The organism is Pseudomonadota bacterium (assembly GCA_016719885.1).
Taxonomy (GTDB): Bacteria; Pseudomonadota; Gammaproteobacteria.
Genome location: JADJYF010000005.1, coordinates 225,929 through 283,599, shown reverse-complemented (window position 1 = coordinate 283,599; position 57,671 = coordinate 225,929). Strand labels below are relative to the sequence as shown.

At 65.9% G+C, this 57,671-nt stretch carries 48 protein-coding genes, 2 tRNA genes and 1 pseudogene (2 of these 51 running past the window's edge); 30 read left to right on the top strand and 21 right to left on the bottom strand.

Annotation, left to right across the window (positions count from 1 at the left end; genetic code table 11):
• A protein-coding gene (locus tag IPM80_07000) for an HAD-IA family hydrolase (protein MBK8958170.1) crosses the window boundary here: on the top strand, positions 1-658 show its 3' portion. The gene continues 17 nt to the left of window position 1, outside the view; only the last 658 of its 675 coding nucleotides appear in the window; the start codon falls outside the window, past its left edge; it ends in the stop codon at positions 656-658.
• Between the two features lie 18 nt (positions 659-676).
• Here the strand turns inward: IPM80_07000 and trmB are convergent, their stop codons facing one another.
• From trmB to IPM80_06975, 5 genes are read right to left on the bottom strand one after another with little or no spacing between them, the layout of a single operon-like run.
• A complete protein-coding gene (gene trmB, locus IPM80_06995) occupies positions 677-1,363 on the bottom strand; it encodes a tRNA (guanosine(46)-N7)-methyltransferase TrmB (protein ID MBK8958169.1) in 687 nt (228 codons plus the stop codon).
• Between the two features lie 14 nt (positions 1,364-1,377).
• Positions 1,378-2,190, bottom strand: coding sequence for a thiazole synthase (locus tag IPM80_06990; protein MBK8958168.1), 813 nt, complete (start codon positions 2,188-2,190; stop codon positions 1,378-1,380).
• 49 nt (positions 2,191-2,239) lie between these two features.
• A complete protein-coding gene (gene thiS / locus IPM80_06985) occupies positions 2,240-2,437 on the bottom strand; it encodes a sulfur carrier protein ThiS (GenBank protein MBK8958167.1) in 198 nt (65 codons plus the stop codon).
• A gap of 21 nt (positions 2,438-2,458) precedes the next feature.
• Complete coding sequence (locus tag IPM80_06980) at positions 2,459-3,367, bottom strand: MBL fold metallo-hydrolase (protein MBK8958166.1); 909 nt, start codon at positions 3,365-3,367, stop codon at positions 2,459-2,461.
• Positions 3,364-3,756, bottom strand: coding sequence for a response regulator (locus IPM80_06975; protein MBK8958165.1), 393 nt, complete (start codon positions 3,754-3,756; stop codon positions 3,364-3,366). The genes IPM80_06980 and IPM80_06975 overlap by 4 nt, the downstream gene beginning before the upstream one ends.
• 271 nt (positions 3,757-4,027) lie before the next feature.
• Between IPM80_06975 and IPM80_06970 the strand changes: the two genes are divergently transcribed.
• Positions 4,028-4,101: transfer RNA gene (locus IPM80_06970), tRNA-Gly, on the top strand.
• A 42-nt stretch (positions 4,102-4,143) separates the two neighbouring features.
• Entirely contained in the window at positions 4,144-4,791 is a 648-nt protein-coding gene (locus IPM80_06965) for a hypothetical protein (GenBank protein ID MBK8958164.1), read from the top strand.
• Between the two features lie 27 nt (positions 4,792-4,818).
• Here the strand turns inward: IPM80_06965 and IPM80_06960 are convergent, their stop codons facing one another.
• The 5 genes and pseudogenes from IPM80_06960 to IPM80_06940 all read right to left on the bottom strand — a co-directional run bounded on the left by IPM80_06960 (position 4,819) and on the right by IPM80_06940 (position 12,698).
• The gene (locus IPM80_06960; protein MBK8958163.1) at positions 4,819-5,508 is read right to left on the bottom strand and encodes an SPOR domain-containing protein; all 690 of its coding nucleotides are present in this window, start codon (positions 5,506-5,508) and stop codon (positions 4,819-4,821) included.
• A 7-nt stretch (positions 5,509-5,515) separates the two neighbouring features.
• Positions 5,516-7,258, bottom strand: a complete 1,743-nt coding sequence (locus IPM80_06955; GenBank protein MBK8958162.1) for an arginine--tRNA ligase — start codon at positions 7,256-7,258, stop codon at positions 5,516-5,518.
• An 83-nt stretch (positions 7,259-7,341) separates the two neighbouring features.
• Entirely contained in the window at positions 7,342-9,525 is a 2,184-nt protein-coding gene (locus IPM80_06950) for a primosomal protein N' (GenBank protein ID MBK8958161.1), read from the bottom strand.
• Between the two features lie 11 nt (positions 9,526-9,536).
• On the bottom strand, positions 9,537-10,193 hold the full coding sequence (locus IPM80_06945; GenBank protein ID MBK8958160.1) for a hypothetical protein: 657 nt from the start codon (positions 10,191-10,193) through the stop codon (positions 9,537-9,539).
• A 14-nt stretch (positions 10,194-10,207) separates the two neighbouring features.
• Positions 10,208-12,698 (bottom strand): annotated as a pseudogene (locus tag IPM80_06940) (penicillin-binding protein 1A).
• A gap of 194 nt (positions 12,699-12,892) precedes the next feature.
• On the opposite strand from IPM80_06940, the gene IPM80_06935 reads away from it, so the two are divergent.
• The 15 genes from IPM80_06935 (at position 12,893) to IPM80_06865 (ending at position 35,092) form a co-directional block, all read left to right on the top strand.
• Positions 12,893-13,957, top strand: a complete 1,065-nt coding sequence (locus IPM80_06935; protein MBK8958159.1) for a pilus assembly protein PilM — start codon at positions 12,893-12,895, stop codon at positions 13,955-13,957.
• The gene (locus tag IPM80_06930) at positions 13,957-14,535 is read left to right on the top strand and encodes a PilN domain-containing protein (GenBank protein MBK8958158.1); all 579 of its coding nucleotides are present in this window, start codon (positions 13,957-13,959) and stop codon (positions 14,533-14,535) included. Before IPM80_06935 ends, IPM80_06930 begins: the two co-directional genes overlap by 1 nt.
• A complete protein-coding gene (pilO, locus tag IPM80_06925) occupies positions 14,535-15,125 on the top strand; it encodes a type 4a pilus biogenesis protein PilO (protein ID MBK8958157.1) in 591 nt (196 codons plus the stop codon). The genes IPM80_06930 and pilO overlap by 1 nt, the downstream gene beginning before the upstream one ends.
• Positions 15,126-15,214: 89 nt before the next feature.
• On the top strand, positions 15,215-15,697 hold the full coding sequence (locus tag IPM80_06920; GenBank protein MBK8958156.1) for a pilus assembly protein PilP: 483 nt from the start codon (positions 15,215-15,217) through the stop codon (positions 15,695-15,697).
• A gap of 107 nt (positions 15,698-15,804) precedes the next feature.
• Positions 15,805-17,961, top strand: coding sequence for a type IV pilus secretin PilQ (locus IPM80_06915; protein MBK8958155.1), 2,157 nt, complete (start codon positions 15,805-15,807; stop codon positions 17,959-17,961).
• Between the two features lie 113 nt (positions 17,962-18,074).
• Positions 18,075-18,587, top strand: a complete 513-nt coding sequence (gene aroK / locus IPM80_06910; protein MBK8958154.1) for a shikimate kinase AroK — start codon at positions 18,075-18,077, stop codon at positions 18,585-18,587.
• Complete coding sequence (gene aroB, locus IPM80_06905) at positions 18,584-19,669, top strand: 3-dehydroquinate synthase (GenBank protein MBK8958153.1); 1,086 nt, start codon at positions 18,584-18,586, stop codon at positions 19,667-19,669. Before aroK ends, aroB begins: the two co-directional genes overlap by 4 nt.
• Before the next feature lie 67 nt (positions 19,670-19,736).
• Positions 19,737-20,864 carry a deoxyguanosinetriphosphate triphosphohydrolase gene (locus IPM80_06900; protein ID MBK8958152.1) on the top strand — a complete coding sequence of 376 codons (1,128 nt, stop codon included), beginning with the start codon at positions 19,737-19,739 and terminating at the stop codon, positions 20,862-20,864.
• 20 nt (positions 20,865-20,884) lie between these two features.
• Positions 20,885-22,528 carry an SPOR domain-containing protein gene (locus tag IPM80_06895; GenBank protein MBK8958151.1) on the top strand — a complete coding sequence of 548 codons (1,644 nt, stop codon included), beginning with the start codon at positions 20,885-20,887 and terminating at the stop codon, positions 22,526-22,528.
• Between the two features lie 150 nt (positions 22,529-22,678).
• Positions 22,679-27,289 carry a glutamate synthase large subunit gene (gene gltB, locus IPM80_06890; GenBank protein ID MBK8958150.1) on the top strand — a complete coding sequence of 1,537 codons (4,611 nt, stop codon included), beginning with the start codon at positions 22,679-22,681 and terminating at the stop codon, positions 27,287-27,289.
• On the top strand, positions 27,282-28,730 hold the full coding sequence (locus IPM80_06885) for a glutamate synthase subunit beta (GenBank protein ID MBK8958149.1): 1,449 nt from the start codon (positions 27,282-27,284) through the stop codon (positions 28,728-28,730). The genes gltB and IPM80_06885 overlap by 8 nt, the downstream gene beginning before the upstream one ends.
• 4 nt (positions 28,731-28,734) lie before the next feature.
• Positions 28,735-29,790 carry a uroporphyrinogen decarboxylase gene (locus tag IPM80_06880; GenBank protein ID MBK8958148.1) on the top strand — a complete coding sequence of 352 codons (1,056 nt, stop codon included), beginning with the start codon at positions 28,735-28,737 and terminating at the stop codon, positions 29,788-29,790.
• Positions 29,791-29,992: 202 nt separating this feature from the next.
• Positions 29,993-31,288, top strand: coding sequence for a DUF560 domain-containing protein (locus IPM80_06875; protein ID MBK8958147.1), 1,296 nt, complete (start codon positions 29,993-29,995; stop codon positions 31,286-31,288).
• Positions 31,289-31,300: 12 nt separating this feature from the next.
• Positions 31,301-32,884, top strand: a complete 1,584-nt coding sequence (locus tag IPM80_06870) for a FecR domain-containing protein (protein ID MBK8958146.1) — start codon at positions 31,301-31,303, stop codon at positions 32,882-32,884.
• 24 nt (positions 32,885-32,908) lie between these two features.
• On the top strand, positions 32,909-35,092 hold the full coding sequence (locus IPM80_06865) for a hypothetical protein (protein ID MBK8958145.1): 2,184 nt from the start codon (positions 32,909-32,911) through the stop codon (positions 35,090-35,092).
• On the opposite strand, the gene lnt is transcribed toward IPM80_06865, so the two are convergent.
• Genes lnt through pcnB form a run of 8 tightly spaced genes read right to left on the bottom strand, consistent with a single transcriptional unit; the run spans position 35,037 to position 43,301 of the window.
• Complete coding sequence (lnt, locus tag IPM80_06860; protein MBK8958144.1) at positions 35,037-36,560, bottom strand: apolipoprotein N-acyltransferase; 1,524 nt, start codon at positions 36,558-36,560, stop codon at positions 35,037-35,039. The genes IPM80_06865 and lnt overlap by 56 nt on opposite strands.
• Before the next feature lie 25 nt (positions 36,561-36,585).
• Entirely contained in the window at positions 36,586-37,458 is an 873-nt protein-coding gene (locus tag IPM80_06855) for a CBS domain-containing protein (protein ID MBK8958143.1), read from the bottom strand.
• Between the two features lie 10 nt (positions 37,459-37,468).
• Positions 37,469-37,963 (bottom strand): rRNA maturation RNase YbeY, encoded by a 495-nt coding sequence (gene ybeY, locus IPM80_06850; protein MBK8958142.1) that lies wholly within the window; start codon positions 37,961-37,963, stop codon positions 37,469-37,471.
• The gene (locus tag IPM80_06845; GenBank protein MBK8958141.1) at positions 37,960-38,949 is read right to left on the bottom strand and encodes a PhoH family protein; all 990 of its coding nucleotides are present in this window, start codon (positions 38,947-38,949) and stop codon (positions 37,960-37,962) included. Before IPM80_06845 ends, ybeY begins: the two co-directional genes overlap by 4 nt.
• Positions 38,946-40,292 carry a tRNA (N6-isopentenyl adenosine(37)-C2)-methylthiotransferase MiaB gene (gene miaB / locus IPM80_06840; GenBank protein MBK8958140.1) on the bottom strand — a complete coding sequence of 449 codons (1,347 nt, stop codon included), beginning with the start codon at positions 40,290-40,292 and terminating at the stop codon, positions 38,946-38,948. Before miaB ends, IPM80_06845 begins: the two co-directional genes overlap by 4 nt.
• 29 nt (positions 40,293-40,321) lie before the next feature.
• Positions 40,322-41,188, bottom strand: coding sequence for a pantoate--beta-alanine ligase (locus tag IPM80_06835; GenBank protein MBK8958139.1), 867 nt, complete (start codon positions 41,186-41,188; stop codon positions 40,322-40,324).
• On the bottom strand, positions 41,185-41,712 hold the full coding sequence (gene folK, locus IPM80_06830; GenBank protein MBK8958138.1) for a 2-amino-4-hydroxy-6-hydroxymethyldihydropteridine diphosphokinase: 528 nt from the start codon (positions 41,710-41,712) through the stop codon (positions 41,185-41,187). Before folK ends, IPM80_06835 begins: the two co-directional genes overlap by 4 nt.
• The gene (gene pcnB, locus IPM80_06825; GenBank protein ID MBK8958137.1) at positions 41,712-43,301 is read right to left on the bottom strand and encodes a polynucleotide adenylyltransferase PcnB; all 1,590 of its coding nucleotides are present in this window, start codon (positions 43,299-43,301) and stop codon (positions 41,712-41,714) included. Before pcnB ends, folK begins: the two co-directional genes overlap by 1 nt.
• Positions 43,302-43,317: 16 nt before the next feature.
• Here pcnB and IPM80_06820 point away from each other — a divergent pair.
• Positions 43,318-43,393, top strand: a tRNA-Glu gene (locus IPM80_06820).
• Here IPM80_06820 and IPM80_06815 read toward each other — a convergent pair.
• Positions 43,381-44,490 (bottom strand): alpha/beta hydrolase, encoded by a 1,110-nt coding sequence (locus tag IPM80_06815; protein MBK8958136.1) that lies wholly within the window; start codon positions 44,488-44,490, stop codon positions 43,381-43,383. The genes IPM80_06820 and IPM80_06815 overlap by 13 nt on opposite strands.
• Positions 44,491-44,544: 54 nt before the next feature.
• Here IPM80_06815 and IPM80_06810 point away from each other — a divergent pair, with 54 nt between their 5' ends.
• Positions 44,545-44,991, top strand: coding sequence for an RDD family protein (locus IPM80_06810; GenBank protein MBK8958135.1), 447 nt, complete (start codon positions 44,545-44,547; stop codon positions 44,989-44,991).
• Here the strand turns inward: IPM80_06810 and lptG are convergent.
• The gene (gene lptG, locus IPM80_06805) at positions 44,957-46,021 is read right to left on the bottom strand and encodes an LPS export ABC transporter permease LptG (GenBank protein ID MBK8958134.1); all 1,065 of its coding nucleotides are present in this window, start codon (positions 46,019-46,021) and stop codon (positions 44,957-44,959) included. The two genes, IPM80_06810 and lptG, sit on opposite strands and share 35 nt — an antisense overlap.
• Before the next feature lie 205 nt (positions 46,022-46,226).
• Between lptG and IPM80_06800 the strand changes: the two genes are divergently transcribed.
• The 3 genes from IPM80_06800 (at position 46,227) to IPM80_06790 (ending at position 51,210) form a co-directional block, all read left to right on the top strand.
• Complete coding sequence (locus IPM80_06800; GenBank protein MBK8958133.1) at positions 46,227-47,714, top strand: leucyl aminopeptidase; 1,488 nt, start codon at positions 46,227-46,229, stop codon at positions 47,712-47,714.
• A 3-nt stretch (positions 47,715-47,717) separates the two neighbouring features.
• On the top strand, positions 47,718-48,146 hold the full coding sequence (locus tag IPM80_06795; GenBank protein ID MBK8958132.1) for a DNA polymerase III subunit chi: 429 nt from the start codon (positions 47,718-47,720) through the stop codon (positions 48,144-48,146).
• 307 nt (positions 48,147-48,453) lie between these two features.
• Positions 48,454-51,210, top strand: coding sequence for a valine--tRNA ligase (locus IPM80_06790; GenBank protein MBK8958131.1), 2,757 nt, complete (start codon positions 48,454-48,456; stop codon positions 51,208-51,210).
• A 24-nt stretch (positions 51,211-51,234) separates the two neighbouring features.
• Here the strand turns inward: IPM80_06790 and IPM80_06785 are convergent, their stop codons facing one another.
• Positions 51,235-51,465, bottom strand: a complete 231-nt coding sequence (locus IPM80_06785; protein ID MBK8958130.1) for a DUF2970 domain-containing protein — start codon at positions 51,463-51,465, stop codon at positions 51,235-51,237.
• 104 nt (positions 51,466-51,569) lie between these two features.
• On the opposite strand from IPM80_06785, the gene cysE reads away from it, so the two are divergent.
• The 7 genes from cysE to IPM80_06750 all read left to right on the top strand — a co-directional run.
• Complete coding sequence (cysE, locus tag IPM80_06780) at positions 51,570-52,298, top strand: serine O-acetyltransferase (GenBank protein MBK8958129.1); 729 nt, start codon at positions 51,570-51,572, stop codon at positions 52,296-52,298.
• A gap of 109 nt (positions 52,299-52,407) precedes the next feature.
• Positions 52,408-52,878 carry a Fe-S cluster assembly transcription factor gene (locus tag IPM80_06775; protein ID MBK8958128.1) on the top strand — a complete coding sequence of 157 codons (471 nt, stop codon included), beginning with the start codon at positions 52,408-52,410 and terminating at the stop codon, positions 52,876-52,878.
• Positions 52,879-52,899: 21 nt separating this feature from the next.
• Positions 52,900-53,220, top strand: a complete 321-nt coding sequence (locus tag IPM80_06770; GenBank protein ID MBK8958127.1) for an iron-sulfur cluster assembly accessory protein — start codon at positions 52,900-52,902, stop codon at positions 53,218-53,220.
• 27 nt (positions 53,221-53,247) lie between these two features.
• Positions 53,248-54,696, top strand: a complete 1,449-nt coding sequence (gene sufB, locus IPM80_06765; protein MBK8958126.1) for a Fe-S cluster assembly protein SufB — start codon at positions 53,248-53,250, stop codon at positions 54,694-54,696.
• A gap of 30 nt (positions 54,697-54,726) precedes the next feature.
• The gene (sufC, locus tag IPM80_06760) at positions 54,727-55,479 is read left to right on the top strand and encodes a Fe-S cluster assembly ATPase SufC (GenBank protein ID MBK8958125.1); all 753 of its coding nucleotides are present in this window, start codon (positions 54,727-54,729) and stop codon (positions 55,477-55,479) included.
• Entirely contained in the window at positions 55,479-56,813 is a 1,335-nt protein-coding gene (gene sufD / locus IPM80_06755) for a Fe-S cluster assembly protein SufD (GenBank protein MBK8958124.1), read from the top strand. Before sufC ends, sufD begins: the two co-directional genes overlap by 1 nt.
• Positions 56,810-57,671, top strand: partial view of a cysteine desulfurase gene (locus IPM80_06750; GenBank protein MBK8958123.1) — the 5' portion only. 401 nt of this gene lie beyond the right edge of the window; the window shows 862 of its 1,263 coding nt (coding positions 1-862); it begins with the start codon at positions 56,810-56,812; the stop codon falls past the right edge of the window. Before sufD ends, IPM80_06750 begins: the two co-directional genes overlap by 4 nt.

The window sequence follows — 57,671 nt, the reverse complement described above, 5'->3', positions numbered from 1 at the left end:
GCCGCCATGGGCGCACATCGACTGCGTCATCCTGGACATGGACGGCACCCTGCTGGATCTCAATTTCGACAACCAGCTATGGAGCGTGCTTCTGCCGCAACGCGTGGCGGAACGCGAAGGTGTTGCCCTGGAGCAGGCCCGTCACCAGGTGCTGCATCGTCTCGAAGCCCGTCGCGGCACCTTGCCCTGGTATTGCCTCGAGCATTGGAGCGAGGCCTTTGGTGTCGACATGCACGGGCTCGAGCGTGAACTTGGGCACCTGATCCGGGCGCGGCCGGGCGCCCTGGACTTCCTCGCCTGGGTGCGTGCCCGCGGCCTGCGCCAGGTGCTCGCCACCAATGCCCACCCGGCGAGTCTCGAGCGCAAGTTGGCGGCGACCGGCATTGGCGCGCATTTCACCGACATCGTCAGCGCCCACGAGTTGGGCGCGGCCAAGGAGGACCCGGCGTTCTGGGATGCGCTCCGCGCACGGCTGGCCTTTGACCCGGCGCGCGCGCTGTTCATCGACGACAACGCCCAGGTGCGTGCCGCCGCGCGTCGCTGGGGCATCGCCCACCTGTTCGGCATCGCCCAACCCGACAGTCGCGGCCCGCAGTTGAGCGCCGACGATTGCCTGTGCCTGTCGGACTTCGGGCAATTGACGCGCGACGCTGCCTAGCGGTTTTTCGCCAAGCTGCTAGTCGGCGCGCATCCAGCACAGGTCGAACACCGCCCGCCCGTCGCGCAGTGCGCGCCGTTCGAAGCGCGTCAGGATACGTTCCCGCGGTCGCGGCGCCCAAGCGCCCGCACCGGCCACGTTCAACCAGCGCGCATCGGCGCCCAGCGCATCCCGCACCTGCAGCGCGTAGTCGGCGTCGTCACTGGCGAAGCGCGCGCGCCCATGGCGTTTCAGGCGCGTGGCGAGCAGGTCGAGCAATTCGCCCTGCACCAGGCGACGCTTGTGGTGACGCTTTTTCGGCCATGGGTCGGGAAAGAACACGAACACCGCGTCGAGACACGCGGGCGGCAGCGCCGCCAGCAATTCCAGTGCGTCGCCATCGAAGATGCGCAGATTGTCGAGTTGCAGGCGGTGCGCCTCGTGCACCGTGTGACCGACACCCGGCGGATGGACTTCGCTCGCCAGGATGTCGACCGCGGGCAGGCGCGCGGCCAGGGCCAGGGCGTTGTCGCCATTGCCGCTGCCGATCTCGAGATAGAGCGGCGCGCGGCGCGCGAACACCGCAGCGAAATCCTCGCGCAGCGCTTCGATGCCGACGCGATAGCGCGGCAGCAGTTCGGCAAGCGCGCGCTGCTGCGCCTCGGTCATGCGCCCGGCACGAATGACGAAACTGCGCACCGATCGGCGCGGCGCCTGCTGCGACATGGCGGAGGGGCGACTCAGGAGAAGAACGTGCCGTCGATGGGTGATGACGCCGAAGCATAGGCGCGGCGCGGCATGCGACCGGCCAGGAAGGCTTCGCGGCCGGCTTCGACCGCCTTGCGCATGGCCGAAGCCATCAGCACCGGACGCCGGGCTTCGGCGATGGCGGTGTTCATCAACACGCCGTCGCAGCCGAGTTCCATGGCGACGCTGGCGTCGGACGCCGTGCCGACGCCGGCATCGACGATGATCGGCACCTTGGCGTTTTCGATGATGGTGCGCAGCGTATAGCGATTCTGGATGCCGAGCCCCGATCCTATCGGCGCGGCGAGCGGCATCACCGCCACGCAACCGATGTTCTCGAGTTCCTTGGCGATCAAGGGGTCGTCGGTGGTGTAGACCATGACTTCGAAACCCTCGGCGCACAGGGTGCGGGCGGCGGCCAGGGTCTGCACGGCGTCGGGATACAGGGTCTTCTGGTCGCCCAGCACTTCGAGTTTGACCAGGTTGTGCCCGTCCAGCAGTTCGCGCGCGAGGCGGCAGGTGCGCACCGCGGTGTCGGCGTCATAGCAACCGGCGGTATTGGGCAGGATGGTGAACTGCTCCGGCGGAATGACTTCTAGCAGGTTCGGTTCGCCGGCATTCTGGCCGAGGTTGGTGCGCCGTACCGCCACCGTGACTATTTCGGCGCCGCTGGCGCGGATCGCGGCGCCGGTCTCGTCGAAATCCTTGTACTTGCCGGTGCCGACCATCAGTCGCGAACGAAAGCTGCGCGTGCCGATGCGCAGCAGATCCTCGCCGCCGGGTGGATTGGAATCGGGATTTGCCATGCTCTGCCTCGGGTCGAACGCGTGAGTCGGCAAGTATAACTGTTTGCGCTCAGCCGCCGCCGATGGCGGCCACCACCTCGACGCGGTCACCATCGCGCAGTTGCTGCTCGGCGTGCAGGCTGCGCGGCACGATCTCGCCATTCACTTCCACGGCGTAACGGCCGCGTACTTCGAGCAGGGCGATGAGTTCCGCAATGGAGAGCGCCGCCGGCACTTCGCGGCTCGCGCCATTCAACATCACACGCAGCGTGGTGGACACCAGCTTGACCTACAGCGGAATCTTCATGCCCTCGCGGGCGATATGGCATTCCATGTCGGATTTGCGTTCACGAATGATCTGCAGGCAATCGCGATGGATGGCCGCCACCTGCTCGTCGTCGTAGGTGGGATCGTGATGATAAAGGTACAGGCACCCGACACCGGCATCGATGGCAAGATTGACCGTGTCGACGTAGCACGAGTGTCCCCAACCACGCTTGCGACTGTAGTCGTGCGGCGTGTATTGCGCGTCGTGAACCAGGATGTCGACGCCCTCGATGGCCGACACTTCCGACGAACGCTGTTCGTCGACCATGCGCTCGAGCAGTTCGTGCTCGTCCTCGTCGAACTCGTGTATGCGTTTGGCGATCGACGTCTTCAGGAACTGCACTTCGTTGTCGGACACGTATACCACCGACTTGCCCGCCACCCGCATGCGATAGCCGTAGGTGACGCCCGGGTGATGCACGTTGTAGTAATTGATGCCGATGGGGCCATGCGCGAGGCCGTCGGGGCTCGGCTCGAGATACTGGATGTCGGCCATCCAGGTTTCGATTTCGACCGGGAAATACGGCGCTTTCATCTGGTCGGACAAGCGCTTCTCGATGTCCTTGGCGGTATCGCCCGGACCGAAGAACTTGATCTTCCAGTGCTTGGCAAAGGCCGGCTGGAAAAATGGCAGGCCGCAAATGTGATCCCAATGGTAATGGGTGAACACCACCATCAGTTCCGACAGCGCGCTTTGCGCCATCAGTTCTTCACCCAGCGAGATGATGCCCGTACCGCCATCGCACACCAGCAGGTGATCGTCACAGCGGATCTCGACGCAGGAAGTGTTGCCGCCGACCCCGAGGTGGGATTCGTGCGGCGCGGCGTAGGACCCTCGCACACCCCAGAAACGCAGGTAGCGATCGCTCATTCGGCGACGCGACCCGCGCCGAGATACTTTTCGATGAGAGAGCGTATCGCCTTCTTGGAGATGGGTTTGGCCACGAACTCCAGCACCCCGAGTTCCTTGGCCGCGGTGCGGTCCTGGGCGTAGTCCTTGGAGCTGATCATGACGGTCGGGGTGCTGACATGCAGTTCGTTACGCCGCAGTTCCTTCAAGAATGAATACCCATCCTTGTTCGGCATCATGACGTTCAGAAACAGCAGCCCGGGCTGGCGCGAGCCGAGAAAACTCATCGACTCCTCGGCCGAATCGTAGGCGTGGAAGATCAGATCCGCTTCGGCCGCAACCTGTTCGAAGAACGCCCGCATAGCCGCGCTGTCATCGACGAGAACGATGATGGGTTTGCCTGTTTGCATGCGCTCTTGATATCCGAACCCACAAGACCTCGATCACTCCCTGAAGCTCCGCTTTAAGCTATGGCCCTAACCTTTTGAGATCAGGACTATTGCAGACGAAGGATTCTGCGATATCCCGCGCTCCCCAACAAGCGCAATTGTAACCAGTTTGCCCCTGAAACCAAGCTCGCGAGAGCGCAATTGGGACACCGGCGACGTTCCTCACTCCGATAGCGGCGGCGCAACGTCGGGCTTTGACGCCAGCCCCATGCGCACTAGAATTCGGGCTTCGGCGGGTGTAGTTCAATGGTAGAACATCAGCTTCCCAAGCTGATTACGTGGGTTCGATTCCCATCACCCGCTCCACAACATCGAACCTGGACCTATCGCCCAGTGAGCACCCAGGCCTTGTCAGCCGTCCGCAACACGCAACTCGAGGCTGAGGCCCGGGCGCTGTACAGCCCGTCGCTGCCCTACCACAACTTCGATCACATCCAGGACACGCTGGCCTCGGCCGACAAGGTCATCGAGCGCTGCCGCGAAGAAAACATCCGCATCGACGCCGAAGTGGTGTACTGCGCGCTGCTTTTTCACGACGCCGGCTACCAGGACGACCATTTGGCGCGCGGCTTTGCGACCAAGGAACGCTACTCGGCGGCCCTCGCCGAGCCGATCCTGCGCCGCCACGGCATGAGTCAGGCGCAGGTCGACAAGACTGTCGCGGCGATTCTCGCCACCGAGCGCGACGCGGTGTGCGTCAGCGCCGAGCAGAAAGCGGTGCGTGCCGCCGACCTGTCCGGCCTGGCGGCGGACTACCCGCGGTTCCTGCGCAGTTCCCTGTGTTTGAAGCGCGAGCACGAAGTACTCACCCGGCGCAGCCTGAGTTGGGCCGAATGGCAGGCCGCGTCAGCCGAAGTGCTGGGTCACTACCTGACCCAGGAGATCCGACTGACCAGCTATTTCCACGATGCCGGCGGTGAATCCTCCTTCCACAAGGCGGTTCGCGCCAACCTGACACGACTGCTCGCCGAGCCCCGCGAGCCGGACCAAGACTAGGCCGGCAGCCCGCCCGCCGTCGGCGCCTCAGGTGGTGCCGGCGCCGCCAATCTTGAGCACGATGAAATCAGTCTTGTGCTCTTGCAACTTGAGACGCATGGCGCGCAGCTCATTGGCATCGCGCAAAGGCCCGACGTGGACGCGAAACCACACGTCCTGGCCATTGATGACGACGCGTTGGATGTTGGCGGCAATACCCTGCATGGCGAGGCGCGCCTTGGCCTGGTCGGCCTCTTCGTAGCCCTTGTAAGAGCCGATCTGCAGCACGTAGGCGGAGGTCTCGGCGGCGCCGGCGGGCTTGTCCTTGGCCGCCGTGGCTTCGCTCTTGCCGTCCTTGTCGAGCGCCTCGGCCGGTTTCTCCGGCTTCTGCTCTTTTTCTTCCTTCTCCCAATCCTGCACCGGCACTTCCATTTCCGGCAGGATTTTGTAGAAGTCGAATTTCGGACGCGGCGGTTCCAGCGACGCCTCGGCGCTCTCCGCGCCCTCGACGACCGGCGGCTCGTTGACGCGCGGCGCCTCGACCCGCGCCTCGACGTCCGCTATCGCGGGCGGCGGCGGTAACGGCGCCGCGCTCCTGGCGGTCCACATGTACACCGCCAGCGCCACCACCAGGCCGAGGCCGAGCCCGGTCACGAACGACACCCAGCTGCCGAGCGGCGCCTGCGGCTTGGGCTTGGGCGCGCGTGGCGTGGCGTGCTTGTAGTCTTTGGCGGCCATCGGCGCGTTACATCTCGCTCGGCGCGCTGATCGCGAGCAGGCCCAGCGCGTTGGCGATCACCTGGCGCACGGCGCCGATCAGGCGCAGTCTTGCCCAGCACACGCCGGCATCATCGACCAGCACCTTGTGGCCGTTGTAGTAGGCGTGGAACTCGGTGGCGAGGTCACGCAGGTAATTGGTCAACTGGTGAGGCTCGGCGGCGGCCGCGGCGCTGGCCACCACCTCGGAGAATTTCGACAGCACGATCGCCAGCCGCCGCTCGGGCGGCTCGCGCAGGTGCTCGGCCAGGCGCGCGCCGGCGGGGGGGGCGAGCGTGGCGCGCTCGCCGGCCTGGCGGAACACGCTGCACACCCGCGCGTGGGCGTACTGCACGTAGTAGACCGGGTTGTCGTTGCTTTGCGAGGTGGCGAGATCGAGATCGAACTCGAGATGCTGATCCGAGCGGCGCATCACGTAGAAATAACGGGCGGCATCCACGCCGACTTCGTCGACCAGGTGCTTGAGCGTGACGAACTCGCCGGCGCGCGTCGACATCGAGACCTTTTCGCCGCCGCGCACCAGCGCGGCGAACTGCACCAGCACCACGTCGAGTCTGGCGTCGTCGAGATTGAGCGCCTTCAGGGCCGCGCGCACGCGCGGAATGTAGCCATGGTGATCGGCGCCCCAGATGTTCACCACGCGCTCGAAGCCACGCACGAATTTTTCGCGGTGGTAGGCGATGTCCGAGGCGAAATAGGTCTTCACGCCGTTGTCGCGTACCACCACGCGATCCTTCTCGTCGCCGAAGTCGGTGGAGCGAAACCACTGCGCGCCCGCCGCCGTGTAGATGAAGCCCGCTTCGACCAGTTCCGCGATGGCGGTGTCGATGGCACCGTTGCGATTGAGCGATGCCTCGGAATACCAGCAATCGAAGTCGACGCCGAAGGCACGCAGATCGTCGGCGATCTCGGCGAGGATGACGTCCTTGGCGAAATCACGCACGGCATCGAAGGCGTCGGCGCCGAGCGCCGCACGCGCCGCGGCGATGGCGTCGTCCAGGTGCCGCTCGTCGTCACTGCTGGCGATGGCGGGCGGCACGTTGTCGGCGGCGCGCTTGAACGCGTCGCCGTCGCGCTCGCGCAGGGCGCGGGCGATGTCTTCGATGTAGCCGCCGCGGTAGGCCTGCGCCGGGAACGGCACCTCAAATTGATAGGATTGCAGGTAGCGCAGCCACACGCTGAGCGCGAGGATGTCCATCTGGCGGCCGGCATCGTTGACGTAGTACTCGCGCTCGACCGCGTAGCCACTCGCCGCCAGCAGCCTGGCGAGCACCGAGCCCACCGCCGCGCCGCGGCCGTGACCGATGTGCAGCGGCCCGGTGGGGTTGGCGGACACGAACTCGACCTGCACGCGGCGGCCGGCGCCGCTGTCATTGCGGCCGTAGGTCTCACCGGCGTCATGCACTTCGCGCACGACATCGAACACCACGTCATCGGCGAGCACGAAATTGATGAAGCCCGGGCCCGCCACTTCGACGCGGCTGAACAGCGGCAAGGCCGCCAGGGCCTGTGCGAGTTCATTGGCAAGATCGCGCGGCGCGCGGCGATTGGCCTTGGCCAGCAGCATCGCGACATTGGTGCTGAAGTCGCCATGCGCTTCGAGCTTGGGCGTCTCTATCTGATAGTCGGGGCGGGCGGAATCCGCCAGGATGCCGGCCTGGTGCAGACGCTCGATGACGTCGTCAATGGCCGTACGCAGAAGTGCTTTCAAGGTCGTTTCTCGGGGATGCCCGGGGTGGAAGCGCGGATTCTATCTTCTCCTCCGCGCGCGCGCGACGGAGAACGCCTGCGCAGCTACAGCGTGTCCTGCGGATCGACATCGATGGCCGGCCGCACGCGCGCCTTGCCGGCCATCTCGTCGAGCGCCGGCAAGGCGACGCGCAACAGCCGCCCGATGTCGAAGCGCTGGGCGGCGCGCATCACCATCAAGGCACGATAACGGCCGGCGCGACGCTCCATCATGGCCGGCAGCGGATAGCTCAAATCGAGATCGGCCGGCGCCTCGGCAAGCAACAGGCGGCGCGCTTCGCCGAGGAATTTCAAGGCCGCGCTGGGTGTCGTCGATTCGGCGCGCAGGATGGCCATCGCGCCATAGGGCGGCAGGGCCGCCTCACGACGCTGCGCCAGGGCGGTCGCCGCGTAGGCTTCGTAGCCGTCGTCGATGATCTGGCGCAGCACCGGGTGGTGGGGCTGATGGGTCTGCACCAGCACGCGTCCCGGCAGATCGGCACGACCGGCGCGGCCCGCGACCTGGATCAGCAATTGCGCGAGTCGCTCTTCGGCGCGGAAATCGAGCGAGTACAGGCGGCTGTCGGCGTCGACCACGCCGACCAGCGTGACCGCCGAAAAATCCAGGCCCTTGGCCAGCATCTGCGTACCGATGACGATGTCGACTTCGCGCGTATTGATGGCATCGAGCATCTGGCGCAGGGCGTCCTTGCGTCGCACCGTATCGCGATCGATACGACACAGGCGCGCCGTCGGGAACAACTCCGCCACCGCTTCCTCGATGCGCTCGGTGCCGAGTCCCATCAAGGCAATGTCCGGCGCCTCGCAACAGCGTGCGCCCGACTGGCGCGACCATTGCCGATCGCAATGGTGGCAACGCGCGGCATCCACGCCCTTGTGATAGACCAGGAACGCGTCGCAGCGATCGCAGCGTTTGGGCTCGCCGCAGTGGCGACAGATCAGGAGCGGCGAGTAGCCGCGCCGATTGAGGAACAGCATGACCTGCTCGCCACGCGCGAGGCAGTCGCCAATCGCCACCACCAGCTGCGGACTCATGCCGGCCGTGAGTTCGAGGCCACGCACGTCCAGGCATTCGATGGCCGGCATCGGCGCGCTGCCGGCGCGTGAGCGCAGCTGCGTGCACAGGTATTTGCCGCGTTCGACGTTGGCCAGTGTTTCCAGCGATGGCGTGGCCGAGCCCAGCACCACCGGCACCCGCGCGTTCTGCGCGCGCACCAGGGCGATGTCGCGCGCCGAATAGCGAAAGCCATCCTGCTGCTTGTACGACGGGTCGTGTTCCTCGTCGACCACGATGAGACCGAGCTGCGGCAGGCGCGCCCATACCGCCGAGCGCGTGCCGATCAGGATGCGCACGCGGCCGGACGCGCAATCGCTCCAGGTCAGCATGCGTTCGCGTTCGCCGAGCCCCGAATGCAGCACCCCGACCGCCTCCCCGAAGCGGCGCCGGAAGCGGGCCACGAGCTGCTCGGTGAGCGCGATCTCCGGCACCAGCACCAGCGCCTGGCGGTCGCGCGCCAGGCAGTCGCCGATGGCCGCCAGGTAGACCTCGGTCTTGCCGCTGCCGGTCACGCCTTGCAACAGCACCGCGCGAAAGCCGTCGGCGGCGGCGATGATGGCTTCGGCCGCCACCAATTGTTCGGCGTTGAGCTCAGGCGCGGGACCATGGGCCACGCGCACCGACGCAGCTTCGGCAGGCGCCACGAGGCCCAAAACGACTAGACGTTTGACGACCGTGCGCCACGCGAAATCGGCGTCGGTGAAAGCCGCCGCGCCGGCCGGCCCGGCGGCGAAGCTGGCCAGGACCTGGCGCTGGCGCGAGGCGCGCACGCGCCCCTCGGCGAGTGCCTGGGCGCCCGCTTCGGTCAAGGCCCAGGTGTCGGCGGGCACCACCGGCAGGTCGCGATGACGTCGCAACCACACCGGCAACATGTTGCCAAGCACGTCGCCCAGCGGGTGCTGGTAATAGGCCGCCGCCCACTGCGCCAGCGCCAGCGCCTCGGCATCGAACACCGGCGCGGCATCCAGCACCGCCTCGATGGGCTTGAGGCGCGAGTGTTCGAGCTCACTGCCGGCCTTGCGTTCTAGCGCGATACCGATGCGTTGCGCACGGCCGAAAGGCACCATCACGCGCTGTCCCGGCGCCGGCGCATGGGCTTGCAGAGCTTCCGGCAGCAAGTAATCGAACACGCGCCGCAAGGGCGTGAACAGCGCGACGCTGACGATATCCACGGCGCGCGGATTCAGGGCGATTGGGGCGCGGCGCGAGTGGCGAAGTCGCCGACGAACACCTCGCCGCTGTCGATCAGTGCATCGAGCGCGGCCAGATCGGCACGCTGCATGGCGCGGCCGTCGATGGCGCTCAGGGGTTGGCGGCTGTTGTGCGCGGGCAGCACCGTCAGTTCAAAGGGTTCGTCGTAGAGCGTGAGCAGGATTTGCGGCAGCCGTTGCGGCGTGGCGAGGCCCGCCACGCGCAGCTGCGTTTCGTCGAGTTCGTAACTCATGCGGCGCTCGAGCAGGAAGCGGGTCACCGCTTCGAACTCGTCACTGCGCAGGTGCAGGCTGATGGGCGTGAACTCGCAGGCCGTGCCGTACAGCACCGGCCCGACCAGCACCGGCTGGAACGGCGCCAGCAGGCGCAGCGCCTTGTAGGCAACGCTGCGCAGGTGGGCGATGCGCTGGCCGTGGCGCGCGCCATGGAACAGGCGCAGGTAATCGATCACGGCGCGGTGCAGCTCGAGGTTGTCGGGCAGGTCGCGGCTCTGTTCGGCGCCGAGTTCGCGCAGGGCCTTGCGTCGCGCGCTGTCGAAATCGACCACGCCGCCATCCACCAGCAGCCGCGCGGCATGGTTGGCTATTTCACTCCTGCCGACGCGGGCCGGATGGGGTCTGCGTCCCATGGCCGCCGCGCGCCTCAGAATATCTGCTCGGCAGCGGTGCTGCCGGAACGCTCGCCACCGTGCTGGGCAGGCAGCAGTTCATCGCCGCCGAGACTGCCGCCCTCACCGCTTTCATCCGCGCGTCCGGGCACATCGGCGGCACGGAAGGATTCGAACATGGCATGTGGGTCGTTGGCACCGGCCAGCAGTCCGGTGTCGGGGTCGATGCGCACCGTGACCACGCCAGGCGGCTGTTCGAGTTCCGCCTCCGGTGTGTCGGCCAGCGCCGCGCGCATGTAGTCCATCCACATCGGCAATGCCGCCTGCGCGCCGGTCTCACGCCTGCCGAGCGGCGCGACGCGGTCGAAGCCGACCCACACGGTGGTGACGTTGCGCGCGTTGAAGCCGGAAAACCACGCGTCTTTCTGGTCGTTGGTGGTGCCGGTCTTGCCAGCCAGATCCTTGCGCTTGAGGTCGCGCGCGCGGGTCGCGGTGCCGCGCTTGATGACGTCCTGCAGCATGGAATTCATGATCCAGACATTCTCGGCCGACACCACGCGCGGCGCCACGTTGGCCGTCGGGTTCTGCTCGATGTCCTTCAAGGCCTCGATGTCGTCGGGCTCGTTTTCGACGTCCAGCGGCGCCTTTTCGCATTCGTGGCATACCGTCAAGGGCTGCGCCTTGAAGATTTCCGCGCCATCCGACGACTCGATGCGATCGACGAAGTAGGGCTCGACCTTGAAACCGCCATTGGCCAGCACCGCGTAGCCGCGCACCAGTTCCAGCGGCGTGACCTCGCCACTGCCGAGCGCCAGCGACAGGTTGGCCGGCAGTTCCTGACGCTTGAAAGCCATAGCGCTCGACGAAATCGAGCGCGTACTTGATGCCGATGGCGCGCAGCAGACGAATGGACACCAGGTTGCGAGACTTGGTCAGCGCTTCGCGCAGACGCATGGGCCCGAAGTAGTTGCCCGAATAGTTTTCCGGACGCCAGGCATTTTCGAGACCGGGGGTTTCGAACACGATGGGCGCGTCGTTGACGAAGCTCGCGGCGGTGAAACCCTTGTCGAGGGCCGCCGAATAGATGAATGGCTTGAAGTTCGAGCCGGGCTGACGGCGCGCCTGCAACACGCGATTGAACTTGCTGTGCTCGAAGTCGAGCCCGCCGACCAGCGCCAGCACGCGGCCATCGCTGGGGTCGAGCGAGACCAGCGCACCTTCCACCGCCGGCAACTGGCTGAGCGCCCAGTAGCCGCTGGCGGCGACGCTGTCGGCTTTCTTGGGGTCGGGATCCGGCTCGACCCAGCGCACTCTTATTATGTCGCCGCGCTGCACGAGGTCGGCGGCCTTCGCGGGCGCCGCGCCGACACTGTCTTCCGACAGGTATTTGCGCGCCCAACGTAAGCCTTCCCAGGGCAGCGTGATGACCCCGGCGCTGTCGTGGAACGCCACTACCTGGCGCTCCTGGACGGTGAGCACCACCGCCGGCTGCTGCCCGGCCGACTCCGGGTACTTGGTCAGGATCTTGTGCCAGGCGGCGGTGTCTTCCTGTGGTGCCAGGGCCACGCGCGCTTCCGGTCCGCGATAGCCGTGGCGACGGTCATAGTCGAACAAGCTGCCGCGCAGCGCATCGGTGGCGGCGCCCTGCAGGTTGCTGGGCAGGGTGGTGAACACGCGAAAGCCGCTGGTGTAGGCCGCGTCGCCGTACTTGTCCAGCATGTAGTCACGCACCATCTCGGCGATGTGCGGCGCCGGCACTTCCACCGCCTGGCCATGCCATTGAGCATTGACCGGCGCATCGACCGCGGCGGCGTACTGGGTCTGGTTGATGTAGCCGAGCTTGAGCATGCGCCCCAACACGTAGGTGCGGCGGTCGCGGGCCGCCTCCGGATCCGTGATCGGGTTGTTGCGCGATGGCGCCTTGGGCAGGCCGGCGATCATGGCGATTTGGGCGAGGTCGAGTTTCTCCAGCGTGACCCCGTAGTAGACCTGGGCAGCCGCCCCCACGCCGTAGGCGCGATGGCCCAAAAAGATCTTGTTCAGGTAGAGCTCGAGGATCTCGTCCTTGCTCAACTCCCGCTCGATGACACAGGCCAGCACCACTTCCTTGAGCTTGCGCTCGTAGGTCTTCTCCGGCGACAGGAAGAAATTGCGCGCCACCTGCATGGTGATGGTGCTGCCGCCCTGCTTTTTCTCGTGGGTCGAGACCAGCCCCACCACCGCCCGCACGATGGCCATCCAATCGACGCCCGGGTGTTCGTAGAACCGATCGTCCTCGGAAGCGATGAAGGCCTGCTTGACCAACGGCGGCACCTGGTCGATGCGCACCGGATTGCGGCGCTTTTCGCCGAACTCGGCAATGAGCCTGGCGTCGCTCGAATAGACCCTGAGCGGCGTCTGCAGGCGCACTTCGCGCAGCGACTCGACCGGCGGCAGCTGAGGCAGGATGTACCACATCACGCCCGCCGCGCCGGCCAGACACAGGACGAGCACGAGCAGCAGGCTATAAAACGAAAAGCGCAACATGTTGGGGGCAGGAGCGGCCGAAACGCCTATATGTGATGTACGTTTACTTTAAAAGACAGGCGTAACATTCGATTTCTATTAGTTTTTATAGAAAAATAATGTTGTTTTTCAGTCGACGCTTGGCTATAGTTAGGTTGAATTTTTAAGGTTACGACGTACTTTTGCTAGCTAACTGATTAATTCAAAAGGGAAATATGGTGTCTCTCTTTCGCCGCGCAAATGCACCACTCTTGGGGATCGACATCAGTTCTACGTCGGTCAAGTTGCTTGAGCTGTCTCGCACCGGCGGCCGGTACCGCGTGGAGAGTTACGCGGTGGAGCCGTTGCCGCCAAATTCCGTGGTTGAAAAGAATATAACGGATGCCGAGCTTGTCGGCGAGGCAATACGCCGCGCGGTGGCCAAGAGCGGCGCGAAAACCAAGACCGCCGCGTGCGCGGTGGCGGGCTCGGCAGTCATCACCAAGATCATCACCATGCCGGCCGAACTGTCGGAAGACGACATGGAGAGCCAGATCCAGATCGAGGCCGACCAGTACATTCCCTACCCGCTCGAGGAAATCAGCCTGGATTTCCAAGTGCTGCAGCCCTCGGAGCATGAACCCGACAAGGTCGACGTGATGCTCGCCGCCTCGCGCAGTGACAACGTCGACATACGCGTGGCGGCGCTCGGCGTCGGCGGTTTGACCGCCAAGGTCGTGGACGTCGAGGCCTTCGCCCTCGAGAACGCCATGAGCCTCTTGGTCGAGTCCAACGAACTCATCGCCGACTCGCACGTGGTGGCGGTGATGGACGTCGGCGCCACCACCTCCACGCTCAGCGTGCTGGAGGATTCGAAGATCATCTACACGCGCGAGCAGTCTTTCGGCGGTCGCCAGTTGACCGATGAAATCCAGCGCCGCTACGGACTGTCCTACGAGGAAGCCGGACTCGCCAAGCGCCAGGGTGGGTTGCCCGACAACTACCAGCCGGAAGTCCTGCAGCCGTTCATGGAATCCATGGCGCAGGAGGTCAACCGCGCGCTGCAGTTCTTCTATTCGTCGAGCCAGGTCGGCGCGGTCGACCATGTCGTGATCGCCGGCGGCTGCGCCTCCATCGAGGGCATCGACAAACTGATCCAATCGAAGATCGACACCTCGGTGACGGTTGCCAACCCATTCAAGAACATGTCCGTGTCCTCGAAGGTCAAGGCCGAGGCGCTCGCCAATGACGCGCCGGCCCTGATGATTGCATGCGGACTGGCATTGAGGAGCTTCGACTAATGCCGCGCGTTAACCTACTTCCCTGGCGCGAAGAACTACGCAAGCAGCGGCGCACGGAGTATTTGTCGATCCTCGGCGTGTGCGCGGTCGCGGCCGCCGCCGTGTGGTTCAGCATCCACCTCTACTTCAATGCCCTGATTGAACAACAGCAGCGCCGCAACAATTTCCTCACCGCCGAAATCAAGCTGCTCGACAAGAAGATTGCCGAGATCAAGCAGCTGGAAAAGGAAAAGGAAAACCTGATTGCGCGCATGAAGGCCATCGAAACCCTGCAGACCAGCCGCCCAGTGGTCGTGCACCTGTTCGACGAACTGGTTTCGACCTTGCCCGACGGCGTCTACCTGACTTCCATCGCGCAGACCGGCAACAAGGTCACCATCAAGGGCATCGCGCAATCGAACGCGCGCGTCTCCAATTACATGCGCAACGTGGAAGCCTCGCAGTGGGTGCAGAACCCCAAGCTGTCCATCATTCAATCCAAGACCGAAGACGGCAAACGCATCGCCGACTTCACGCTGACCCTCACGCAGACCAAGGCCAAGTCCGGCAAGGAAGGCGATGACGAGGAACAACTCTGATGAAAATGTCAGATCTCAACAATCTCAATCTTGAGAACATCGGCAGCTGGCCGGCGCCGGTCAAGATTGCGGGCGCGATCCTGGTCGCCACCCTGATCATCGGCATCGGCTGGTGGCAGGACATCGACCCGTTGCAGCAGAAGCTCGCCGGCGAACAGAAAAAGGAAGGCGATCTCAAGATTGCCTTCGAAGGCAAACAGAAGAAGGCCGCCAACCTGCCGGCACTCAAGCAGCAGCTGGAGGACATCAAGGAAACCTTCGGCGACCTGTTGAAGCGCCTGCCGAACAAGACCGAGGTGGCGGAACTTTTGGTCGACATCTCGCAGCAAGGCCTCGGTGCCGGACTCGAGTTCGACCTGTTCAAACCGGGCAACGAGCAGCCGGCCGATTTCTACGTCGAGTTGCCGATAGAAATCCGAGTGATCGGCACCTATCACCAGTTCGGCACGTTCATCAGTGGCATCTCCGATCTGCCGCGCATCGTCACGAGTCACGACATCAAGATCACGCCGACCACCGGTGGCCGGCTCATTTTGCAGACGACGGCGAAAACCTATCGTTACATTGATGAGGAAGGCGAGGGGTCCTAATCATGAAGCCGGGGCTGAAAACTGGACCTATCCGGGTCTGCACCGCGATCGCGGTGATCGCGCTGGCGGGGGGCTGTGTGTCCAAGGACATGTCCGACCTCGAACAGTACAAGGACCAGGTGCTGGCGCGTAAAGGCGGCAACATCGAGCCGCTGCCGCCCATCAAGCCGTACGAGCACTACGTGTACCAGGCGCTCGAGCTCGGCCTGCGGGATCCCTTCAAGTCCTTCATGGAAGAGACGCCCGAGAAGGTCCAGGCCGACAAGGGCATGGATGAATCCCAGCAGAAATTCGTCGACGAGATCCAGACGCACAACCGCGAGGAACTCGAGAGCTTCGAACTGGACGCCATGCGCATGGTGGGTGTGCTGGAGCGCGCCGACGACCTGTGGGCCATCGTCAAGGATCAGTCCGGCACGGTGCATCGCGTGCAGGTCGGCAACTACCTGGGACGCAACTTCGGCAAGATCACGAATATCCAGGAAGACCGCATCGACATTCGCGAAATCATCAAGGATCCGCAAGGGCGTTGGCAGGAACGCGCCGCCTCGCTTGCGTTGTCCGAAGAATAACCCAGACAAGGGCTTGAAAGATGAGTATCAAAACCAGCCTCGACATCCTCACCAGCGGCCACCCGGCGGCGAATGCGCATGACGCCACTTCGCGCCGTGCACCGCTCATGCTGGGCCTGCTGGCATTCGCCACGCTCGTCTCGAGCGCGGTGACGGCGGCCACGCTGGACAACGTCAGCTATATCTCACTGCCGGGTGACCGCGTGCAGGTGAAAATGAAGTTGTCCGCGCCGGTTGAAGGCGCGCCACTCAGCTTTACCATCGACAACCCGGCGCGCATCGCCATCGATCTGCCGGGCACGACCTTGAACCTGAAAGAGCGCACGCAGCGCATTGGCGTGGGAAATGCCGAGAGCGTGACCGCAGTCGAAGCAGAGAATCGCGCACGCGTGGTGTTGAACCTCGGTCAGCTCGTGCCTTACGACATCGAAACCAACGGCGACACCATTTCCGTGACGCTGGAAGGCGGAGCCTCGAGCCTCGCCACCCAGTCGCCGCCGATGGCACCGACCGCGGCGAGCGTTGCCCAGGCGGCACCGGCGCCGAGCGCGGCGCCCGCCACGAGCAGCGCGCCGACCATGCCCGGCAACGGCAAGGGCAGCATCCGAGACATCGATTTCCGTCGTGGCGCCAACGGCCAAGCCCAGATCATTGTAGACCTGTCTGCTCCGGACCTCGGTGTCAACGTTTCCCAAAAGGGCGACGACGTGGTGGTGGATTTCGCCAACACCGCCCTGCCCGAGAACCTTGATCGAAAACTCGACGTGCTCGACTTTGCCACCCCGGCCAAGGAGATCGACACCTTCAGGGAAGGCAACGGTACGCGCATGGTCATCAAGCCCAATGGCCTGTACGAACACCTCGCCTACCAGTCGGACAACACGTTCACCATCGAGCTGCGTCCCTTGACCAAGGAAGAGGAAGTCGAGAACAAGAAGAAGAAATTCGGCTACACGGGCGAGCGCCTGTCGCTCAACTTCCAGAACATCGAGGTACGCGCAGTACTGCAGCTCATCGCCGACTTCACCGAGAAGAACCTGGTGGCGAGTGATACGGTCGGCGGCAACGTCACGCTGCGGCTGAAGAACGTGCCGTGGGACCAGGCGCTCGACATCATTCTCAAGTCGCGTGGTCTCGACAAGCGCGAGATCGGCAATGTCATGATGGTGGCGCCGCAGGAAGAGATTGCCAATCGCGAAAAGCTCGAGATGGAATCGAAGAAGCAGGTGCAAGAGCTGGCTCCGATTCGTACCGAGTTCATGCAGGTCAACTATGCGAAGGCCGCGGACATCGCGACGTTGCTGAAACAGAAAACCGCCGGTGCGAAAGGCAAGAACGAGAACCTGCTGTCGAGTCGCGGCAGCGTCAGCGTGGACGAGCGCACCAATACCCTGCTGGTGCAGGATACGGGCGACAAACTGACCGAGATCCGCAATCTCATCCACGCGCTCGACGTGCCGGTGCGCCAGGTGCTGATCGAGTCGCGCATCGTGATTGCCAACGAGGACTTCTCCAAGAATCTCGGTGTGCGTTTCGGTTACAGCAAGGGCGTACAGCCGGAGAGCGGCCAGAACCCGCGCAACCGCGGTGGCATGGATGCCTTCCTCGGCGGCGGCCTGGCCGGTGACGTGAAGTACTCCGAGAACACCGCCTTCCATACCGACGACCTGGAAAACTACATGGTCGACCTCGCGGCGCCCGGCGCGGCCGGCGCGGCCAAGCTCGCGGTCGGCAAGATTGGCAGCTACCTGTTGCAGCTCGAATTGAGCGCCCTGCAACAGGAAGGCAAGGGTGAAGTGATTTCGGCGCCGCGCGTCATCACCGCCAACCAGCACGAAGCGATCATCGAGTCGGGTACGGAAATCCCCTATCTCGAAGCATCGTCGAGCGGCGCCACGGCGGTGTCGTTCAAGAAGGCGGTGCTGAGCCTCAAGGTCACGCCCCAGATCACGCCGGACAACCGCCTGATCATGGATCTCGCGGTCAACAAGGACTCGGTGGGCCAGATCTTCTCGGGCATTCCGAGTATCGACACCAACGAGTTGACGACCCAGGTGCTGGTCGATGACGGCGACACCGTGGTGCTGGGCGGCATCTTCGAGTCGGAAAACCGGGACGACAAGACCAGCGTGCCGTGGTTTGGCGACCTGCCCTACCTCGGGCGCCTGTTCAAGCGCACCGGTTCGACCGCCAGCAAGCAGGAATTGCTGGTGTTCGTGACGCCGAAGATCATCAAGGAGACGCTGTCCTTGTCCAAGCCGTGACGCCGCGGCAACTGCTATGATGCGAAGCGGGAGCCTGGCTCCCGCTTTTTTTTGCCGGAGCGACGATGGTCAGGCCAATTCCCCACAAGCGGCGACGAGCCCGCTAGGCAGCCATGCCGGCTGGTTCACGCATATTCCTGGTGGGGCCCATGGGCGCCGGCAAAACCACCATCGGCAGCCAGCTGGCGCGCATTCTCAAGCTGGAATTCGTCGACTGCGATCACGAGCTCGAGCATCGCACCGGCGCCAGCGTGGCGCTGATCTTCGATATCGAGGGCGAGGCCGGCTTTCGCGAGCGCGAAACGCGGCTCATCGATGAACTCAGCCAGCGCGATGGCATCGTGCTGGCGACCGGCGGCGGCGCGGTGCTGGCGGCGGACAACCGGCGCTGGCTGCACGAACGCGGCTTCGTCGTGTACCTGAAAAGCACGGTGGACAAGCTCGTCGAGCGCACCCGTTTCGATACCAATCGCCCGCTGCTGCGCACGCCCAATCCGGAAGCGACGCTGCGGGCCATCGTCGAGAAGCGCGAGCCGCTGTACCAGGAAATCGCCCACCTCACCATCGACACCGGCAAGCTGTCGGTCAAGCAAGTGATCAAGAAAATAACGAGCAACCTGCCGTGACGACCGTATTGAACGTAGAACTGGGAGCGCGCAGCTATCCCATTCACATCGGCGCGGGCCTGCTGGACGACGGCGCGCTGTTCGCGTCCCTGGTCAAGGCCGAACAGGTCATGGTGCTGTCGAACGAGGTGGTGGCGCCGCTGTACCTCGAGCGCTTGCGCACGCATTTTGCCGGCCGCCGCTGCGAAACGCTGGTGCTGCCCGACGGCGAGGCGCACAAGACCCTCGACAGCTTCGGCCGGGTGATGGGCTTCATGCTCGAAAAACGCCTCGAACGCGGCGCCTTGCTGGTGGCCCTCGGCGGCGGCGTGATCGGCGATCTGGGTGGCTTCGCGGCGGCCTGCTACCAGCGCGGCATCGATTTCCTGCAGGTGCCGACCACCCTGCTCGCCCAGGTCGATTCCTCGGTCGGCGGCAAGACCGCCGTCAACCATCCGCTCGGCAAGAACATGATCGGCGCTTTCCACCAGCCGATCGCCGTGGTGGCCGACACCGACACCCTGGCGACCCTGCCGGCGCGCGAACTCAATGCCGGTCTCGCGGAAGTTATCAAGTACGGCCTCATCCGCGACCTGCCGTTTTTCGAGTGGCTGGAAGCCCACATCGATGCCCTGCTGGCGCGCGAGCCGGCGGCGCTCGCCGAAGCGGTGCGGCGCTCCTGTCAGAACAAGGCCGAGGTGGTGGCCGCCGACGAGCGCGAAACCGGCGAGCGCGCCACGCTCAACCTCGGCCATACCTTCGGCCATGCCATCGAAACGGCCAGTGGCTACGGCAACTGGCTGCACGGCGAAGCGGTGGGCGCCGGCATGTGCATGGCGGCCCGCCTTTCGGCCCGCGCCGGCTGGCTGACCGCAGCCGAGCTCGAACGCACCCTGGCACTGATCGGGCGCGCACAGTTGCCGACCGCGCCGCCGGCCGGCATCTCCGCCGGCCGCTTCCGCGAGCTCATGCTGCACGACAAGAAGAACGTCGGCGGACGCATTCGCCTGGTGTTGCTCAAGGGCCTCGGCAAGTCCTGTGTCACGCGTGACTACGACGACGCGCAGCTCGAAGCGGTGCTGCGCGGAGAGCCGGCGCCCTAGGCGGCGCCCCGCAATCCGACCGCGCCTGCCGCCCTTGAGCACCGATCTCGCGCCCTACGCCGTCGACATGCGCCAGTCCCGCGGGCGGCGCGTGGCCGAGTCACCGCCGGCCTGGCGCAGCGAATTTCAACGCGACCGCGATCGCGTCATCCATTCCTCGGCCTTCCGGCGCCTGGAGTACAAGACCCAGGTCTTCGTCAATCACGAAGGCGACATGTTTCGCACGCGCCTGACCCACTCGCTGGAAGTCGCGCAGGTCGCCCGCACCATCGCCCGCGCGCTGGGCGTGAACGAGGATCTCACCGAGGCCATCGCGCTTGCCCACGATCTCGGTCACACGCCTTTCGGCCATGCCGGGCAGGCCGCCCTCAACCACTGCATGCAGCCCTACGGCGGCTTCGAACACAATCTGCATTCGCTGCGCGTGGTCGACGAGCTCGAGCAACGCTATGCCGCCTTCGAGGGCTTGAACCTCCTGTTCGAGACCCGCGAGGGCATCCTCAAGCATTGCAGCGTGTTGCGCGCGGCCGCGCTCGGCGAGCTGGGCGCGCGCTTCCTCCTGCGCCGGCAGCCGTCGCTGGAAGCACAAATCGCCAATGTCGCGGACGAAATTGCCTATAATCATCACGATATCGATGACGGCCTGCGTTCCGGCATCCTGGCGCTGGAGACGGTTTGCGAGCACGACGGGTTTCGCGAGGCCGTGGCGGTGAGCCGCGCCAACGCGCCGGGCCTCGGCGGCAAACGCCTCACCTACACCGCGATCCGGCACATGCTCGGGGCCTTCGTCGCCGACCTCATCGACGCGACCCGTGAGCGGCTGGCGCGGCACGCGCCCCGCAGCGTCGAGGACGTGCGCGCGCACCCGCAAGCGATGGTCGATTTTTCACCGGACATGCGCGAAGCCCATCTGCGTCTGAAGCGCCTGCTCTACCGGCGGCTTTACTACGACCCGTCGGTGCAACGTATCGCGGAACAGGCCAAGACGCTGGTGGCGGAGCTGTTCGAGGCCTTCATGCGCGACCCGGGCCTGCTGCCGGCCGGCACCATGCCCGCCGGGGCTGACGAAGCGCTGCGGGCGCGCGTGGTGAGTGATTACATTGCCGGCATGACCGACCGTTATGCCCAGGCGGAACACGGCCGGGTATTTGGCGGCGCACCGGCCGCAAGCGCCCCGCCTTGGCCCAAGACGTGAGCGAATTCATTAAATAGTGCATGACCGTGATGGATGACAGCCCGGCCGGCGCGACGAAGCAGCCGCCTTATCTCACGACGCCCGCCATTCGCCAGCGTCTGGACCTGTTGAGCCACCTGCTGGAATTCGGCCATCAGATGGTCGTGGTGCAGGGCGAGCTCGGCAGCGGCCGCAGCCGCCTGCTCGGCGCGATTGCAGACCAGGCGCGGGCAAACTGGCGGGTGATCCCCGCCACGGGCGCGGCCATGCGCACGGCCCCCGCCATGCTGGCGGCACTCAGCGAAGCGCTGGAACTCGGCGAGCTCGATGCCGGGGTCGAAGACCTGCGCGCGCGCCTTGCCGAAATCGAACTGGGCGGACAGCTGTGCATCCTGGCCCTGGACGACGCCGAGCATCTCGACGATGCCGCGCGCTCGATGCTGTTTTCGCTTGCCTACAGCGACCATCAGCGCGGCGATCTCAGGGTGGTGATGAGCGGCGACGCCGACAGCGATTTCGGCGAACGCATGCAGGCCGCGGCGCCCGAGGGCGCGGTCATCCACCTCGTCGACCTGCCGCCGCTGGAGCCGGAAGAACTGAAGACCCTGGCGCTGAGCGCGCTGCCCGCCGTCGGTGGCGAACTGCAGCTCGATGCCGACCTTGAGCTCGACGAGGGCCTGGACCTCGAACAACTCGCGGCGGCGGCCGGCGGCAACCCCGGTCGCATGCTGGCCAGCCTCCGGAACGGCGGCCACAAGCCCATCCACCCCGGGCAACGCGCCGCGGCCGCGGCGCGCGCCATGGGTGGGGCATTGCGCGATTTCAACGTGCGCAAGTACACCGCGGCGTTGGCAGCCGCCGCCTTCGTGGTGGTGGCAGTGGCCATCGGCATGCTGCTGTCCTCCCGCCATGCCGAGAACACCAAGCCCGGCACCGTGGAAATCTCCCTGCCGGCGCCGAGTGCCGAGGCCCAGCCGCCGGCCAACGACGCGCCGCTGCCGCCCGAACCGGCCGTCGCCGAGACCAGCGCGGCACCGACGCCCATCGAGCCGGTCGCCGAAACGCCGGCAGCCGAGCCCACACCACCGACCCCGGCCGAATCGCAGGCGAGCGCCACGCCGCCGGCGCTGACCGGCGAGGGCGCGACGGTCGCGCCGCCCGCTGCAGCCGAGGCCACGTCGACCGCCGCCGTCGAGCCTGCGCCGGCCACGGCGGCAAGCACCGAACCGCCAGCTCCCGCGCCGGTCGAGTCCGCGCCCGCGCCCGCGCCCGCGCCCAAAGCCAAGACCGAAAGTGAAAAACACGCCAGGAGCGTGGCGAGCAAAGGTACCTCGTCGGCCCCCACCACGGCCAAACACACCAACAGGCCGGCGCCCGCCAAGGCCGGCACCGAGGAGCCGAAATCCTTCTATTCATCCGCGTGGGTCAAACGCCAGAAGCCGCAGAGCTTCGTCGTGCAGTTGTTCGGCAGTCGCGAACGCGCCGCGACCACGCGCTTCATTCGCGATCACGGCATCGGCGAAAAGGCCACGGTGGTCAAGGTCACGCTCAAGGGCGCGCCCTGGTACGTGGTCGTCACCGGTCTTTACACCTCGCGTAAGGCCGCCACCTCGGCGATTAACGCGATGCCCGCACCGCTACTCAAAGGCAAGCCCTGGCCGCGCGCGGTAGCGACCCTGAAGTAAGCACGACACGATCTTTTTCAGTGCAGGCGGCTCGCGATCGTGCATCGCGATTCGGGTGACACTTTGTGCACCTGCGGCATATAATCACCGTCCTTTTGCGCGCGTGATCGCGTCATTTTCACAGCTCGTAGCCCGGAGGCACTCGTAGGGATGAATTCTGCTCGCACTCGATTTCCGCGGACCGGCGGCCCGACGGACGGACTGTACGACGCGTCCCAAGAGCACGACTCCTGTGGCGTGGGTTTTGTCGTCGACATGAAGGGTCGCAAGTCCCATGCGATCATTCGCCAGGCCCTGACCATCCTTGCCAACCTCGAGCACCGCGGTGCCACGGGCAGCGAAGAAAACACCGGTGACGGCGCCGGCATCCTGATCCAGATGCCCGACGCGTTCCTGCGTCCAACCTGCGCGGCGCTGGGTTTCGAACTGCCGGCCTATGGCCATTACGGCGCGGGCCTGGTGTTCCTGCCGCGCGACGCCAAGGACGCCGAGTTCTGCATGGCGCAGTTCAAGCGCGTCATCGAAGCCGAAGGACAAACCCTGCTCGGCTGGCGCGATGTGCCCAGCGACGACTCCATGATCGGCCCGACCGCGCAGTCCGGCGAGCCGAGCTTTCGCCAGATCTTCATCGGCCGCGGCGCCAATGTCGCCAGCGAAGAAGCCTTCGAACGCAAGCTTTACGTCATTCGCAAGCTGGTCGAGCACTCGGTGTGGGACAGCGGCATCGAACAGAAGGCGTTGTTCTACGTACCGAGCCTTTCGCATCGCACTTTCATCTACAAAGGCATGCTGAACGCCGACCAGGTCGACAAGGTGTTCCCGGACCTGTGCGACGAACGCATGGACAGCGCGCTGGCGCTGGTGCACCAGCGTTTCTCGACCAACACCTTCCCGTCGTGGCCGCTGGCGCACCCGTTCCGTTTCATTGCCCACAACGGCGAAATCAATACCCTGCGCGGCAACATCAACTGGATGCGCGCGCGCGAGGCGCTGTGCGAATCGAGCCTGTTCGGCGAGGATTTGAAGAAGCTCTTCCCGATCGTGCTGGAAGGCAATTCCGATTCGGCGAGCTTCGACCAGGTGCTGGAATTCCTGCACATGGCCGGCCGCCCGCTGCCGCTCGCCATTCTCATGATGATCCCCGAGGCCTGGAGCGGCCACGAGGACATGGATGCCAAGCGCAAGGCCTTTTACGAATATCACGGCAGCTTCATGGAGCCGTGGGACGGCCCGGCCTCCATCGCGTTTACCGACGGCACCGTGATCGGCGCCGTGCTCGACCGTAACGGCCTGCGCCCGTCGCGTTACTACGTGACCAAGGACGGCATGGTGATCATGGCTTCCGAGGTCGGCGTGCTGGACATTCCGCCGGAGAACATCGCCATCAAGGAACGCCTGCATCCGGGGCGCATTTTCCTGGTGGACACCAAGGCTGGCCGCATTGTCGACGATGCCGAACTCAAGCAGCAGTACATCGACATGTTCCCTTACGGTGAATGGCTGGCGCGCAACCAGGTGTCGATCGATGACCTGCCGGAACCGACCAACGTACACGTGCCGGATCACGCGACCGTGCTGCAGCGTCAGCAGGCGTTTGGTTACACGCACGAAGATCTGCGCCTGTTGATGCAGCCGATGGCGGCGAGCGGCGCGGAAGCGATGGGCTCGATGGGCACCGACGCGGCGCTGGCCGTGCTGTCGGACCGCTCACGCTTGCTCTACGACTATTTCAAGCAGCTGTTCGCGCAGGTCACCAACCCGCCGCTGGACGGCATCCGCGAAGAGCTGGTGACCCAGCTGTCGACGCCCATCGGTCCGGAAAGCAACCTGCTGGCGCCGAGCGAGTCGAGTTGCCGCCAGATCAAGCTCAATGCGCCGGTGGTCGACAACCACGACCTGGAAAAGCTGCGCAGCATCAGCGCGCTCGGTTTCCGTTCCAAAACCATCGCCACCACCTACCCGGTGGCCGCGGGCGCGGCGGGCCTGGAAAAGGCCCTGGTCGCGGTGTGTGCCGCCGCCGATGCGGCGGTCGATGAAGGCTATGCCTTCATCATCCTGTCCGATCGCGGCGTCGACAAGGACCACGCCGCCATTCCCGCGGCGCTCGCCACCGCCGGCGTGCACCATCACCTGGTGCGCAACGGTCGCCGTATCAAGGTCGGTCTCGTCATCGAGTCCGGCGAGCCGCGCGAAGTGCATCATTTCGCGGTGCTGCTCGGCTATGGCGCTGGCGCCATCAACCCGTACCTGGCGTTTGAAACGCTGGACGACATGCTGCGTCAGCGCATCCTCGTCACCAGTCCCAAGAACCGCTACGAAGGCGAGACCGATCACGATACGGCGGTGCGCATGTATCTGAAGGCCGTCAACAAAGGCTTGCTCAAGGTCATGTCCAAGATGGGCATTTCGACCGTGCAGTCCTATCGTGGCGCGCAGATCTTCGAAGCGGTCGGTCTCGACAAGGCCTTCGTCGACAAGTACTTCACCTGGACGGCGTCGCGCATCGGCGGCGTCGGTCTCGATGTCATCGAACGCGAAGTGGCGCTGCGCCACCACGAGGCCTATCCCGAGCGCGTGGTGAAGAAGCCGGACCTCGCCTGGGGCGGTGAATACCAGTGGCGTCGCGACGGCGAGTACCACCTGTTCAACCCGGACACCGTGTACAAGCTGCAGCACTCGACCCGCTCCGGCCAGTACGAGATCTTCAAGCAGTACACCCACGCGGTCGACGACCAGAGCGAGCACCGCGCAACCTTGCGCGGCCTGTTCCGTTTCAAGAAGGCCGCCAAGCCCGTGCCGCTGGCCGAAGTCGAATCGATCGACAGCATCATGAAGCGCTTCTCGACCGGCGCGATGTCCTACGGCTCGATCAGCGCCGAGGCGCACGAGACGCTGGCCATCGCCATGAACCGCATCGGCGGGCGCTCGAATACCGGTGAAGGTGGCGAGGATCCGGACCGTTTCACGCCCGATGCCAACGGCGATCTGCGGCGCAGCGCCATCAAGCAGGTGGCGTCCGGCCGTTTCGGCGTGACCAGCGAGTACCTGGTCAATGCCGACGATCTGCAGATCAAGATGGCGCAGGGCGCGAAGCCCGGCGAAGGCGGCCAGCTGCCCGGCAACAAGGTCTATCCGTGGATTGCCAAGACCCGTCATTCGACGCCCGGCGTGGGCTTGATCTCGCCGCCGCCGCATCACGACATCTACTCGATCGAGGATCTGGCGCAGCTCATCCACGATTTGAAGAATTCGAACCCGGTGGCGCGCGTGCACGTCAAGCTGGTCGCCGAAGTCGGCGTCGGCACCGTCGCGGCCGGCGTCGCCAAGGCCCATTCCGACGTGGTGCTGATCTCGGGCTACGACGGTGGCACCGGCGCCTCGCCGGTCACTTCCTTGAAGCACGCCGGCGTGCCGTGGGAGCTCGGCCTGGCCGAAACCCAGCAGGTGCTGGTCGCCAACCAGCTGCGCGATCGCATCGTGGTGCAGGTCGACGGCCAGTTGAAGACCGGTCGCGACTGCATCGTGGCCGCCATGCTCGGCGCCGAGGAATACGGTTTCGCCACCGCGCCGCTGGTGGTGATGGGCTGCGTGATGATGCGCGTGTGCCATCTCAACACCTGCCCGGTCGGCATCGCGACACAAGACAAGCGCCTGCGCGCCAAATTCAGCGGCAAGCCGGAATTCGTCGAGAACTTCTTCCGCTACATCGCCGAGGAAATGCGCGAATACATGGCCGAGCTCGGGGTGCGCAGCATCGATGAACTCATTGGCCGCGTCGACCTGCTCGATGTCGAGCCGGCGGTCGATCACTGGAAGGCCCAGGGCCTCGACCTGTCACAGATCCTCTACCAGCCGGTGGCGGCGCCGGGCGTCGCCATTCGCCAGGTGCGCGAACAGGATCACGGCCTCGACAAGTCCCTCGATCGCACCACCATCGTACCGCTGTGCCAGCCGGCGCTGGAGCATGGCAAGTCGGTGGAAGCCATCGTGCCGATCCGCAACGTCAATCGCACCGTCGGCACCATCCTCGGCTACGAGATCACGCGCCGCTACGGCGGCGCCGGTCTGCCGGACGACACCATCAAGCTGCACTTCAACGGTTCGGCCGGCCAAAGCTTCGGAGCCTTCGTGCCGCGCGGCGTCTCCATGACCCTCGAAGGCGATGCCAACGACTATGTCGGCAAGGGCCTGTCGGGCGCGCGCATCGTGGTCTACCCGCCGCGTCACTCGACCTTCGTGCCAGAGGCCAACATCCTCATCGGCAACGTCGCGCTGTATGGCGCCACCAAGGGCGAAGCCTACTTCCGCGGCATCGCGGGCGAGCGCTTCGCGGTGCGCAACAGCGGCGCAGACACCGTCGTCGAAGGCGTGGGCGATCACGGCTGCGAATACATGACCGGCGGACACGTCGTCATCATCGGCGCCACCGGTCGCAACTTCGCCGCCGGCATGTCGGGCGGTGAAGCGTATATCTACGATCCGGATGGCGTGTTCCCCGCTCGTTGCAACAAGGAGATGGTGGACCTGGACAAGCTCGAGAGCGAAGCGGACGAGGATCTCGTGCGTCGCCTGCTGACCAACCACGTGCAGTACACCCACAGCACGGTGGCGCAAACCATCCTCGACCACTGGACTGCCAACAAACCGAAGTTCGTCAAAGTCATGCCCAAGGACTACAAACGTATCCTCGCCGCCATCGAGACCGCACGCCGCACCGGAATTCCGGAAGACCAGGCGATCATGGATGCCGCCCATGGCTAAGCCGACGGGTTTTCTCGAGGAGAAGCGCGCCAAGCAGCCGTACCGGCCGGTGGCCGAGCGCCTGCGCGATTTTCGCCAGGTCATGGCGCCCTATGCCGCCGAGCCGCTCAACAAGCAGGCCGCGCGCTGCATGGACTGCGGCATTCCGTTCTGCCACCAGGGCTGCCCGCTGGGCAACCTGATCCCGGACTGGAACGATCTCGTCTACCGCGACCGCTGGGACGAGGCCATCGAGCGTCTGCACGCCACCAACAACTTCCCGGAATTCACCGGCACGCTGTGCCCGGCGCCGTGCGAAGGTTCTTGCGTGCTGGGCGTCAACGACGACCCGGTCACCATCAAGGCGGTGGAACTGGCCATCATCGATCGCGCTTTCGACGAAGGACGGGTTTTGCCGCAGCCGCCCGCCAAGGAAACCGGCAAGTCGGTGGCGGTGGTCGGTTCCGGTCCGGCCGGCCTCGCCGCCGCGCAACAGCTGCGTCGCGCCGGCCACAAGGTCACGGTCTTCGAGCGTGCTGATCGCATCGGTGGCCTGCTGCGCTATGGCATTCCCGAATTCAAGATGGAAAAGCGCGTGCTCGACCGTCGTCTCGAGCAGATGCGCGCCGAGGGCGTCGAGTTTCGCGCCAGCACCAATGTCGGTGTCGACGTGACCGTAGCGCAGTTAAAAAAGGATTTCAGCGCCGTGCTGCTGACCGGCGGCGCCACCATCGCGCGTGACCTGCCGGTGCCGGGCCGCGACCTCGCGGGCATTCACCAGGCGATGGAATTCCTGACCCTGCAAAATCGCCGCTGCGAAGGCGATGAGATTGCCGACGCCGACTTCATCTCGGCCGCGGGCAAGCACGTCGTCATCATCGGCGGCGGCGATACCGGCGCCGACTGCATCGGCACCTCGCATCGCCAGGGCGCGAAATCGGTGACCAGTCTCGAGATCCTGCCCAAGCCGCCAGCCAGCCGCGCGGCCGACAATCCGTGGCCGGAATGGCCGCGCATCTATCGCGTGGCGTCGGCGCACGAGGAAGGCGGCGACCGCCTGTACGCGGTCTCCACCAAGCGCTTCATCGACAATGGCAACGGCCAGGTCAAGGCGCTGGAGCTGGTGAACGTCGAAATGAAGAACGTCGACGGTCGCATGCAAATCGTCGAAGTGCCGGGCTCGAATCACGAACTCGAGGCAGACCTGGTGTTCCTGGCCATGGGCTTCGTCGGCGCCGAACGCGCCGACCTGCTCGACAAGCTCGGCGTCGCCATCACCGAGCGCGGCAACGTGCAGCGCGACGCGCGCTGGATGACCTCGGTCGACGGCGTGTTCGCGGCCGGTGACATTCAACGCGGCCAGTCGCTGATCGTATGGGCAATCGCCGAAGGCCGCGCCGCCGCCGCGTCCATCGACAAGCACCTCATGGGTAGCACCGACCTGCCGGCGCCGCTCGCTTGAGCCGATGAGCGCGACGCTCGCCAATGACCGGCTGTTGCGCGTGTTGCGTGGCGAGCCGGTCGATTGCACGCCGGTGTGGGTCATGCGCCAGGCCGGGCGCTACCTGCCCGAGTACCGCGCGACGCGCGCCAAGGCCGGTGACTTCCTGACCCTGTGCAAGACCCCGGCGCTGGCCTGCGAAGTCACGCTGCAGCCCTTGCGCCGCTATGCGCTCGATGCCGCCATCCTGTTTTCCGACATTCTGACCATTCCCGACGCCATGGGCCTGGGCTTGAGCCTCGAAGAGGGCCTCGGGCCGCGCTTCGCGCGCCCGCTGCGCAGCCGCGCCGACATCGAACGGCTGGCGGTGCCCGACCCGGGCGCTGAACTGCGCTACGTGACCGACGCCGTCAGCCTGATCAAACGCGAACTCAAGGGCAGCGTGCCCCTGATCGGCTTCGCCGGCAGTCCCTGGACGCTGGCGACCTACATGGTGGAAGGCCAGAGCAGCCGCGAATTCACCCGCATCAAGGGCCTCGTCTACAACGAGCCTGCCGCAGCGCACGCATTGCTCGACAAGCTTGCGCGCGCCACCAGCGCCTACCTGCGCGCGCAGATCGAGGCCGGCGTCGATCTCGTCATGCTGTTCGATACCTGGGGCGGTGCGCTGTCGCACCGCGCCTACCACGAATTTTCCCTGGCCTACATGCGCGCCATCCTGGCCGATCTGCCGGCCGGCGTACCGACCGTGGTGTTCACCAAGGGCGGCGGGCCGTGGCTGGAATCGATCGCCGCCAGCGGCTGCTCGGCGATCGGCCTCGACTGGACGGTCGACATCGGCGAGGTGCGCCGGCGGCTCGGCGACGATATCACGCTGCAGGGCAATCTCGACCCGGCCGTGATGTTGACCAATCCCGACGTGGTGGCCAGTGAAGCGCGGCGCATCATCGATTCGATGGGCGCCGGCGGCCGTCACATCTTCAACCTCGGCCACGGCATCACGCCCGAGGTGCCGCCCGAGCACGTCAGCGTGCTGGTCGACACCGTGCACGAGCACAGCCGTCGCTATCACTGTGCCTGATTCACCCCAGGAGCGCGCCGCGATCGCGCCCTGCCGCACAGAACCGCGCCGCCCGTCCTGCTAATCTTCGGGCCCAGGCTCGAAGCGCAAGCCGTGTATGGCAGCCAGGCTGTTCTTCGATATAAATGAACGAATTGCTTAACTATACTTCAGCCAGTTTCGAGATCATGAATGGGGGATGCCCGTGACGACCCATGAGCGCATGAACGTGTTTCTTGTGCTGCTCGCCTTGAGCGCTCCGGCGGCGGCCGACGAGGTCACCGACCAGGCCCGCGAATTGCTGAACAGCCACCAGGCCGGCAGCGCTTACTCGCTGCTCGCGCCGCTCAGCGACGAGCGTGCCGGCGACCCGGACTTCGATTACCTGCTCGGCATTGCCGCGCTCGACAGCGGCCAGCCGGGCCAGGCGGTATTCGCGCTGGAACGCGTTCTGGCGGTGCGCCCCGAAGACGCGCTGGCCCGCGCCGAAATCGCCCGCGCCTACTTCGCGCTGTCGGAATTCGAAACTTCGAAACAGGAATTCGAAAACGTCAAAACCAGCGGCGAAGTGCCGCCCAATGCGCGCGCCACCATGGACCAGTACCTGTCGCTGATCGATCGCGCCCAGCGCGGCGAGCAACGTGTCAGCGGCTACATCGGCTTCAGCACCGGCTACGACAGCAACGTCAATTCCGGCACCGACGAATCCAGCATCGCCATCCCGGTGCTCGGCAACCTGCCGTTCCAGCTGGTCGACAAGGCCACCTCGCAGGACAACCCCTTCGCCGCGGTCTCGGCCGGCGTCAATGGCCTGAAGCCCATCGACAAGAACTGGGCCGTGATCGGCGGCGCGCGCGGCTATTACCGCGCCACCGAGACGCCATTCTCGACCGCCGATACCTATCTCTATGCCGGCGTGCGCGGCAGCTTCGGCAAGCATGAAGTGGTGTTGGCCGGCCAGGGCGAGGATTTCATCATCGATGCCGACAGCCTGCGCTTCGTCTATGGCGGCTACGCGCAGTGGAACTACGCAGTCGATAACAAGAGCCGGTTGAGCCTGTCGTTCCAGGGTAACAAGATTGATTATCCCGATCTCACCCATCGCAACGCCACGCGCTACGTGACGTCCGCCAGCTACCTGCGCGCCATGCCGGGCAAACTCGAGCCGGTCATTTATGCCGGCGTGTATGGCGGCGTCGAGCAGGAGAATCACGGCACGCGTCCGCAGTTTGGCCACGACCTCTACGGCGGTCGACTCGGCGGCAGCATCGAACTGATGCCGAAAGTGCGCGGCTTTGCCAGCGTGTCCATGGAGCAACGTGATTATCACGGTCCGGACCCGGTATTCCTGCGCACCCGCGACGACACCCAGTACATCGTGTCGAGCGGCGTGGAGTACAAATTCTGCGAGAACTGGATGCTGCGGCCGAACATCACCTACACCGCCAACAACTCCAATATCCCGATCAACGATTACGACCGCGTTGTGGTCGGCATCGACGTCACGATGCAGTTCTGAGGAGCAGCCCACGTGAATACAGCTGACATATTCAAGCCCCGGCCGCTGGCCTTCGCGGTGGCGGTCGCGGTTGGCAGCCTGCCCGCGACGGGTTTCGCCGCCGCCGGCCGCGTGCAATTCGCCTTCGGCCAGGTATCGGTGCAGGGCGCGAGCGGCGCCAGCAGCCCCGCGAGCAAGGGGCTCGAGGTCAACGCCGGCGACACCATCATCACCGAGCAGGGCCGCGTGCAGTTGAAGTTCGCCGACGGCAGCCTGGTGTCGCTGCAGCCACGCTCGACGTTCAAGATTGACGACTACAACTACGCCGGCAACGACGACGGCAGTGAACGCAGCTTCTTCAGCCTGTTCCGTGGCGGCCTGCGCACCATCACCGGCGTCATCGGCCACCGCAACCACGGCAACTACCGCGTCAACACCCCGGTCGCGACCATCGGCATCCGCGGCACCGAGTACCTCATCATGCTCGATGGCACGGGCGCGGTGGTGACGGTCGGCGACGGCGCGATTGCCGTCATCAACGACGCCGGCGAAGTGACGCTGGTCAACGGCCAGAGCGGAGTCATCGTCGACAAGAGCACGCTGGTCAAGGTCACCGACGAGAAGCCGGTGCTGCCACCCAACCAGCCGAACAAGGATCTGCGCGACGATCCGGGCGCGGCGCAGCCACAGCAGGACGACGACGATTTCATCGTCGACGTGACCGAAGACAACGGCGATACCGACGACACCCTCAACAAGCTCATCGTCGGCGGTGTGCCGGTGGAGCCGCCGGAGCCACCGGAGCCGCCACCACCACCACCGCCGCCGCCCCCCCCACCGCCGCCGCCCCCGCCGCCGACCAAGCTCGAAAGCGGTGACGGCTTCTCGGTCGCGGCCACGTTCTTCAGCAGCAATGCCGAAGGCCCGGTCAACACCCTGGCCGGCGCCAACAACGCGACATTCAGCGAAGGGCAACTGAGCGGCTTTTCAAACAGCAACGCCGAAGGCATCACGGCTGCCGATCACGGCGCCTTGAGCCTGGTCGAGGCGGGTTCCGACCAGTTCATCGGCTGGGGACGCTGGTCCAATGCGTCGGGCAGCGCGGAAACGTTCACCGTCACGCAGACCGGCATCAGCGGCAGCTCGGAAACTTACTCCCAACAGCACCAGAGCCTGCACTACGTCACCGGCAAGCCCACCGACATGGTCGCACTGGCCGAACTCGGCGATACCGAGGCGCGCTACTCGATGCTGTCGAACACCTCGCCGACCACGCGTAACGGCGTGGTCGGCCAGTTGACCGATGCCACGCTGCTGCTCGACATCAGCAATGCCCAGGTGTCGGGTTCGGCCGGCGTCAACGTCAACTCCGACACTTACGATCTCAACTTTGGCGGCCTGCCGGTCGGCCAGCACGGCTTCTCGGGCAGTGCCGGCGTCGGCTCCGGCAGCGGCGGCTGCGGCAGCTTCGGGTGCAACGGCTTCGTGTCCGGCCTCATCGCCGGGCCGCAGGCCGAACGCGCCGGATTCGTCTATCACATCCAGGGCAACGACGATGTGTTCGGCGCGGTGACCTTCATCAAGGATGCCAACGGTCCGCTGCCGCCCAGCCTGTGAGCAGCGCGTAGCGCCGCGTACCGCGTGATCAGCGACGAGGTCCGCGCCGCGGCGGCCGCCGCCTATCGCGCCGGTCGCGCGGCGGACGCCCTGGCCCTGCTCGAGCCGCATTGCCGGCAGGCGGGCGAGGGCGGCGACTGGCTGACCCTCGGCCGACTGAAACAGCATCTCGGTGACCTCGAGGGCGCGCTTGCGGCGCTCGAGGTCGCGGCCCAAAGCCCCGCCACGCAGGTCGTCGCGCGACGCCTCGCCGCCCAATGGTTGCTGGCCGTTCATGAGGTCGAGGCCGCACGCGTCCAGCTCGAGCGCGGTCTCGCGGCCGCGCCCGACGATGCCGAACTATGGGGCACGCTGGCCGCCGTCCAGGACATGGCGGGCCGCGCCGACGCCGCGCTCGCAAGCTACGCGCATGCCCTGCGCCTTGCACCCGACGCCGCCGATTGCCGACTGAACCGCGCCGCGCTGCTGCGCGGCCTCGGCCACTTCGAACGCGCACTCCCCGATTACGCGTGGCTGGTCGCGCATCACCCGCGCGAGATCGTGTATTGGACGGAGCATGCCGAATGCCTGCGCCAATGCCGGCGCATTGCCGAATGCATCGCAAGCTGCGAGCAGGCGCTCGCGCTCGACGCGAACTCGGTCGCCGCGCACATGTGCAAAGCGGTGGCGCTGGCCAGCGTCGGTGAAGTGGAAAGCGCCCAGCAGTGTTTCGACCGGGCCTTTGCCGACGATGCGGCGCGCGCGGCGCGCTATGGCCATGCCGGCGCGCCGTTGCCGGCCGTGCCCGATGCGCGCTCGGTGTATTTCGCCGCCGCGTTCAGCCGTCTCACCGAAGCCGACTGGCGAGGCTATGGCGACCTGCTGTCGGCGGCGCTCGATTTCTTTGCCACGCCGAGTCGCGCGCCCAGCGATTTGTCGGGCGCCTTTCCGTTGCTCTACCTACCCTTGCCGAACGCGCTGCGCAGCGCCGGTCACATCGCGATTTCGAATGCCATCGATTGCGAGCCGCTGCGGCCGGCGGCGCGGCGCGACGATGACGGGCGGCGTCTGCGCGTCGCCTACCTGTCGTGCAAGTTCAAGGATCATCCCGGCATGGTGCTCACCGGCGGCCTGTTCCGCGCCCACGACCGCGGCCGCTTCGAGGTCTACGGCTACGCTATCAACCGCGACGATGACAGCCCGCAGCGGCGCTACGTACGCAACGAGTTCGATCATTTCATCGACCTGTCGGCCCTCGACGACGCGGCGGCCGCGCGCCGCATTCGCGCGGATGACATCGACATCCTGGTCGACTTGAACGGCTACAGCGACGAAGCGCGACCGCGCATCATGGCGGCGCGGCCGGCGCGCCTGCAGTTCGCCTACCTCGGCCACAGCCACAGCCTGTTCGCGTCGTGGCTCGACTACCGCGTGAGCGATCGCGTGTCGGAGCCCGACGACTGGGGTTATCCCTTGCGCGAAGCGCGCGCCTTCATGCCGCCGAGTTTCTATCCCTATGACACCGCCCGCCATGCACCGGGCGCCACGCCGTCGCGAGCCGCGCTCGGCTTGCCGGACAACGCCTTCGTGCTGTGCGGCTTCACGCGCGTGGAAAAAATCGAACCGCGCCTGTTCGAGCGCTGGCTGGATTTGCTGCAAGCCCTGCCGGATGCAGTGTTGTGGCTGGGGCCGGCGCCAAGCGCCGCGATGGCGGCACTGCGCACGCGCGCCGTACAACGGGGCTTGGCGGCAGAGCGCCTGGTATCCGTCGAGCGCGTGGCCCATGACGCGCATCTCGCCCGCCATCGCGCCGCCGACCTGTTCCTGGATACCTGGACCTTCAACGCCCACACCACCGGCCTCGATGCCTTGCAGGCCGGGCTGCCGATGGTGAGCCTGAAGGGTACGGGCTGGAGCGCGCGCTACGGCGCGTCCCTCTTGAGCGCGGTCGGCCTCGAGGAGCTGATCACGACCACGCCGGAAGATTATTGCGCGCTGGTGATGGCACTGCATCGCGACAGACCGCGTCTGCGCGCGCTACGCGACGCGCTCGACAAACGCCTGCGCGAACACAACCCCTTCGCCCCGGCGCGCATGGCACGACACCTCGGCGCCCTCTACGACGCAGCCTGGGCGCGTTACCTCGGCGGCGAAGCGCCGGCCGATCTCGACATCAACGGCACGCCGCGCGACGGCGACCGTCCAGCGTCACGGCCAGTACGATCGTGACCAGCACCGCGAATAGCGGCCAGTCGCCGAGCCGTACGTAAGGCGTGGCGCCACCGCGCGCGGCGAAGCTGCCGGTCAGCGCGGTCGGCTGGAATTGCGGCGCGCGCGCCGTGACCCGGCCACGCTCGTCGATGATGGCGGTGATGCCGGTATTGGTGGCGCGCAGCAGGTAGCGGCCTGCCTCCAGCGCGCGCATGCGTGCGATCTGCAGATGCTGATGGGGCGCGATGGTGTCTCCGAACCAGGCGTCATTGCTGACATTGACCAGGAAGCCTGCCTGCGGCAAGGCGCGCCGCACCTCGCGCGCGTAGACATCCTCGTAGCAGATCGACACGCCGACCGCGTGGCCGGCGGCATGCAGCGTGGCCTGGCGGATATCGCCCTCGCTGAAATCCGACATCGGAATGCTGAGCAGGCGCGAAAGGTTTTCCAGCGCCGCCTTGAACGGAAAGAACTCGCCGAAAGGCACGAGATGGCGCTTGTCGTAACGGCCCGGCTCACTGCCCAAGGCCACCACGCTGTTGTAGTAGCGACCACCGCTCCATGGCTCGCCGGTCGGCATGCCGACCAGCAAGGTGGTGCGCGCCGCGCGCGCGGTGTGCGCGAGGCTCGTGATCATCTCCGGCACTTCGTCGGCGAAGGCCGGTATCGCCGTCTCGGGCCAGATCACGACGTCGGACTGCCAATGGGGCGCCGACAGTTCGTTGTAGAGCTTGAACGCATGCTCGCGCTGCGACAGCTCCCATTTCATCTGCTGCGGGATGGCGCCCTGCACCAGCGCGACGCTGAGACCGGCCTCGGTCTCGTGACTGGTCGGCACGCCGCGCAAAGTCGCGGCCGCCGCGAACATGGCCAGCAGCGCCGCGCCGCAGGCGAGACGCGCGCGCAGCGAGCCGCCAAAGCACTGCGTGATGAAGCCGGCGGCCATCACCACCGCCACCGAGCACAGGTGTTCGCCACCCCAGGGCGCGAGCGCGGACAGCGGCGCGTCGAGCTGGCTGTAGCCGAGCGACAGCCACGGGAAGCCGGTGAAGATCCAACCGCGCAGCCATTCGCCGCAGACCCACAGGGCGGGCGCCAGCAGCACATGACGCAGCCCTTCAGCGCCCACCGGCAGGCGTCGCAATAGCGCGGCGAACAGCGCCGGATAGAGCGACAGGAAAGCGACCAGCAGGGCGGTCATGGTTACCGAGAAGCTGTAGTAGGGCAGACCGAACTGGTGGACGCTGACCTGTATCCACCATACGCCGTGGCCGAACATGCCGAAGCCGAAACACCAGCCGAGACGAAAGGCCTGGCGCGGCGTGCGCCCCGCGAGCAACAGGTTGAGCGCTGTCATGGCGAGCATGGCCACGGGCCACAGGTCGTAGGGCGCAAAAGCGAACGGCACGACGAGGCCGGCCGCCAGCGCCAGCACGAGGTCGCGCCGCGCGACGCCGCGCTCTGGAGGGGAAGGCGCGTTCGCCATCGAGATCAGCGCGGGCTTGCCGACATCAACCGTCGCCGTCGGTGGCCGAAGGCAGCGCCTGGTCGCCGCGGATCACGCGCAGCAAGCGGATGCGGCGGCGGTCGGCGCGCAGCACCTTGAACTCGAAGCCCTGGAATCGAAGCTCTTCGCCACGCCGCGGCAGGTGACCGAGCTCGTGGATGACGAGACCGCCGACGGTGTCATAATCATCGGTCTCGAAGACCACGCCGAAACGATCGTTGAATTCCTCGATGGGCGTGCGCGCCTTGACGGTATAGCGCTCGTCGCGATGACGGCGGATGTTGTCTTCTTCGGCGAGATCATGCTCGTCGTCGATTTCGCCGACGATCTGCTCGATGACGTCCTCGATGGTGACCAGCCCGGAGATGCCGCCGTACTCGTCGACCACCACCGCCAGGTGATTGCGCCGCTCGCGGAATTCGCGCAGCAGGATGTTGAGGCGCTTGCTCTCCGGCACGAAGGCCACCGGCCGCATGATGTCGCGGATGTCGAAGGCGAGACCCGGCTCGGCCAGCAGCGGCAAGAGGTCCTTGGCCAACAGGATGCCGAGCACGTTCTCGCGCTTGTCGTCGAACACCGGAAAGCGCGAATGGCCCGACTCGATCACTTCCGAGAGGAATTCGCGCGGCACCGCGTGTTCTTCAATGAAGACGATGTCCGAACGCGGCACCATGATGTCACGCACCTGGATCTCCGACACCAGCAGCGCGCCTTCCATCATTGCCACGGTATCGGGATCAATGATGTGCTGCTCCTCGGCGTCGCGGATGGTATCGACCAGGCGCTGACGGCCATTGGGATCGGGGCGGAAACGGCGCAACCAGTCCTGCCACAGGCCGTGGAGGGTGGTGCGCAGGCTGGCGTGAAGGTCGTTCATCGAGGGTCCGTCAGGCGCGATACGGATCGGCAATGCCCATGGCCGCCAGTATCGCGCGTTCGTGTTGCTCCATGAGGGTTGCGCCTTCGTCGTCCTGGTGATCGAATCCGAGCAGGTGCAACACGCCGTGCACCGTGAGATGCGCCCAGTGGTGCGATGCCTGCTTGCCCTGCGCGCGGGCCTCGGCGCTCACCACCGGCGCGCACAGCACGATGTCACCAAGGAGATCGGGCGCGATGTCGGCGAGCCCCTCGGCGGCGAAGGACAACACGTTGGTCGCGTAATCGCGCTCGCGCCATTGGCGATTGAGCGCGCGCCCCTCGTCTTCATCCACCACGCGCAGCGTCACTTCGACCCGCGCGCGAAAGGCCGCGGCGGCGCGCGCCACGCACTCGGCGAAGAATGCCTGGTCCGGCACGCCGGCGGCCACGCTCTCCACCTGCAGTGCCAGGTCGACTTCGGCGAGCGGCGCCGAACCCACCTGCGCGAGACCCGCCGTCGTCATCCGTTGCGACGCTCGTCGTCGCGCTCGGCTTCGTTGTCGGCCTCGTGGATGGCGTAGGCATCGAGGATGCGTGCCACCAGCGTATGACGCACCACGTCCTTGGAGCGGAAGAACGTGAAACTGATGCCTTCCACGCCATCCAGCACGTCTATGACGTGTTTGAGACCCGAGGTGCGGCCGCGCGGCAGGTCGATCTGCGTGACGTCGCCCGTCACCACCGCCTTGGAGCCGAAGCCGATACGGGTCAGGAACATCTTCATCTGTTCGATGGTGGTGTTCTGCGCCTCGTCGAGAATGATGAACGACTCGTTCAAGGTGCGGCCGCGCATGAAGGCCAGCGGCGCCACTTCGATGATGTTGCGTTCGATGAGCTTGGCGACACGCTCGAAGCCGAGCATTTCATACAGGGCGTCGTACAGCGGGCGAAGATAGGGATCGATTTTCTGCGACATGTCGCCGGGCAGGAAGCCGAGCCGCTCGCCGGCTTCCACCGCCGGCCGTACCAGGCAGATGCGCCGCACCGAATCCGAATCGAGCGCCGCCACCGCGCTCGCCACCGCCAGGTAGGTCTTGCCGGTGCCGGCCGGGCCGATGCCGAAGCTGATGTCGAACTCGCGGATCGCATCGAGGTACTTGCGCTGGTTCACACCGCGCGCCTTGACCATGGTGCGCCGCGTGCGGATCGAACCCAGGCTGTCGTCGAATTCCTCTTCGCCGCTCATGTCGGCGTTGCGCAGTTCCAGGTGCACGTCGGCGCCGGTGATGGAGCGCGTGCCGGTCAGGCTGTAGAGCTGACGGATGACACGCTCGGTGACCACCACCACGTCGTGCTCGCCGACCAGCTTGAACTGGTTGCCGCGATTGCCGATCTCGACGCCGGTGCGGCGCTCCAGCAGGCGCAGGTTCTCGTCGAACTGGCCGCACAGGTTGGCGAGGCGCTCGTTGTCGGCCGGCTCCAGCGCGATTTCGATGGCGGCGGTGCTCATGCGCTGGCCTCGAGGGCGACACCCAGCCATTCGCCGCGCAGCGAGTTGGGCAGCGCGGCGCTGATGCGCACCTCGGCGAAATCGCCGATGAGATGCGCCGGCCCGGCGAAATTCACCACGCGGTTGTGCGCGGTGCGGGCCGCGAGCTCGCTTGCGTCCTTGCGCGCATGGCCGGTGACCAGCACGCGTTGCGTGGTGCCGACCATGGCGGCGTTGTATTCGTCCGCGAACTCGGTTATGCGCCGCTGCAGGATGGCGAGGCGATGCTGCTTCTCGTGCAGGCTGACGTCGTCCGGCAGCGCCGCCGCCGGCGTGCCCGGCCGCGCGCTGTAGATGAAGCTGAAGGACTGGTCGAAACGCAGCTCGTCGATGAAGGCCATGGTGCGGGCGAAATCCTCGTCGGTCTCGCCGGGAAAGCCGACGATGAAATCCGTGGAAATCAGGATGTCCGGCCGCGCTTCGCGCAGGCGACGGATGATGGATTTGTATTCGAGCGTGGTGTGGCCGCGCTTCATCAGCGCGAGGATGCGATCGGCGCCGCTCTGCACCGGCAAGTGCAGGTGGCTGACGAGCTCCGGCACCTCGGCGTAGGCCTGGATCAGGCGCGGCGTGAATTCGAGCGGATGCGAAGTGGTGAAGCGGATGCGCTCCACGCCGTCCACCGCCGCCACGTAACGAATGAGCGCGGCGAGATCGACCACCTGTCCGTCGTGGGTCGCACCGCGGTAGGCGTTGACGTTCTGGCCGAGCAACACCACTTCGCGCACGCCGGCGGCGGCGAGATCGACAATCTCGGTGATGACGTCGTCGAAGGGCCGGCTGAATTCTTCGCCGCGCGTGTAGGGCACGATGCAGAAGCTGCAGTACTTGCTACAGCCCTCCATGATCGAGACGAACGCGCTCGGGCCGTCGACGCGCGCCGGCGGCAGGTTGTCGAATTTCTCTATTTCGGGAAAGGAGATGTCGATCAGGCGGTTCGCGCCGCGCTCGACCTCGGCAATCATGGCCGGCAGTCGATGCAGGGTTTGCGGCCCGAACACCACGTCGACGTAGGGCGCGCGCTCCCAGATGAGTTCGCCCTCCTGGCTGGCGACGCAGCCGCCGACCGCGATGATGACGTTCGGATCGGCATCCTTCAGCGGCCGCCAGCGACCGAGTTCGGAGAACAGTTTTTCCTGCGCCTTCTCGCGCACCGAGCAGGTGTTCATGAGCAGGACGCGCGCCTGTTCGGGGCTGCCGACCGGCGTCAGACCGTGGCTGCGTTCGAGCAGGGCCAGCATCTTGCTCGAATCGTACTCGTTCATCTGGCAACCGAAGGTCTTGATGTAGACGCCCTTGTTCATGCCGTGGATTCCGCTGCTGGCGCCCGCGCTCAGGCCGCCAGCGGCTTGCTGAGCATCACGCGCACATTGTCGATGAGGCGCGCACCGCCCAGCCACGCGGCGGCCAAGATGATCAAGTCCTGGTCGCCGGCCTTGGGCAGTGACAGGTCGAGGGCGCTGCGCACGGAGATGTACTCGGGACGCATGCCGAGCGCGGTCAATTCCTCGACGCAACGCTGCTCGAGCGCGGCGATGCCCTGCGTCTGCTCGCGCAACTCGGTGGCGGCGCGGGTGAGGCTGGCGAAAATGCCGGCGGCAACCTGGCGCTCGGCGGGCTTCAAGTAGCTGTTGCGCGAACTCATGGCCAGGCCATCGGCTTCGCGAATGATCGGCATGCCGATGATCTTCACCGGGAACAGCAAGTCGCGGACCATGCGCCGGATGACCATCACCTGCTGGAAGTCCTTTTCACCGAACAGCGCGAAATCGGGCTGGGTGTTGATGAACAGCTTGCTGACGACCGTCGCCACGCCGGAGAAATGGCCGGGGCGGAATTCTCCGCACAGGATGTCGGACAGGGCCGGCACGGTGACGCGCGTGTCTTCCTCGATACCGCCCGGGTAGAGCTCGGCGAGGTTGGGCGCGAACAAGAGATCGAGACCGGCGGCTTCGAGCTTGGCGCGGTCGGCATCGAGGGTGCTCGGATAGCGCTCGTAATCTTCGCCACGTCCGAACTGGATGGGATTGACGAAAATGCTCACCACGCTGCGATCGGCAATCTCGCGGGCACGGGCCAACAGCGAGATGTGGCCGTCGTGCAGATTGCCCATGGTCGGCACCAGGGCGACGGTCAGGCCTTCACGGCGCCATTCACGCAAGGTCTCGCGCAGCGTCTTCAGATCGTAATTGGTAATCATCGGGTCGAAGATATCCGTGGCATGGAACGAGAGGGAGCGGGCATCGGCACCACGCTGGCGCGATCGACGGCGGCCAGCAAGGTGGCCAGCGCGGCGTGGCCCGGTATCGACACGTGGGGCGCGATTTCAGCCAGCGGCACCAGCACGAAGGCGCGCTCGGCAAGGCCCGGGTGCGGCACCGTCAGGTGATCCTCGTGGAGAACGCTGTCACCGTAGACCAAGAGGTCCAGGTCGATGGTGCGCGGTCCCCAGCGCTGACCGCTGCGGTCGCGGCCTTGCGCGCGTTCAATGGCCTGCATGGCGTCGAGCAGGGCGCGCGGCGCGAGACGGGTCTCGAGCGCCACCACCGCGTTCACGTAATCCGGCTGGTCCTTGGGCCCCATCGGTGGGTTGCGATAGAAACTCGAGACCGCGCGCAGCGAACAGTCGGGCAGCGCGGCGAGCGCGTCGATGGCCGTGGCGACCTGCGCGGCGGGATCATCGAGATTGCTGCCGAGGCCGATGTAGGCCGTGACGCTCTGCATCAGGCGCGCCGCTTGCGACGCCGACGGCGCTTGCCGCCACCCGGCGCGGGGCGTTCGTCCAGCGCGTTCAGCATGTTGTCGCGCTCGCTGTCGCTGGCGTCCTGGAAATCGGTCCACCAGTCGGCGCAGGCCGCCGCGTCGGCATCACCGGCTTCGGCGCGCAGCAGCAAGAAATCATAGGCGGCGCGGAAGCGCGGGTTTTCGATCGCGCGGCGCGCGCGCTTGGGCGAGAGGTCGACGAGGCGCGGCTGCATGGCCCAGATGTCACGCGTGACCTGCGTGAAACGCCGCGGCACGGCCAGGCGCGCCACCTGCTTGGCGATGACCTGGTCCGCGGCGAGACCGAGCGCATCCATGGGCTGCATGCCGTCGGCTTCGAGCTGTTGGCGGCGCTCTTCGAAGGCGTCCCACAGCAAGGCCGCGAGCAGGAAGGCCGGCGTCACGGACTTGCCCTCGGCGATGCGCTGGTCGGTGTTGTCCAGCGCGCGGCCGATGAGCGTGGCGGGAAAGCCCTCGTGCTCGTGGCTCAAGGCGATTTCGGTGAGCGGGAACAGGTGCTCGAAGAGATGATGATGGCGCAACGCCTCGAAGGTCTGCAGCGCATAGCCGCCGTGGAACAGCTTCAAGGCTTCATCGAACAATCGCGCCGACGAGATGGCGTCGAGCAGGTTGGCGAGTTTGGGCAAGGGTTTGGCGCAGGACGGGTCGAGGTTGAAACCGAGTTTCACCGCGAAGCGGATCGCGCGCAGCATGCGCACCGGGTCTTCGCGGTAGCGTTGCTCGGGGTCGCCGATGATGCGCAACACGCCTTTTTCCAGGTCTTCCACGCCGCCGACATAATCAATGACGCTGAAGTCGTGGATGTCGTAGTACAGACCGTTGACGGTGAAGTCGCGGCGCCACACGTCGTCTTCGATGTTGCCGTAAACGTTGTCGCGCAGGATGCGGCCTTCGTCGCTCATTTCGGCGTGGTCGCCATCGTCGTCGTCATGGGCGGCGCGGAACGTCGCCACTTCGATGATTTCGGGCCCGAAGCGCACGTGGGCGAGGCGGAAACGGCGGCCGATGAGACGGCAGTTGCGGAACAGCTCGCGCACCTGGTCGGGACTCGCGTCGGTGGCGACGTCGAAGTCCTTGGGCTCGCGACCGAGCAAGAGATCGCGCACGCCACCGCCGACCAGGCAGGCGCGGAAGCCGGCGCCGTCGAGTCGATACAGGACCTTCAGCGCGCTCGGCGAAATCATCTTGCGCGAAATGTTGTGCTCACTACGCGTGTAGATGCGCGGCGCAGCCCCGCGCGCGGGCACGGCTTGCTCGTTCTTGCGCTTGGAACGTGGGGGTGGGGAAACGGGGGCAGCGGCGGCGGCGGCCTTGGGCGTTGCACGCCCGGTGACCCGAGCGGCTGCGGCTCGAACCAGATCGATTAGGATGCTCAATGACTTCTCGGGATCATGTGTCCTGTGAGCGCGCCTGGGCTGTGACGGGCGACGGCGCGTGCCGCGTTGCGGAGCGCAGACAAGGGCCGAACGGATGTCGCCGGTCTGCGTCGTATCGCCACTGCCAACAGCGGCGCGCGGGTATGATACCATCCGCGCTGCCAAATACGCTCCCTTCGTCTAGTGGCCTAGGACATCGGCCTCTCACGCCGAGAACAGGGGTTCGACTCCCCTAGGGAGCGCCAACTCGCGCGCTCGTGCACTCACCCGTGCATGGCAGCATCGGCGCCGCCGCCAACACCGCCGGCGGCGCGACGCTCAGGTCGTCCTTCAGCCACACCACGTCCGCCAGCCGAAAGGCGCGGTCATCCCGCCCGGCATAACGCGCCGGTGACAGCGTGCCGCCGCGCGCGCGGGTCACCAGCATGGCGATGCCATAGGCCACCACGTCGGGCTGTTCGATATGGACCTGATGGCCCGCGCCGAGCGCCAGCAAATGGGCGGCGACCGAGCTCGAGGCCGCCAATTGCCCCTGCAGCTCGGCCCACAGGCGCTCGAAGGTCTGCTTGCGCGGCGTCATCTCGCCTTCCGTCCGGCCGCGCGACACCACCACCAGCGGCATGGCGCCGAGCGGCGGCGCGGCGCGCACTTCGGCGGCGCTGTCGCGAAAGCTCAGGAGTTCGGCCGACAGGGTGCGCCGGGTCTTCCAGCGCTGCGCCTGTTCGGCCACCTTGATACGCAGGCGCGGCGGCAACAGCGCGTTGACCGGCGGCTGGTCGCGGAACTGCACGATGCCGGCGCGGCTGCTGGGTGCGGTGACCATGTTGAGCGGCGGCGCTTCGAAGCGTTCCACCTGGTCGGGATGCGAGGCATCCACCAGCACCAGGCCGGCGCTGAGCGCGGGATAACGCCGCGCGAAGAGCTGCATGTTGTAGCCGCCGAAAGAATGGCCGGCCAACACGTAGGGCGGCGGCACGCCGGCGGTCTCCAACAGGTGCTTGAGCTCGGCGACGATGCGCGAACTGGTGCGGGGCAGGGGGCCGGTGTCGCTGCCGCCGTAGCCGGCGCGGTCGTAGGTACAGACCTTGGTCAGGCGCCGCAGGCGCTCGACCACGAACACCCACTCCAGCGACGAGCCACCAAGGCCGGCATCGAGGACGACAGCCGGCGCGCCGCGTCCGCTGCATTCGATGTGCAGACGGTAATCCTCGATGTAGATATCATGCGCGTCGCCGGTCGCCGCCCACGGCAGCGCCGCGTGCCCCAGCAGCCACAGGGCGACGCCGCGCCGTAACGCCCTGCCGAGCCGGCCTGCCTGAGATTGGAACGCCGCCTCGAGCATGCCTCGCTTCCCGGTGTGCCGCAGTTTGAACATAGCATAGAGCCCAGTCAGCGCGTGCCCGAAGTCGACAAACCCGTGCCCTTCCCGCGCCGCATGATGGCGGTACTGTACGACGCCATCGCGGTATTCACGGTGGTCTACTTCCTGTCTTTTATACCGGTGGTCGTGGCCGGCCGGATCATCGAACCCGGCAATCCCTTCATGAGCGCCTACGTGCTGGCGGTCATCTACGGCTATTTCGTCCTGTGCTGGACACGCGGCCGCACGCTCGGCATGCAGGCGTGGAAACTCGTCATCCTGGCGCAAGGCGCCGAACGACGCCCGACCCTGCGCGAGGCGAGCCTGCGCTTCGTCGGCGCGCTGGCGTGTTTCGCGCTCGGCGGCATCGGCTACCTGGCGGCCTTGTTCGACCGCGACCGACGCGCCTGGCACGACCGCTGGTCGCACACCCGCCTGGTGTTGCGCGTCACTGCGCGCGACGGTTCAAAAACAGCGCGATAGAAAACAGCAGCACGGTCGGCCCCAAGGCCGACAAGGCCGGCGGCATGCCGACCACGAGACCGAGATGCCGCGAGGTTTCATTCATGACGTGGAAGCCGAGACCGATCAGGGCGCCTACCAGGATGCGCCGACCGGCGCTCACCGAGCGCGACGCGCCCAGCACCAGCGGAATGGCGAGATAGACCATCACCGCCGCCGCCAGCGGGTAGCCGAGCTTGACCCATAGCGCATGCTTCCAGCGTTCGGCGCTCTGGCCGTTGCTCTCGACGAAGCGGACGTAGCGGAACAGGTCCAGCGACGACAGGGTGTCGGGATTGATGGCGACCAGGCCCAGCAGATCCGGATCCAACAGCGAATCCCAGCTCATCGTGTCGAGCTGGCGGGCGACCGGCGTCGGACCGCTGAAATCGGTCTGGCCGAGCTTTTCCAGCCGCCACTTGCCGTCGCGCACCTGTGCCGACGCGGCACGTGTCGAGCGCAGCAGCTTGTTGCCGTCGTCGAATTCCAGGATGCGGATGTCGCGGAAACGTTCGCCCGGCAGGATCTCGCGGATATTGATGTAGGCGTTGCCGTCGCGCGCCCAGAAGCCATGTTCCGAGGTCGAGGACGAGCGATCGGACGACGCCAGCGCGCGCAGTTCGCGGGCCTGGCCCTCGGCCGGCGGAAACACCACTTCTCCGACGAATACCGCCAGCGCCACCACCACCAGGCCGGCCTTCATGACCGACCACACCACCCGTTCGCGCGACACGCCGGCACAGCGGATCACGGTAATCTCGTTGCGTTCCATCATGCCACCGAGCCCCATCAGCGAGCCGAGCAGGGCGGCTATCGGAAACAGCTGGTAGGCGAGCCCCGGCAGGCGCAGCGCCACCACCGACACCGCCTGCGCGAGGCCGTAGCCGCCATGTCCGAGATCCTCGAGCTCGTCGAGGAAAGTGAAGAACGAAAAGATCGCCAGCAACACCACCAGCACCGTCAGGGTGGTGGCGATGACATTGCGCCGAATGTAGTTGTCGAGAATCTTCATGGCGGAACTGGCATGCGCCGCGAGGCGCTCCTGGCAGGGGCGAAAAGGGCGATTATGACCGTGCTCGGGCCGAGCGTCCCGCTCGCGCCGCGCTTTACGCCTCTCGACGCAAACGAATAAACTGCCGGCAGCCCGCGGGCGGCCAAGCTGGCCGGTTCCGACGCCGGGTCGCCTCCTCCGCAATCTTCTCACGGCGAGCAAAGCTATGGAATTTTCCGTCAAGCACGGGCAAGCGCGTAAGCAAAAAACCGCCTGCCTCATCGTCGGCGTGCATGCCGGTCGCACCTTGAGCGAACGCGCGGCCGATCTCGACAAGGCTTCGCGCGGCGCGCTGACGCGCCTGGTGCAGCGCGGCGACGTGAGCGGCAAGGTCGGCGAGGCATTGATGGTGCCCGAGGTCGGCGGCATCGACGCCGAACGCGTGTTGCTGCTCGGCGTCGGCAAGCGCGAAGGCGTGTCGGCCGAGGAGTACCAGAAGCTCATTTCCAAGGCCGCCGAAACGCTGAAAGCCGCCTCGCTGCGCAGCGGCATGAGCAGCTTGCTGGACGTGACGGTCAAGGGCCGCGACCTGCGCTGGGTGGTCGACCAGCACGTGTCGATATTCGCCGCCCAGGCTTACAAGTACACCGAGTTCAAATCCAAGCCCGACGGCCACGGCCTGACGCGCCTCGCGCTGCTGGTCGACGAAAAGAGCATGACCGATGTGCGTGCGGCGCTCGCGGTCGCGCGCGGCAAGGTCACCGGCACCAATCTCCTCAAGGACCTCGCCAACCGCCCGGCCAACCATTGCACGCCAAGCTACCTCGCCGAGCAGGCCGAGGCGCTCGCCGAGCAGCACGAGTCGCTCACCTGCAGCGTGCTCGAGCAGGCCGACATGGAAGCGCTGGGCATGGGCGCGCTGCTGTCGGTGGCGCGCGGCTCGCGCCAACCGGCCAAGCTCATCACCCTCGAATACAAGGGCCGCGATGACGGCGCCAAGCCCATCGTGCTGGTCGGCAAGGGCGTGACTTTCGATTCCGGCGGCATTTCCCTGAAGCCGGGGCCGGCCATGGACGAGATGAAATTCGACATGACCGGCGCCGCCAGCGTGCTGGGCGTGATGGCGGCGCTGGCCGAGATCGGCCCGGCCCTCAACGTGGTCGGCGTGGTGCCGGCCACCGAGAACCTGCCCGACGGCAACGCCAGCAAGCCCAGCGACGTGGTCACCAGCATGTCCGGCCAGACCATCGAGATCCTGAATACCGACGCCGAAGGGCGCCTGATCCTGTGCGACGCCCTGACCTACAGCGCGCGCTTCGAGCCCGATGTCGTGATCGATATCGCGACCCTGACCGGCGCCTGCGTGGTGGCGCTCGGCGACCAGGCCAGCGGCCTTTTGAGCAACAACGACGAACTGGCGGAAGCGCTGCTGGCGTCCGGCCAGCGCAGCGGCGACCGCGCCTGGCGCCTGCCGCTGTGGGACGAATACCAGAAACAGCTCGACAGCCCGGTGGCCGACATGGCCAATGTCGGCGGTCGCAACGCCGGCACCATCACCGCCGCCTGTTTCCTGGCGCGCTTCACCAAGGACTACCGCTGGGCGCACCTCGACATCGCCGGCACCGCCTGGGGCAGCGGCAAGAACAAGTACGCGACCGGTCGTCCCCTGCCCTTGCTCCTGGACTACATCCTGGCGCGAGCCGACCGCGCGTGAGCGATGACGCGCGTCGATTTCTACGTCATCGAGCCGCCCGCCGCGGCGGACCACGACCGCATGATGTGCCGCATCGTCGAAAAGGCCTGGCAACAAGGCCATGGGGTCTACGTCCAGTGTGAGGACGAGGCCCGCGCGCGGGCCTTCGACGACCTGTTGTGGCAGTTCCAGGACACGAGCTTCGTACCCCACGCGCTGGCCGCCGATGCCGGCGCCGACACCCGCGTGGTGGTCGGCTGCGCGGCGGTCGACAACCTGCAACCCGACGTGCTGGTCAACCTGGCGGCGGCCGTGCCGGAACTCGCCAGCCGCTACGCGCGCGTCATCGAATCGGCGGGCTACGATGACGCGACGCGCGGCGCGGCGCGCGCCCGCTACCGCTACTACCAGGACCGCGGCTTCGCGCTGAATACCCACAAGGTCAGCCGCTGACATGGCCGAGCGTGACGAACGCAGCAGGCCGACGCCGCCGCGGCTGGTCGAAGCGCCGGATGCACCGCGTCCGCCACGCTTGAGCGACGAGGTCGATATCGCCGCGCTGCGCGCCGCCACCCCGGCTCCACCCGCCCGTGACGCACAGCTCGCGAAGCTCTCCGAAGACATCAAACAGATGGTCAGCGCCGGCGTCGCCGCGGCGGTGGCCGAGATCAAGGCCGAATTGCAACGCGACCACCGCGCGCCGCCGGCGCCGGCCGACGTCGCCCCATCCGAACCGAAAGAAGTGAACAAGCCCATGGCAATGGACAAGACCTACGACCCGCGCAGCCTGGAACAGAGCCGCTACGAGCAATGGGAGCAGGCCGGCAATTTCGTGCCCAGCGGCCGCGGCGCGCCCTACTGCATCGCCCTGCCGCCGCCCAACGTGACCGGCAGCCTGCACATGGGCCATGCCTTCCAGGACACCTTGATGGACGCGCTGGTGCGCTATCACCGCATGTGCGGCGACAACACCCTGTGGCAATGCGGCACCGATCATGCCGGCATCGCCACGCAAATCGTGGTCGAACGCCAGCTCTCGCAGGCCGGTCAGTCGCGTCACGACCTGGGCCGCGAGCGTTTCGTCGAGGCGGTGTGGGAGTGGAAGGAGAAATCCGGCGGCACCATCACCCGCCAGTTGCGACGCATGGGCGCGGCCATGGACTGGAGCCGCGAGCGCTTCACCCTCGACGACGCGCTGTCGCGCAGCGTTCGCGAGGTGTTCGTCTCTTTGTATGGCGAAGGCCTCATCTACCGCGGCAAACGCCTGGTCAACTGGGACCCGGTGCTGCACACCGCCATCTCCGATCTGGAGGTGGTGGCGGAAGAAGAAGACGGCTTCATGTGGCACCTGCGCTACCCGCTGGCCGACGGCAGCGGCCACCTGGTGGTCGCCACCACCCGTCCCGAAACCATGCTCGGCGACGTCGCGGTGGCGGTTCACCCCGGTGACGATCGCTACCGGCGCTTCATCGGCAAGGACATTTTGCTGCCGCTCGCCGAGCGCAGCATTCCGATCATCGCCGACGAGTACGTCGACCCCGAATTCGGTTCCGGCTGCGTGAAAATCACGCCCGCCCACGATTTCAATGACTACGCGGTCGGCCACCGCCATGGTCTGCCGCTCATCAACATCTTCACCGACGACGCCGCCATCAACGACAACGCGCCGCAGCGCTTCCGCGGTCTCGACCGTTATGCTGCGCGCAAGCAGGTGGTGGCCGAACTGGAAGCGGCCGGCCTCCTGGTGCGTACCGACCCGCACAAGCTCATGGTGCCGCGCGGCGACCGCACCCAGGCGGTCATCGAGCCCTACCTCACCGACCAGTGGTTCGTGAAAATCCAGCCGCTCGCCGATCCCGCCATCGCGGCGGTCGAGGACGGTCGCATCCGCTTCATTCCCGAGAACTGGGCCAAGACCTATTTCGAGTGGATGCGCAACATCGAGGACTGGTGCATCAGCCGCCAGCTGTGGTGGGGTCACCGCATCCCGGCCTGGTACGACGAGGCCGGCAATATATATGTCGGTCATGACGAGGCCGATGCGCGGGCGCGCGGCGGTATCGGCGCGGACGTTTTGCTGCGCCAGGACGAAGACGTGCTGGACACCTGGTTCTCGTCCGCGCTGTGGCCGTTCTCGACCCTGGGCTGGCCGGACAAGACGCCGGAACTCGCGACCTTCTACCCGACCAGCGTGCTGGTGACGGGCTTCGACATCATCTTTTTCTGGGTTGCCCGCATGATCATGATGGGCATCAAGTTCATGGGCGACGTGCCGTTCCGCGAGGTCTACATCCATGGCCTGGTGCGCGACGCCGACGGCAACAAGATGTCGAAGTCCAAGGGCAACATCCTCGACCCCATCGACCTCATCGACGGCGTCGACATCGAGACCCTGGTCGCCAAGCGCACCACCGGCTTGATGCGTCCCGAAGACGCGCCGCGCATCGAGGCCGACACCCGCCGCCAGTATCCCCAGGGTATCGCCCCCCACGGCACCGACGCGCTGCGCTTCACGTTCGCGGTGATGGCGACCCAGGGCCGCGACATCCGCTTCGACCTCGGCCGCATCGGCGGCTACCGCAATTTCTGCAACAAGATCTGGAATGCTGCGCGTTTCGTGCTGATGGTGTGCGAGCAGCATCGCGGCGACACGCCGCCGGCGGCGCGGGTCAGCGGCATGCCCGAGCGCTGGATCAGGAGCCAGTTCGGCGCCGCCATCACCCGTGTACGCGAAGGGTTTGCCGATTATCGCTTCGACCTCGGCGCGCAGGCCTTGTACGACTTCGTCTGGGACGAATACTGCGACTGGTACATCGAAATGGCCAAGGTCACGCTCTACGACGAGCAGGCGACCCAGGCGGAAAAGGACGGCGTGTGCGCGACCCTCATCGAAGTGCTGGACGGCCTGCTGCGCGCGCTGCATCCCTTCATGCCCTTCATCACCGAGGAGATCTGGCTCAAGCTCGGCGCCCTGACCGGCAATCCGGCCGCCACCATCATGAACGAGCCCTATCCCGGCGCCGAGCAGTTCAGCGCCGCGCCGGCCGACGAACTGGTGTGCGCGTGGCTCAAGGAATTCGTGCTGGGCGTGCGGCGCATCCGCGCCGAGTACGACATCGAGCCGTCCGCGCGCCTGCCGGTTTTCAGTCGCGAGGGCAGCGCCACCGAACAGGCCTGGCTCGCCGCGCATCACCGCATCATCGAACAGCTTGCGCGTACCCAGCCGGTGGTGACGGCGCCACCCGCCCCGGGCGACGTGGCGACCGCGCTGGCGGGCGGCATGACGGTGCTGGTGCCCCTCAGCGATCTCATCGACAAGGACGCCGAACTCGCCCGCGTCAGCAAGGAGCTCGAGCGCCTGGAAGGTGAAATCGCCCGTGCCCAGGCCAAGCTCGACAACGCTTCGTTCGTCGAACGGGCGCCGGCGGCGGTGGTGAACAAGGAGCGTGAGCGCTTGGCCGAGGCCGGCAGCGCGGCGGAAAAGCTGCGCGAGCAGGTGGCCAGACTGCGGGCTTGAACGGACCGGCTGGCGGCGCCGCCGTCAGCCGGTGGCCAGATGCAGGATGAGCTTGACCGCGAAATACACGATATTCACAAACAGAATCGTGGCAATCAGACCGACCACGATATACTGCTTTGCCGTGCCCCGTGAGAAATCACGGGCGTGATTACGCGAACTTTGAACGCCGAGCAGCGCCGCCATGATGCTGCCCACCACCTCGCGCAGTGACAGGGGGGGTTGCTTGTCGGAATTCGGGTTGGAGTCGGTCATGGGCGCGGATGGTCGTCGTGGTCGGCTGCGGAGGTGGACAGCGGGGTAGTTCCCCGGTTCATCGGGTCGGCTGTAGTTGTGGGTACCAAGCTGGAGCACTCATCATGCTGGAGCGTATCAGAGAAGACGTAAGCAGCGTATTCGAGCGTGACCCGGCCGCGCGTCACACGCTCGAGATCCTGACCTGCTATCCCGGCGTGCACGCGGTGCTGATCCACCGCGTGAGCCACAAGCTGTGGCGGGCGGGACTGAAATGGGCGGCGCGCTTCCTGTCCCATGTCGGGCGCTTCCTGACCGGCATCGAGATCCATCCCGGCGCGACCATCGGCCGACGGTTCTTCATCGACCATGGCATGGGCGTGGTCATCGGCGAGACCGCCGAAATCGGTGACGACTGCACGCTCTATCATGGCGTGACCCTGGGCGGCACCACCTGGGAGAAGGGCAAGCGCCATCCGACCCTCGAAAACGGCGTGGTGATCGGCGCCGGGGCCAAGGTCCTGGGTCCGCTGACGGTCGGCGCCAATGCCCGCATCGGCTCCAACGCGGTGGTGGTGCGCGACGTGCCGGCCAACGCCACGGTGGTCGGCATCCCGGGCCGGGTCGTGCAGGCGGTCGACGAGAAATTCCGCCAGCGCGCCGAAACCGCGCGCAAGCTCGGCTTCGATGCCTACGGCCAGGTGCCCAACATGCCCGACCCGGTGTCGCAGGCCCTCGACTCCCTCCTTGACCACGCGCGCGACGCCGAACTCGAGATCGCCGAATTGCGCAATCGGGTCGAGTCGGCCGAGACCACGGCCCGTAACGCCCGCGACCTGCCCGTCGAACCCTGAGGTCTATGCCTCGCCTACGGAATACTTGACCGATTTAGTCGGAGACGTGACAATTGCCTAGTGTTTTACTCGGATAACTTTCCGAGGATACCCTAGGAGGTACGGCCCGATGAGACTCACGACACGCGGAAGATATGCCGTTACGGCGATGTTGGACCTGGCTCTGCACTACGACCGCGGGCCGGTTTCCCTCGCGGAGATTGCCGAGCGGCAGGGCATCTCCCAGTCCTACCTCGAACAGCTTTTTGCCCGCCTGCGCCGTAACGGCCTGGTGGACGGCATGCGCGGTCCGGGCGGCGGCTACAAGCTCGGCCGGCCGGGCTCGGCGATTTCCGTGGCGGACGTCATCGACGCGGTCAATGAAACGGTCGACGCCACGCGCTGCGCGGGGCGACGCAACTGCCACGGCGAACAGCGCTGCCTGACCCACGATTTGTGGGAGAATCTCTCGACTCAGATCCGCGATTTCCTGGCCAGCGTCAGCCTCGACCAGCTGGTGCGGGAAAAGGGCAACGTACAGCCCTTGCATCGTCTGAAGGAAAACCCGCTCGGCGAGCTGCGTTCCGAAGCGGCCGTCTGAGCCCACTGGCGGATTACAACCATGGCTATCACCCTGACCGAGCGCGCCGCCAACCGCGTGCGCGACTTCATGAGCCGCGAGCAGGCGGCCGGCCTGCGCCTGGCGGTCAAACCGACGGGCTGTTCCGGCTACATGTACGTGGTCGAAATGGCCAAGGACGTCCTCGACCAGGACGAGGTGTTCGAATCCCACGGCGTGCCGGTGGTGGTCGACGCGCAGAGCCTCAAGTACCTGGACGGCACGGAAGTCGATTTCGCGCGCGACGGCCTCAACGAAGGCTTCCGCTTTGCCAACCCCAACGTCGCCGCCACCTGTGGTTGCGGCGAAAGCTTCAGCCTCTGAACGGCGCTTGTTAAGGACCCCACATCAATGGCGAGCAACGCCCAGGATGTCGCCGAATTCGTCGACCGCCATTACGAAGCCGGCTTTGTCACCGATATCGAATCGGATACCGTTCCGCCCGGCCTGAACGAAGACGTCATTCGCCTCATCTCGGCGAAGAAAGAAGAACCGGAGTGGATGCTCGAATGGCGGCTCAAGGCCTTCGCGCGCTGGAAGACCATGCGCGAGCCGAACTGGGCCCATGTGCATTACCCGCCCATCGATTTCCAGGCGATCTCGTATTACGCGGCGCCGAAGTCGGCCAAGGACAAGCCGCAGAGCCTGGATGAGGTCGATCCGAAGCTGCTCGAGACCTACGAGAAGCTCGGCATTCCGCTCGAAGAGCAGAAGATGCTGGCCGGCGTGGCGGTCGACGCGGTGTTCGACAGCGTGTCCGTGCACACGAGTTTCCGCGGCAAGCTGGCCGAAGTCGGCGTGATCTTCTGCTCGTTCTCCGAAGCGGTACGCGAACATCCGGAACTGGTGCGCAAGTACCTGGGCTCGGTGGTGCCGGTCAGCGACAACTACTACGCGGCCCTGAACTCGGCGGTGTTCTCCGACGGTTCTTTCGTCTACATCCCCAAGGGCACGCGCTGCCCGATGGAGCTGTCGACCTATTTCCGCATCAACGCCATGAACACCGGCCAGTTCGAACGCACACTGGTCATAGCCGACGAGGGCGCCTACGTCAGCTACCTGGAAGGCTGCACCGCGCCGATGCGTGACGAAAACCAGTTGCACGCGGCGGTGGTCGAGCTGGTCGCGCTCGACGATGCGTCCATCAAGTACTCGACGGTGCAGAACTGGTATCCCGGCGACGCCGAAGGGCGCGGCGGCATCTACAACTTCGTCACCAAGCGCGGCGACTGCCGCGGCGCGCGTTCGAAGATCTCGTGGACGCAGGTCGAGACCGGCTCGGCCATCACCTGGAAATACCCGAGCTGCGTGTTGAAAGGCGAGAACTCGGTCGGCGAGTTTTATTCCGTGGCACTGACCAACAACCTGCAGCAGGCCGACACCGGCACCAAGATGGTTCACCTCGGTCGCGGCACCAAGAGCACCATCGTGTCCAAGGGCATCTCCGCCGGTCGCAGCCAGAATGCCTACCGCGGCCTGGTGCGCATCGCCGCCGGCGCCGAAGGCGCGCGCAATTACACCCAGTGCGATTCGCTGCTGCTCGGATCCAAGTGCGGCGCGCACACCTTTCCCTATATCGAATGCAAGAGCCCGTCGGCGGTGGTCGAGCACGAGGCCTCCACCTCCAAGATCAGCGACGACCAGTTGTTCTACCTGCGCAGCCGCGGCATCAAGCAGGAAGATGCGGTCAACATGATCGTCAACGGTTTCTGCAAGGAAGTGTTCAAGGAACTGCCGATGGAATTCGCGGTGGAAGCGCAGAAGCTGCTCGGCATCAGTCTCGAAGGGGCGGTCGGCTGAGGCCGGCGCGCACTGCTTACGGAAATCGAAATGCTCGAAATCAAGAATCTCCACGTTGAAGTCGCCGGCACCGAGATCCTGCGCGGCCTGAATCTCACCATCGGCGCCGGCGAGACCCATGCGATCATGGGGCCGAACGGCTCGGGCAAGAGCACGCTGTCCCATGTGCTCGCCGGTCGTGACGGCTATACCGTGACCGCCGGCTCGGTGACGTTCAATGGCAAATCCTTGCTCGACCTCGAACCCGAGGAGCGTGCCGGCGAAGGCGTGTTCCTGGCCTTCCAGTACCCGATAGAAATTCCGGGCGTGAACAACGTCTACATGCTGAAGGCTGCGTTGAACGGCATACGCAGCTATCGCGGCGAGAAGGAATTGAGCGCGGTGGAGTTCTTGAAAGTGGTCAAGCAGCGCGTCAAGGCCATCGGCCTCGACGACAGCCTGCTCAACCGGCCGGTCAATTCCGGCTTCTCGGGCGGCGAGAAGAAGCGCAACGAGATCTTCCAGATGAGCGTGCTCGAGCCGCGCCTGGCGATCCTCGACGAAACCGATTCGGGGCTCGACATCGATGCCTTGAAGACCGTTTCGGAAGGCGTCAACGCACTGCGCGACGGCAAGCGCTCGTTCATGGTCATCACCCATTACCAGCGCCTGCTCGACTACATCGTGCCCGATCACGTACACGTGCTGGCCAAGGGCCGCATCATCAAATCCGGCCCCAAGGAACTGGCGCTCGAACTCGAAGCGCGCGGTTACGACTGGTTGCTGGAAGAGGCGGCGGCCTGATGGCGGCGTTGGCCATGGTGGCAGGCGCGGCGCTGGCTGCGCTCGACGCGGCGCCGGGTGCCGCGCGTAGTCAGCGCCTTGGCGCACTGCGCTTGGCCGCGGCGGCGCGCGTCAGGGAAGAAGGCCTGCCGACGGTCGCCGACGAGCACTGGAAATACACCAATGTCAGCCGCCTCGGCGAGCGCGCCTTGCGCGCGGCCTCGGCGCACGACGGCGCGGGAGTCTCGGCCACTGATCTCGGCGCGCTGCGCCTGTCCAGCGACGGCGCGCTGCGCGTGGTGCTGGTCAATGGCTGCGTGCGCGCCGAACTCGGAGACCTCGGCGCGCTGCCCAAGGGTATGCGCGTGCGCAGCATGGCCGCGCTGCTCGAGCATGATCCGGAGCGGCTTGCCGCGCTGCTCGATACCGACGTCGAAGCGGGCAGCACCTTCCAGGCCTTGAACACCGCCCTGCTCGGCGATGGCGTGGTGATCGAACTCGACAACGACGTGGTAGTGCGTGAACCCCTGCATGTCGTGATGCTGGGCGCCGCCAGCGATCTGCTGCGCGTGCCGCGCGTGCTGGTGCGCGCCGGCCGCCACAGCGAGCTGCGCCTGGTTGAAGAATACGTGAGCCTCGATGGCGCCAGCGGCTTCACCAACAGCGTATGCGAGGCGACGCTCGGCGCCGGCGCCACCCTGTTTCACCACCGTCTCGCCAACGAGGCCTTGCACAACAACCACGTCGGACGCGTGGCCGTGCAGGTGGAGGAACACGGCAACTACGTGTCGGACTCGCTGGCCTTCGGCGGCGATCTGACGCGCGTCGACATCGACGTGAACCTGGTCGGGCGTGGCGCGCGCTGCCGTCTGAACGGCCTGTTCGTGGCCGACGGCCAACAGCACGTCGATCATCACACCCGCATCGAACACCGCGTCGGGGATACGCACAGCGCCGAGCTCTATCGCGGCATACTCGACGGCCGCAGCCGCGGCGTGTTCAACGGCAAGGTGCTGGTGGCGCGCGACGCCCAGCAGATCACCGCGCAACAGGCCAGCAACAACCTGCTGTTGTCGCGACATGCGGAAATCGACACCAAGCCGGAACTGGAAATCTACGCCGATGACGTGAGCTGCTCGCATGGCGCGACCGTGGGCGAGCTCGATGCGGCGGCGCTGTTCTACCTGCGCTCGCGCGGTGTGCCGGCGGCCGACGCGCGCGCGCTGCTGACCTACGCCTTTGCCGAGAAAATCGTCGACGAGATCCCGCTGCCCGGGGTGCGTCGCTGGCTCGAAACACGCTTTCTCGGCCACACCCAACTCAGTCAATTGCACAGTTCGCTGGAATCGCCGTGAACGCCACACCCGCCCTCGACGACCGGTCGAGATCCGCTCCTTTCGACGTCGAGCGCGTGCGCCGCGACTTTCCCATCCTTGCGCGCAAGGTGAACGGCAAGCCGCTGGTGTATGCCGACAATGCCGCCACCACCCACAAGCCGAAGGTGGTGATCGATCGTCTGCGGCATTATTACGAGTTCGAGAACGCCAATATCCATCGCGGCGTGCACACCCTGAGCGCCGAGGCGACCGCCGCCCATGAGCAGGCGCGCGCGACCGTGCAGCGCTTCATCAATGCGCGCGATTCGCGCGAAGTCATCTTCACGCGCGGCACCACCGAGTCCATCAACCTGGTCGCGCAGACCTGGGGCCGTGCCAATCTGCGTGCCGACGACGAGATCCTGGTATCGGCGCTCGAGCACCACGCCAACATCGTGCCGTGGCAAATGTTGTGCGAACAGACCGGCGCCCGGCTGCGGGTCGCGCCCATCGATGCGCGCGGCGAAATCGACATGGCCAAGTTCGAGACGCTGCTGTCCTCGCGCACGCGCCTGGTGGCGGTCGCACATATTTCCAATGCGCTCGGCACCATCAATCCGGTCGAGAGAATCGTCGAGCTCGCGCATCAGGCCGGCGCCGTGGTGCTGGTCGACGGCGCGCAGTCGATCATCCATTGCGCCATCGACGTGCAGGCGCTCGGCTGCGACTTTTTCGCGTTCTCCGGCCACAAGGCGCTGGGTCCTAGCGGTATCGGCGCACTGTATGGCCGCGCCGAACTGCTGGAATCCATGCCGCCCTACCAGGGCGGCGGCGACATGATCAAGGTCGTCACGTTCGAACGCACCGAGTACAACGACATCCCGTTCCGCTTCGAAG

What these genes read in the sequence shown, in the direction of transcription:
- gltB (MBK8958150.1), top strand. Translation starts at nt 22,679, where the DNA reads ATGAATTCTGCTCGCACTCGATTTCCGCGGACCGGCGGCCCGACGGAC.
- IPM80_06895 (MBK8958151.1), top strand. Translation starts at nt 20,885, where the DNA reads ATGACCGTGATGGATGACAGCCCGGCCGGCGCGACGAAGCAGCCGCCT.
- sufB (MBK8958126.1), top strand. Translation starts at nt 53,248, where the DNA reads ATGGCGAGCAACGCCCAGGATGTCGCCGAATTCGTCGACCGCCATTAC.
- trmB (MBK8958169.1), bottom strand. Translation starts at nt 1,363, where the DNA reads ATGTCGCAGCAGGCGCCGCGCCGATCGGTGCGCAGTTTCGTCATTCGT.
- IPM80_06815 (MBK8958136.1), bottom strand. Translation starts at nt 44,490, where the DNA reads ATGCTCGAGGCGGCGTTCCAATCTCAGGCAGGCCGGCTCGGCAGGGCG.
- lnt (MBK8958144.1), bottom strand. Translation starts at nt 36,560, where the DNA reads ATGGCGAACGCGCCTTCCCCTCCAGAGCGCGGCGTCGCGCGGCGCGAC.
- cysE (MBK8958129.1), top strand. Translation starts at nt 51,570, where the DNA reads ATGCTGGAGCGTATCAGAGAAGACGTAAGCAGCGTATTCGAGCGTGAC.
- IPM80_06930 (MBK8958158.1), top strand. Translation starts at nt 13,957, where the DNA reads ATGCCGCGCGTTAACCTACTTCCCTGGCGCGAAGAACTACGCAAGCAG.
- IPM80_06990 (MBK8958168.1), bottom strand. Translation starts at nt 2,190, where the DNA reads ATGGCAAATCCCGATTCCAATCCACCCGGCGGCGAGGATCTGCTGCGC.
- miaB (MBK8958140.1), bottom strand. Translation starts at nt 40,292, where the DNA reads ATGAACAAGGGCGTCTACATCAAGACCTTCGGTTGCCAGATGAACGAG.
- IPM80_06835 (MBK8958139.1), bottom strand. Translation starts at nt 41,188, where the DNA reads ATGATTACCAATTACGATCTGAAGACGCTGCGCGAGACCTTGCGTGAA.
- IPM80_06935 (MBK8958159.1), top strand. Translation starts at nt 12,893, where the DNA reads ATGGTGTCTCTCTTTCGCCGCGCAAATGCACCACTCTTGGGGATCGAC.
- aroK (MBK8958154.1), top strand. Translation starts at nt 18,075, where the DNA reads ATGCCGGCTGGTTCACGCATATTCCTGGTGGGGCCCATGGGCGCCGGC.
- lptG (MBK8958134.1), bottom strand. Translation starts at nt 46,021, where the DNA reads ATGAAGATTCTCGACAACTACATTCGGCGCAATGTCATCGCCACCACC.
- IPM80_06790 (MBK8958131.1), top strand. Translation starts at nt 48,454, where the DNA reads ATGGACAAGACCTACGACCCGCGCAGCCTGGAACAGAGCCGCTACGAG.
- IPM80_06960 (MBK8958163.1), bottom strand. Translation starts at nt 5,508, where the DNA reads ATGGCCGCCAAAGACTACAAGCACGCCACGCCACGCGCGCCCAAGCCC.
- IPM80_06900 (MBK8958152.1), top strand. Translation starts at nt 19,737, where the DNA reads ATGCGCCAGTCCCGCGGGCGGCGCGTGGCCGAGTCACCGCCGGCCTGG.
- pilO (MBK8958157.1), top strand. Translation starts at nt 14,535, where the DNA reads ATGAAAATGTCAGATCTCAACAATCTCAATCTTGAGAACATCGGCAGC.
- IPM80_06775 (MBK8958128.1), top strand. Translation starts at nt 52,408, where the DNA reads ATGAGACTCACGACACGCGGAAGATATGCCGTTACGGCGATGTTGGAC.
- IPM80_06885 (MBK8958149.1), top strand. Translation starts at nt 27,282, where the DNA reads ATGGCTAAGCCGACGGGTTTTCTCGAGGAGAAGCGCGCCAAGCAGCCG.
- IPM80_06785 (MBK8958130.1), bottom strand. Translation starts at nt 51,465, where the DNA reads ATGACCGACTCCAACCCGAATTCCGACAAGCAACCCCCCCTGTCACTG.
- IPM80_06945 (MBK8958160.1), bottom strand. Translation starts at nt 10,193, where the DNA reads ATGGGACGCAGACCCCATCCGGCCCGCGTCGGCAGGAGTGAAATAGCC.
- IPM80_06915 (MBK8958155.1), top strand. Translation starts at nt 15,805, where the DNA reads ATGCTGGGCCTGCTGGCATTCGCCACGCTCGTCTCGAGCGCGGTGACG.
- folK (MBK8958138.1), bottom strand. Translation starts at nt 41,712, where the DNA reads ATGCAGAGCGTCACGGCCTACATCGGCCTCGGCAGCAATCTCGATGAT.
- pcnB (MBK8958137.1), bottom strand. Translation starts at nt 43,301, where the DNA reads ATGGTATCATACCCGCGCGCCGCTGTTGGCAGTGGCGATACGACGCAG.
- IPM80_06770 (MBK8958127.1), top strand. Translation starts at nt 52,900, where the DNA reads ATGGCTATCACCCTGACCGAGCGCGCCGCCAACCGCGTGCGCGACTTC.
- IPM80_06980 (MBK8958166.1), bottom strand. Translation starts at nt 3,367, where the DNA reads ATGAGCGATCGCTACCTGCGTTTCTGGGGTGTGCGAGGGTCCTACGCC.
- IPM80_06855 (MBK8958143.1), bottom strand. Translation starts at nt 37,458, where the DNA reads ATGAACGACCTTCACGCCAGCCTGCGCACCACCCTCCACGGCCTGTGG.
- IPM80_06920 (MBK8958156.1), top strand. Translation starts at nt 15,215, where the DNA reads ATGTCCGACCTCGAACAGTACAAGGACCAGGTGCTGGCGCGTAAAGGC.
- IPM80_06880 (MBK8958148.1), top strand. Translation starts at nt 28,735, where the DNA reads ATGAGCGCGACGCTCGCCAATGACCGGCTGTTGCGCGTGTTGCGTGGC.
- sufC (MBK8958125.1), top strand. Translation starts at nt 54,727, where the DNA reads ATGCTCGAAATCAAGAATCTCCACGTTGAAGTCGCCGGCACCGAGATC.
- ybeY (MBK8958142.1), bottom strand. Translation starts at nt 37,963, where the DNA reads ATGACGACGGCGGGTCTCGCGCAGGTGGGTTCGGCGCCGCTCGCCGAA.
- IPM80_06875 (MBK8958147.1), top strand. Translation starts at nt 29,993, where the DNA reads ATGAACGTGTTTCTTGTGCTGCTCGCCTTGAGCGCTCCGGCGGCGGCC.
- IPM80_06975 (MBK8958165.1), bottom strand. Translation starts at nt 3,756, where the DNA reads ATGCAAACAGGCAAACCCATCATCGTTCTCGTCGATGACAGCGCGGCT.
- IPM80_06795 (MBK8958132.1), top strand. Translation starts at nt 47,718, where the DNA reads ATGACGCGCGTCGATTTCTACGTCATCGAGCCGCCCGCCGCGGCGGAC.
- IPM80_06845 (MBK8958141.1), bottom strand. Translation starts at nt 38,949, where the DNA reads ATGAGCACCGCCGCCATCGAAATCGCGCTGGAGCCGGCCGACAACGAG.
- sufD (MBK8958124.1), top strand. Translation starts at nt 55,479, where the DNA reads ATGGCGGCGTTGGCCATGGTGGCAGGCGCGGCGCTGGCTGCGCTCGAC.
- IPM80_06800 (MBK8958133.1), top strand. Translation starts at nt 46,227, where the DNA reads ATGGAATTTTCCGTCAAGCACGGGCAAGCGCGTAAGCAAAAAACCGCC.